Genomic DNA, 56,456 nt, shown 5'->3' with positions numbered 1-56,456 from the left:
AACGCGACGGAGCTCGTCCCCGGAATCGTCCTCGACGAGGAGCCGTCCCACGACAGCATGCCTCAGGCGGTCGAAGACGCCTCGATCGCCGTGCTCGACGTCGAGCTCGGCGTCCGCACGGGCGATATCGACGCGGAGTACGCCATCGACTCGATCGACCAGCTCAATACGGCCATCGACGCCGAGGAGAGCGAAGTTCGCGGCTACGCCGAAGAAGTCGCCGAGAGCGGTGCCGATGTCGTCTTCACCACCGAAGACGTCGACGACCGCGTCTCCTCGTATCTCGCCGGCGAGGGCATCCTCGTCTTCGAGAATATCGGCAACAGCGACGCCCGAGATATCGTCTCCGCGACGGGCGCACGTCGCGTCGGTGCCCTCGAGGACCTCGAGGAAGCCGACTTCGGTGCGGCCGACCGCATCCGAGCCGAGAACTTCGGCGACGACGATCTCGCGTTCATCGAGGGCGGCGCAGCCGCCGAGACCGTCACTGTCTTCGTTCGCGGTGGCACCGAACACGTCGTCGACGAACTCGAGCGCGCCATCGGTGACGCACTCGACGTCGTCGCGACGGCACTCGCCTCCGGCGAGGTCGTCCCCGGCGCTGGGGCAACCGAGATCGCGATCGCGGACAAGATCCGCGAGGAAGCCGCCGGTATCGAAGGCCGCAAACAGCTCGCTGTGACGGCCTTCGCCGACGCGATCGACATCGTCCCCCGAACGCTCGCCGCTAACACCGGCCAGGACCCAATCGACGCACTCGTGGACCTTCGTGCCGCCCACGAATCCGAGGGTCGAGCCGGCCTGATCACCACCGGCGAGGACGTCACTATCGCTGATCCCTTCGAACACGGCGTCGTCGACCCTGCCGACGTCAAACGCGAAGCCATCGAAAGCGCGACCGAGGCCGCGACGATGATCGTCCGCATCGACGACGTCATCGCCGCCGAATAACGCCGATATCGTTCGTTTTTTTTTTGATTAGTTAGCGACGGAGACAGTCACCGGGCCAATATTGTTAAGTGTTAACGCATGGTATTCGATCCCGTATCATGTCCAAAACAACTCGAGATCGATTTCCACCGGTCGCCGACACTGCTGTGTGGCCACTCACTTACGACGAGCGCCACGGGACATATCATACGCGGTGTGCTACCACCGACTACGAACCGGTGAGCACGGCGATACTCATGGCCGTTGCCTCGGTGCTCGGCACCGAACCCGACGATCTCGAGTCGCTGTCGGCGTGTGTCGATCCCGACGCGTTGAACACGCTGGTCGTCAACTGGTATGAGGCCGACTCGCGGGCCGGCGACGGCTCGATTACGTTTCCGTTTGCTGACTGTACCGTGACCGTGTACGCCGACGGCGAAATCGTGATCGAGCCGGATCGCAGCGGCGACGGGCGGACCACCCCGTAGTCACGCCTCGTGTACCGCCTCGAGAACGACCCGATCCCCTGCCTCGAGGCCGAACGCCGACGCACCACGGCCCTGATTGACGTCGAGTTCGACGTAGCCGTGGCTCCCGACGGTCGCGAGTCGCTCCCCAGCCGCGACGGCGGCGAACGTCTCGCCGACGGGAACGGTGTCGTCGTTCGCGGCGATCCGGTTGTGGCCCGCGAGGAAGCCACCGGGGACGTTCGTGATGACGTTCCCGAAGTCGTCGACGACCAACACCTCACCGCTGGCACGGTCGTCCGCGAGCGCTGCTTCGGGCAGTTCGAGGTCGACGGGCGACGCCTCGAGCGGTGAGAGCCACTCGAGGGCGGCGAGCCCATCGAGTTCGGTCTCGTGGACGCCCGCCGCGGCGGGTGCGAAGACGTCCCGGCCGTGAAACGTGTTGCTCGCTGGCCCGCCGTGACTGTTCGATTGTGAGCCGGCCCGCCCACTCGAGGCGGGTGCGCCGTCCCCGGTGGGAGTCACTGACTCGAGGCGCGTCTCGTCGATCGTGTACGTCTCGAGTGTGCTGTCCCCGGCGAGCCGTCGTGCGGCGGGGATCAGGACGCCGTTGTCGGGACCGACGAGGGTGTGCTCGCCGGCACGAACCACCAGTGCGTGACGGTCGGTGCCGACGCCGGGATCGATCACGACGAGGTGGGTCGCTGGCGGGAAGTACGGCAACACCTCCTGGAGCCAGAACGCGGCCGCGCGAACGTCCTGCCGTGGGAAGTCGTGGGCGACGTCGATCAGCCTGGCAGTCGTCCGCTGACAGAGCACGCCTTTCATCGCCGCGGGGTACGGCGTGCCGAAGTCCGATGCGAGCGTAATCATGGGCACGGCTACAGCGCGGTCACTGAAAGTGAATGTGGCTTTCGATCGGAAGCGAGACGGGGTAGGTGTCAGTTGCCGTCCGAATCCGAGCCGCTGATCATTTGAATGCGTTCGATGCCGTCGATCTCGTCGACGACGTCGGCGACGGCTTCGGGAACCAGCGACTCCCAGTTGCCGTCGTTGATCATCCGTTCGCGGACCTCGGTGCCCTCTAACACCTCGCGGTTGAACATCGGCGACTGGCGGATCTCGATATTGGCTTCCCGAAACAGTTGGATAACGAGTGGATTGTTCGAGTACGCGACCTCGAAGTCCGGACTCATACTCTGGACGTGGCTCACCCAGACGGAGTTTCGTTCCAGGTCCTCGATCGGGACGGCATACGTCACGAGATCGTAATCTACGAGTGCCTTCGTGATCATCATGATCCGTTCACCCGCCGTAAACGGGTTTCGGACGGTGTGTGAGTCGTCGGCGCTCCCGATTCCGAGGACAAGTTCGTCGACGTCCTCGGCGATCTGCTCGACCATACTGAGGTGGCCGTTGTGGAACGGCTGAAAGCGACCAATGTAGAACCCCCGGGTCATGCCGTGAACTGTTCGTGCAGCGTGTATAAGGGTGGCGAGTTCGTACCCCCACCGCTCCGGTCGTCGTTGACTCGAGCGTGTGACTGTCCGCGTTTTTGTCACATATTTTGCCGACGAACGTATCGGATGAAACCGACGGTCCAGATCCCTAATCACTCGTTTCGAGCGCTGTGTGTCCCGCTTTCAGCCACTGTCACGATCCTCCGCATGGAGAAAGTATATCAGTGCCAATCCCTTCGAACCAGATACTGAACAGAGTTCTATGAGTAACGATACGAACGTTGACGACCCTCCCGAAGACGCCACTGATGCTGGGCCTGCAGAGGAGCAGGCACAGCCTCAGGACCAGGAGTCAGCGCGTCAGGGAGACCGGTCGCCGCTCGAGGAGGGCAGTGACCAAGGTGACGACGTCGGCAACGATGACGAGTTCGATGACCCGATCGACGGGTTCGAACCCGAGTCGACCGAGGCCGACGACGATATCGAGACCGTCGACGACCTCGGGAGTACGGTCGAAGTCGATCCAGGCGTCGAAATAGACGAGGAGATCGCTGACGACGATCTCCTTGGTGGTCTCAAGATCGACTCAACGGAGGATATCGAAGTCCCCGACCGACTCGTCGACCAGGTCATCGGCCAGGACGAGGCACGGGATATTATCATCAAAGCAGCCAAACAGCGTCGCCACGTCATGATGATCGGCTCGCCGGGGACCGGCAAGTCGATGCTGGCGAAGGCGATGAGTCAGCTGCTTCCACAAGAGGATCTGCAGGACGTCCTGGTCTATCACAACCCGGACGACGGCAACGCGCCGAAGGTCCGTACCGTCCCCGCGGGCAAGGGCGAACAGATCATCGATGCCCACAAAGAGGAGGCCCGCAAGCGCAACCAGATGCGCTCGATCCTGATGTGGGTCATCATCGCGATCATCATCGGCTACGCGATTCTCAGTCCCGCCAGCATTCTGCTTGGCATCCTCGCGGCGGGGATCGTCTGGCTGATCTTCCGCTACACCTCTCGTGGCACCGACGCGATGGTGCCGAACATGATCGTCAACAACGGCAACCAGCGCACTGCGCCGTTCGAGGACGCAACCGGTGCCCACGCCGGCGCGCTGCTGGGCGACGTTCGTCACGACCCGTTCCAGTCCGGTGGGATGGAGACGCCGAGCCACGACCGCGTCGAGCCCGGTTCGATCCACAAATCCAATAAAGGCGTGCTGTTCGTCGACGAGATCAACACGCTCGACGTCCGTACCCAGCAGAAGCTGATGACGGCGATTCAGGAAGGCGAGTTCGCCATTACAGGCCAGTCCGAGCGCTCCTCGGGTGCGATGGTCCAGACCGAACCCGTCCCCTGTGACTTCATCATGATCGCTGCAGGGAACTTGGACGCGATGGAGAACATGCACCCTGCACTCCGTAACCGTGTCAAAGGGTACGGATACGAGGTGTACATGGAAGACACCATCGAGGACACCCCCGAGATGCGGCGCAAGTACGCCCGGTTCGTCGCCCAGGAGGTCGAACGAGACGGTCGTCTGCCCCACTTCACCGACGACGCCGTTGAGGAACTCATCCTCGAGGCCAAGCGTCGCTCGGGCCGCAAGAATCACTTAACGCTGCACTTCCGTAGCCTCGGTGGACTGGTCCGCGTCGCGGGAGACATCGCCCGCTCCGAGGACCGCGAACGTACCACCCGCGAGGACGTGTTGCAGGCCAAACGCCGCTCCCGATCGATCGAGCAACAGCTCGCCGACGACTACATCGAGCGCCGCAAGGACTACGAACTGCAGGTCACCGAAGACGGCGTCGAAGGCCGCGTCAACGGCCTCGCCGTCATGGGTGAAGACTCTGGGATCATGCTGCCCGTGATGGCAGAGATCGCTCCTGCACAGGGGCCCGGCCAGGTCATCGCGACCGGCCAACTCAAAGAGATGGCCGAGGAGTCGGTCCAGAACGTCTCGGCGATCATCAAGAAGTTCTCCGACGTCAACCTCTCGGAGAAAGACATCCACATCCAGTTCGTCCAGGCCGGCGAAGGTGGCGTCGACGGCGACTCTGCCTCGATTACGGTGGCGACCGCCGTCATCTCCGCCTTAGAGAACATCCCGGTCGACCAGTCGATCGCCATGACTGGCTCGCTGTCGGTGCGTGGCGACGTGCTCCCGGTCGGTGGGGTCACCCACAAGATCGAAGCTGCCGCCAAGGCCGGCTGTGAGACGGTCATCATCCCGAAAGCCAACGAACAGGACGTGATGATTGAAGACGAGTACGAGGAGATGATCGAGATCATCCCGTGTTCGAACATCAGCGAAGTTCTCGAGGTCGCCCTTATCGGCCAGCCCGAAAAGGACTCGCTGCTCGACCGGCTCAAGTCGATCACCGGCACGGCGTTCGAGCAGGGACAGAGCACCGTCGGCTCCGCAAGCGGGTCGAACCCGAGCCCGCAGTAACGATCGATGACTGAGTGGACGACGTTCGCCGGGATTACGGGCGTCGTCCTCGTGTTGTTGCTGGGTCTGTCGCAGCTGACACAGTCCGCGTTTTCCGATTCGTCCGACGATGGTGACAGCCGTATTCCAGCGACCGAGCCATCACCGGAACCGCCGTCAAGTCACGCGCCAGCGGCCGCTCCCGAACCAGTGACCGACGCCGTCGACTCGAGTGACGAAATCGGTCCCGAGAGCAACGCCGACGAGACCGTCTCGAGTGCGGCGACAGGTCCCGAGCCAGGCGTCAGCGACACCCAGCGCCAGCCGGCTAACGCCGATCCTCGATCGCTGTCAACCGGGGAACTCCTAGCAAACGTCGCGCTCTCGCAGGGGCTGTTCGCGCTGGTCTTGCTCGGGGCCGTGATCTACACCGCCGTTCCCGCCGACGCGCTGGGAATCGACTTCTCCGTCGCCTACCTCGAGCGGGGACTGGTGCTGGGGACGGCCTTCGGGATCGTCCTCTACGTCGCAAACGAGATCGGTGCGGCGGCGGCGACTCGATTCGGCTTCGATCACGACGAACAGCTTCGGGAACTGCTGGCACCCGACTCGAAACGGGGCTGGCTGGCCCTGCTGGTCGTCGTGCTTCCCGTTATCGCGGTCTTCGAGGAACTGCTCTTTCGGGCGGCGCTGATTGGTGTGCTCTCGACCGGCTTTGGGGTTTCGCCGTGGCTGCTTGCCGTCGGCTCTTCGATTGCCTTCGCGCTCGGACACGGGATGCAGGGATCGGTGGGTATCGTCGTCACGGGTGCGCTCGGGTTCGTCCTCGCAGGGATCTTCATCCTCACCGGGAGCTTCCTCGTGGTCGTCGTTGCCCATTACCTGATCAACGCCCTCGAGTTCGTCGTCCACGAAGGTGTGGGTCTCGAGTGGGCACAAACCCTCGAAAGCTAAGCGGGCGGAGCCGTTCAGTACGGGTATGAACGCCCTCGACGACGCCCCGGAGTCGATTTCCCGGCTGATCTTCCTGGGGATCGTCTTCTATTTCGTGTTGCTCGCGTACGCACAGCTCACAGCCGAGCCACTGGCGATGTTTGCAGCCGAGTTCATCTTCGGCGTGATCGCGGTCAGTGTGGGGACAGTCCTGTATCTGGCAGGTCGGGACCGCGGACTCTCGGCGGTTCTGGGCGCGGCAGTCTGTCTCGTCGCGGGGGGCACACTCCAGTTCGGGTTTCTGTTCACCCGCGCGCCGGCGCTCGATCAAGCGTCGTCGGTCGTCGTCTTCGTCGGCATCGGGCTGTACATCTACACCGTCTGGGACACCGAGTAAGAACAGGACGGACACAGGTCCAGATGCGTAGCGTCGAGTATCCGTCTCGAGGCTACAATCCCTCGAGCGCACGAAGCTTCTGTTCGACGGCTGGCGGCGCAGCGCTTGGCCCGTCACGGACGCGGTGATCCGGAATAAGAATTGGCGCGGGGTTCTCGTCGAGAGCCGTTCGCACGAGGATGATATCGTCTTCGTCGTCGGGGTCGAGTTCCGGCGTCATTCGGGTGAGCGCGTTGACGCTTACCTGCTCGCCGTAGGGGATCTCTCGAACCTGTTCCAAGACGGCGCGTTGGTCGGTCGGGACGGTCAAAGCCACCTGTACGTCGTCGAAGTCGATCTCCTCGAGTCCGTCGAGATAGTCGAAGAGTCGATCGAGAACGGGATGATCAGAGTCAGCGTTGTCTTCGGGTGTCGTGGGAAACGACACACTCAAAATGCGCCCACTGGCAGCACCGAACTGGACGTATCGGTCGAGATACGACGATTCGCGAGCGTAGATTCCGGCGTCCGTAACGTCCTCCATATGGGGTTGTAGGAGAGAGGGACTTGAATAGTCGCCGATCATTTCTGGCTGTCGTGATACCACGCCGCCACGGACGCAGACGCGTATGGCGCAAGGCTTTTGTACATATGAGTACGTTGATGTACAATAATGAACTCCGAGACGGAGCTCGCTCCCGCAGTAGCCTCCATTCTCGAGGCTGCTCGAGAGCGGGGTGGTGACGACGGTGGTGCGGTAACCGTGGATGCGCGGTCGGTCTCCGATGCGCTGGCACAGGCCGACGCCGATGGCCGCGTTCCGGTGATCGCCGAAGTAAAGCCGACGAGCCCAACCGCAGACGGAACGCGCGAGGATGACCCCGTCGAACTGGCCGAATCGATGGTCGCGGGTGGTGCCACGGCGATCTCCGTACTCACCGAGCCAAGCCACTTCGGCGGCTCGCCGGCGGCGCTGACACGAATCCGCGAGGCCGTCGATGTCCCCGTTCTTCGCAAGGACTTCGTCCTTCGGGAAGCCCAACTGGACGTCGTCGAAGCCGATCTGCTCTTGTTGATCGTCCGCTTCGTGGACGACCTCGAGGGACTGATCGCCGCTGCCCGCGAGCGCGGGTTCCAGCCGCTGGTCGAGGTCCACGATCGCAAGGAACTCGAGACCGCCCTCGAGGCCGGTGCCGACATCATCGGTGTCAACAACCGAGATCTGGCACGACTCGAGGTCGACCTCGAAACCTTCGAGTCGGTTGCACCCCACGTTCCGGATGACGTAACGCTGATCGCCGAAAGCGGGATCGCCTCGCCGGCAGACGTCCGGCGAATGCGCGAGGCGGGTGCCGACGCCCTGTTAGTCGGCAGCGCCATTATGGACCACGCTGGCGGCGACAGCGACGTACGCGAGAACACGCGACGATTGGTCCGGGCAGACGACGGAACTGACCTGACATGATCAACGACCGAGACGACTCCAGAGACAACACATGAGCAAGAGCGACCACGAACACCACCGCGAGCGCGATAGTGAGGCCACGTTCGGCGAGTACGGCGGCCAGTACGTCCCCGAAGCCCTGATGCCGGCCGTTCAGGAACTCGAGGACGCCTACGAACGCTACGTCCTCAACAACGAGGACGGCTTTATGGACGAGTTCCGCGAGCGAATGGCCGACTTCGGCGGGCGGCCGACGCCGCTCCAGCGTGCGGACCGGCTCAGCGAGCGGTACGATCGGGAGATCTACCTCAAACGCGAGGACCTCCTTCACGGCGGCGCACACAAACTGAATAACGCGCTCGGACAGGTCCTGCTGGCGAAGTACATGGGCAAAGAGCGGATCATCGCCGAAACCGGCGCGGGCCAACACGGCACCGCGACCGCGATGGCCGCGGCTCACCTCGAGATGCCCTGTGAGATCTACATGGGCCGGACGGACATCAACCGCCAGCGACCGAACGTCTACCGGATGCGGATGAACGGCGCGGAGGTCAATCCCGTTACGGCCGGCAGCGCCACCCTCAAGGAAGCGATCAACGAGACGATGCGCGACTGGGCGACGACCGTCGAGACGACCCACTACGTGATCGGCTCGGTCGTTGGCCCGCATCCGTTCCCCAAACTCGTGCGTGACTTCCAGGCGGTTATCGGACAGGAAGCCCGCGAGCAGATTCGAGAGCGCGCGGGACGACTCCCTGACAGCGTCGTCGCCTGCGCCGGCGGCGGCTCGAACACGATGGGGACGTTCCACGCGTTCGTCCCTGACGACGCGGTCGACCTGTACGCTGTCGAGGCCGGCGGCTCGAGTCTTGAGATCGACGAGGAAAACGCACTGGCTCCGAACTCCGCGACGCTCTCGACGGGCACCGGCGGCGTGCTCCACGGCGCGATGACCAAACTCCTCCAGAGCGAGGACGGCCAGATCATGGAATCCCACAGCGTCAGCGCCGGCCTCGATTACGCCGGCGTCGGCCCCGAACTCTCCCATCTCGTCGACACCGGGCGCGTCACCCCTGCAAGCGTCGGCGACGAAGCTGCACTCAACGGCTTCCACCGACTCTCGAACCTCGAGGGAATCATCCCTGCCCTCGAGTCGAGTCACGCACTCGGCTATTTGGAGGAGTCGCACGACGAACTCGGCGACCTCGTCGTCGTCAACGTCTCCGGACGTGGCGACAAGGACTTAGAGACCGTGCTCGAGGAGACCGAGAAACGCGACCTCGAGGCGGCTCCGGATGTGGAGGTGTTTGGCCAGTGAGCGACATCGAAGCGGCCATCCGCGACAACCACCCCGCGCTCATCACCTATCTGACCGCGGGCGATCCGTCGCTCGAGGACACCAAAGCGTACGTCGAAGCCCTCGACCGCGGCGGCGCGGATCTGATCGAACTCGGCCTGCCGTTTTCGGAACCGATCGCGGAGGGCCCGACGATCCAGGCGGCGATCAACCGCGCGCTCGACGCCGGGACGACGCCGGCCGGCTTTTTCGAGCTCGTCGACGAACTCGAGACCGAGGCCCCGCTGCTGGTGATGACGTATTATAATATGATCCTCCAGTACGGGGACAGCGAGGCGCCACGCGCCTCGGAGAGCGATGCGGCGCCGCCGCAGAGCAAACCCGACGTTCGTCTCTTCGTCGAACGCGCGGCCGAGGTCGGCCTCTCGGGGATCATCGTCCCCGACCTGCCCGCCGAGGAGTCGGAGCCGCTGCGTGCGGCCTGTGATGAGCACGGCCTCGACCTCGTCTTCATCGTCGCGCCGACGACCGAGGGCGAACGCCTCGAGACGATCATGTCACAGGTGTCGGGCTTTGCCTACGTGCAGGCCCGACTCGGCACGACAGGCGCACGCGCGGACGTCTCGAACGCCACCCACGACAGTCTCGCGCGACTCTCGGCGTACGATGTCCCGAAAGCGGTCGGCTTCGGTGTCAGCAAAGGCGACCACGCGGCCGAGATCATCGAGGCCGGCGCGGACGGCGTTATCGTCGGCAGCGCGCTCATTGATATCGTCGCGGAGAGCGACACGCCGGCGATCGACCTCGAGGCCAAAGCCGAGGAACTCAAACGCGGTGCGATCCGCGGTACCGATGGCACCGGCGAAGACGAGATTGATGCCCCGGAACCAGAACAGCCATAACTGCAAGCTTGCTACACTCCCGCAATGACTACGACAGGAATCGACGCACGACTCGATCGAATCGGCACAGACGGCACGTACGTAATCGTCCCCATGGATCACGGTATCACGATCGGTGCCTGCCAAGGGCTGAAAGACATCGAATCGACCATCGACGGGGTCACCAGCGGCGGAGCCGACGCAGTGCTCACGCAGAAAGGGATCGCCCCCCGCGTCCACGACAACAAAAACGATAAAGGGTACATCGTTCACCTCAACGGCTCGACGACGATCGGCCCCGACGAAAACGACAAACGGATGACCGGAACCGTCGAGGAGGCCGTTCGCGTCGGCGCTGATGCCGTCTCCTTCCATATCAACGTCGGCTCGGACCACGAGCCCGATCAGATCGCCCAGCTCTCGGAGGTCACCACGACTGCAAAACAGCTTGGGATGCCGGTCCTCGCGATGGCCTACGCCCGCGGCCCGGGTGTCGACTCCGAAGATCCCGAAGCGCTCGGCCACGCGGTTCGTCTCGCCGAAGAGCTCGGTGCCGACGTCGTCAAAACGGGCTACAGCGGCGACGCCGAGAGCTTCCAGCACGTCGTCGAGTCGACCCTGCTTCCGGTCGTCATCGCCGGCGGCTCGAAAGGCACCGACCGCGAGACGATCGAGATGGTTCGCGGCGTGATGGACGCTGGCGGCGCAGGCGTCTCGATGGGACGCTCGATCTTCCAGCACGAAGACCCCGAAGCCATCGCCCGCGCCGTCGCCGGCGTCGTCCACGACGACCTCTCGACTGAGGAGGCGCTTACGGAAGCCGGCCTCGCGCTCGAGGCCTAAACTGACATCTCGAGCCGCTTCGAGACCTCAACCGGCTGTTTCTACTTCCTCCCGTCCACACCGATCTCGAGCGGGTCGCTCGCGGCGAGTGCCTCGATGACCGCCGAGCCGACACGAGCAGCGTTGTCGATCGCCAGCGCGAGACTCGCCGGGTTGCCATCGAAACTCTCCTCGACGGACTGGCCGAGGGCCGGTCGGTCGTAGTTGGCGACGGCGCGCACGCTCAGATAGCGCTCACGGCAGTCAAATCGCTCGAGGGCGGTCGCCGTCGCGGCGTCTTCCATCTGGGTCGTCACGTACGGCTCGACGCCGTACTCGCTACAGAGCCACTCCACTTCTCGGGCGTACTGGGAGCCGTGCCAGAATTCGTCGCCACAGACAGTCGTCCCGCACTCGACCGTCGGCCCGGCGTCCGTCGCCGTCAGGTACTGATTCTGGTAGCCGCGAACGGTTTCGTCCTCGCGAAGGGAGACGTCCTCTGCGGCGGCGACCGCGCGGTCGACGAGAGCCGGCTCGAGGCGGTGGACGTAGTCCCGCGGTCGGTACGCGAGGAGGTCGATAGGGCGGTCGTCGGCCGCGTCGGCGTTCGGATCGACACTCGAGTCGACCCCTTCGCTGCCGTTCGATGCCGAGTGGCGGTCCCACCGATGCTTTCGGTCCCAGTCGACGACTGCATCCGCGATCGCTACCGAGCCGAGCGCGGTCGTCTCGGGCGACGAGCCCGCGATGCCACTCGAGACGACATAGGCCGACGATAGATCGACGCCCGAATTCGCGAGCAACGCGGTGACCGTCGTTGCCGCGTCGCTCTTGCCGATGCCGGTCGTCGTGATGGAGATCCCGGAGTCGGTCAGGTACAGTGGCGTCTCCGTTCCTGGGATCGCGAGTGCGTCGGCGAACTCGTATCGCTCGAGCCACGGCTGTCGTTCGTCCAGTGGCGGCTCGAACGCGGCGGTGAGGACCAGTCCGGTGGGGCGAACGGGGACGTTCGGATCGGGGGCATGCGGCGTCGGGAGCGTCTCGTCGGTGTCCATAGCGAGGACCAGGGAACGGCTGAGCAAAGTAGTCCCTGCTTTCACGGGGTCGATCGGAAGCATTTCTATCGCCGGCATCGTCCGCCCGTCCGTGACCGCCGGCGACGATACCGACTTCACGATCGACGACGAACTCCTCGCTCGAGCCCGTATTCACGCCCGCGAGGTGCTCGCCGACCACGCCCTCGAGATCGATCGCGACGCGCTCGAGTGGGCAGTCACGACGCGCGCTCGTCGGCGGGCGGGCGCGTGTCGGTGGGACGCAGACCGCGAGGTGGCGACGATCGTGCTCACGCGACAGGCCTACGAGCGCTACGACTGGCCGGCGTTTGCGGGCGTCGTCAGACACGAACTCGTCCACGCCTGGGCGTTCCAGTGCTTTGGCGAGTCGGGGCATGGACCGCGATTTCGCGAACAGGCAGCGACCCTCGACGCGCCGCGTCACTGCCAGCGGTTTTCGGCGCCGCGGTACGTCCTCCGGTGTCTCGAAGGCGAGTGTGACTGGCACGCGAGGCGGCATCGGGCCTCGAGACCAGTGAAAGCGCCGGCACAGTACCGCTGTGGGGAGTGTGGTGGTCGCTACGAGGTCGAACACGGCGAGAGCGGCCGAACGTGGACGACCGCGAGTGGCTTCGGCGGCGCGAAGTCGGCACTCGGTGAGGAGTGGTAAGCGCGCTGATTTCGGCGCGCCGTCACCGACTGCCGAGTGTGGCTGGTGAGATAGCCACGGAATACTTATTCGACTCCCGGCACCTGGTTCGGGTATGGGACTACTCGAGTTGATGCTTGGCCAATCGAGTTCCGGCGAACAGGGCGTCGACGGCCACTCGTACAAACTGCCGAAAGACACCCACGACTTCGTCTATCCGATCGCCGCGCGACGGGCAGAGCTCGAGGCGTTCGTCGAGTTGCTCGAGGCCGACGCCGAGGCGCAGTCGGTCGGAGACGACGCCGACGAACTGCAAGCCGCCTTCGACGAGGTTCTCGGCGAGAGTGAAATCGACGCCTCGAAGCTCGCAGAAAAGCAGCAAAAACCGCGACGCGAGACCGAGCGGATACTCGAGCGCTGGACTGACCAGGTGACCGAGGATATCGGCGTCGTCTACGCGCGACCGGGAACGTATCCGACGCTGGCCACGTTCGTCAAGCGCTGCACCCAACGCGACGAGCACGACGACGACCCCTTTGTTCTTCCCGAGGTGTTCGGCGAGGGAACCGCGTTGCTCAAGCGACTCGAGGCAGCGACCGACGACCAGTATCGGGCCGTCGTCCACACGGATCTTCTTCCGGATCAGTAGATCGCGCCTGCAGCCCCGTCACACGATCGTTTCGAACGCCTCGAGCGACGGGAGTTCGTACGTCGGCTCGTGAGGAGCGCCGTCGAGACCCTCTCTTCGGGTGTCGACCCACGCTGAATCGATCCCCATCGCGTTCGCGCCCGCGATGTCTGCGTGCAGCGAATCGCCGACGTGGATCGCCGCGTCGGCGGCGATATCGAGTTCCGAAAGCGCCCGCTCGAACGGCACCGTACTCGGTTTCGGTTCGATGCCGGCGCTCGGGTCGGTGAAGACCCGGACGTCGAAGGCGTCCGCAATGTCGAGCGCCTCGAGTTTCTTCGTCTGTGTCGGCCGGCCGCCGTTCGTGATGAGTCCGATTGGCCCGAACTCGCGAGCGTGCTCGAGGGCGGCCTTCGCGCCGGGACGGAATCGGACGGCGGTTGGATCTTGTTCCTCGAGATACTGCTCTGCAAGCGACGAGGAGACAGTCGGGTCGACGTCGGCGCGGCTGGCGGCTTCGGCGAACAGGTTTCGATAGAACTCCCGATCCGTCTGGGCTGTCGGCAGCGACGGCACGACCGCCCGCAGATCCGCCGGCGTACAGAACGGGTCGATGTCCACCCGGTCGAACGTCGACTCGAGCAGCGTCGCGGCGTCCTGCGTGGGCTCACAGAGTGTCCGATCGAGATCGAAATAGATCGCCTCGTACGCAGTCATTGCTCCGACTACGAGGGCACGCGTTCTCAACGTTTCGCCGCTGTCGGCGGTCAATGCAGCCGGTACGGTCGAGCCGCCTCGAGTCGCCGGCACTCGGCGCTGGCCACGACTGCGTGGCGGTGAGGGCTGTGGCATTCGCCACGTTCAAGCCAGTGCCCTTCGTCGGTCGATTTATGACGCGATCTGTCTGGGTAAAAGCCGACGACGCCGTCGGCGACTGGGACGACCGCCGCGCGCGGATCACCGCCGCGCTCGAGGCGGGTGCAGACTGGGTACTGGTCGACGAAGCAGACGTTGCCCGCGTGCGCGAACTCGGCGACATCAACGTCGCAGCGTTTCGCACCGACGGCGACGTGACGCTGGTCGACGATATCGACGCGGATGATGACGGCGTCGAAGAGGCCGAACCGACCGAGCGACCCGACGCCGTCATCGTCGGCAAAGACGGCGAGGGTGATGCGACGATCGACCTCCCGGAGGATCTCTCCGGCTCGGCGGACCTCTCGACGCTCCGTCGTGACGGCGACCTAGAGCGTGGCGCGTACGTCCGCATCCTCGCCAAGGAGTACGAACACTTCGCCGAAACCGCCGCCGAGGAGGCCGACTACACCATCGTCATCGGCGACGACTGGACGATTATTCCCCTCGAGAACCTGATCGCCCGCATCGGCGAGGAGACCGACCTCGTCGCTGGCGTCACCAGCGCCGAAGAGGCCAAGACAGCCTTCGAAACGCTCGAGATCGGTTCCGACTCCGTGCTGCTCGACTCGGACGATCCCGACGAGATCCGCAAGACCGTCGAAGTCCGTGACGAGGCCGAACGCGAGTCGCTGGACCTCCAGTACGCCGACGTGCTCGACGTCGAGCAGATCGGCAGCGCAGACCGGGTCTGTGTCGATACGGGTAGTCTGCTCGAACACGACGAAGGAATGCTTGTCGGGTCGATGGCGCGCGGCCTCGTGTTCGTCCACGCCGAGACGGCCGACTCACCGTACGTCGCCTCGCGCCCCTTCCGGGTCAACGCCGGTGCTGTCCACGCCTACGTTCGCACACCTGATGGCGGCACGAAGTACCTCTCGGAACTCCAGAGCGGCGACGAGGTCCAGGTCGTCGACCTCGAGGGCAACACCCGCGAAGCGATCGTCGGCCGCGTCAAAATCGAGAAACGGCCGATGTTCCGGGTCGCCCTCGAGACTGACGACGGCGACCGCGTCGAAACGCTGTTGCAGAACGCAGAGACGATCAAAGTCGCCACCCGTGACGGTCGCAAAGCCGTGACTGACCTCAAGGCGGGTGACGAACTCCGACTCTACTACGAGGACACCGCTCGGCACTTCGGTGAGGCCGTCGAAGAAAGCATCATCGAAAAATAACGCGGCTGCGGATCTGGACCGACGGCGGTCGTCACGACCCGCTATTGAACCGTTTTCATCGAGTCGAACAAATAGGACATCGATCCGGCCTCAACAAACCGAGACGGCGAGACTAGGGCCGTCTGCTTACGGTCGTGCTGTTTCTTCGCGATCCTGGGCGGGTTCGTCAGCATCCTCCGGCTTGATCGGCTCGAGACGGGTCGTACACCAGTGACAGAACTCGAGGTCTTCGTCGAGTTCCTTGCCACACTGCGGACAGGATGGGCCATCACCGGAATTGTTGCCAGTCGGTGGAAAGCCGGCTGCTCGGAACGTGGCGTCGATCGCCGCAAACAGGACGATAAACGAGAGGGCGAACTGGGAGATCGTATCGGTTTCTGCGGTGAGCACATTCATTGCTTCGTCCATCGAGCCGGCGGCGGCGATTTGCTCAGTTGGGAAAAAGAACAAGATCGCCGAAAAGTAGAGGCCAGCAAACACGAGCGCACGGAGCCAGTCCCGGATCAGGGCGTGGCCTGCACCGGGCATGAGCACTGAGAGGCCGGCGGCAGCGATCGCGCGGAGCCATGTCATCGTACGTGGTGCTAGGGGACCGCCGCCCTTAACATTCCGATTTCTCTTTTCGTCTTGTCCGCCGATCAGTTTCGCGGCGATCGATCACGGCCGGCCAGTCCCACGCTCGAGCCGGCTCAAAAGTGGTGATAGCGTCGCTACTGCCCGTTAGCAGAAGTTCTGGGTGGCGTACACCCGGTCGTCGTCGGTCACAGCGATCCCAATGCCCTCGTTGGTCCAGTGGTCGGCGAGAATATTCTCGCGGTGTCCGTCCGAGTTCATCCACTGCTCGACGAGGCCGTCGGCCAGTTCGCGTTCGGTCGTGTGCTCGACGACGTCTCCCGAGTCCGTTCGGACCGGTTGATCGACGTACGTGTACGCGATGTTTTCGCCACCAGTATAGTAGGCACTGCCGTCCGTGTCTGCACGGCACTCGTACCCGTATTCGTCGTATCTGTCCGAGAACGAGTCACCCTCTGGACTCGTGTGACTGAAGTACCCGCGCTCGGCCATGTCCTCGCTGTGGGATCGGGCAATCTCTTGGAGGTCCTCGTCGAACGCGAGTTCCTCGAGGCCACGAGCGGTGCGTTCCTCGTTTATCGCCTCGTGGACGTGTCGTTCGACGAGCGCTCGATCGACTGTCCCGTCGTCGGTAGTGTCGTCAGCTCCGTCGTCGACTGGCTCACTCGAGTCCTCGTCCGTGTCGTCGACGTCCGACCCGGTGCCGTCGGTCGATCCGTCGCCGTCGACGTCGTTTGCATCGTCCGAACTGCTGGAGTCGTCGTCTGACTCGTCGGTGGGACGCTCGTCCTCGTCATCGTCCGTGCTATCGGTGTCCTCGATGCCGGTCGGTTCGTCAGCATCGTCGAGTGGCTCGGACGATTCATCGTCGTCGGCGTTCGAGCCGTCGTTTACGGGGTCGGCGCTGTCGTTGTCGGTATCATCTGCTTCCGAACCCGCATCGATGTCCGACTCGTCCGTGTCACTGTCCTCTCGCTCCGTGGGATCGTCGCTCGCGTCCTCGCGATCCGTTTGCGAGTCGTCGTCCGAGATTGTGGGACTGTCCGTCCGATCAGGAACATCGAACAGGCCCGAGAAGACGTTCGTAAGCGTGCGCTGGACGAACGATAGCCGCTCGTCGGTTGTCGGCGATCTATCGGTCGTACTCGAGTCTGTCTCGACCGATGTCAGCCATTCCGACACGTCAAACGGTGAACCGTCGGTGGCGGTGTCGGCGTCCGTTGCTGTCGTATCCGGTCCGGGGACTGCGGCCCCAACCCCGGCCGTACTCACGACGAGGGCAATGAGTATCGCGATCGTTACTGCCGAGCGTGACAATCTTTTCATCCGTACAGTCATTGCTGTGTGAACGACGCCCAACAACGAATTGGTTCATATGTACAGTTATTTTATCTTCTATTCGGGCACGAACTCTGCCTGGCTGTGGGTTGTTGTCACTGTTTGCCGGGTCGCGAAAACAGAGTCATTCGAGGACGTATCGATCGCCGCCGACGGGCCGGAATCAACAGCCGCCTCGCTCGAGTGACGGCGTGATCAGCTGAGTTCCGAGACTAATTTCGAGAGCGTCTCGAGGTCGTACTGACCCGGGGCCGTCGCATTTTCGGGATCGACGGGCGCATAGCCGATCTTCGAGCCGTACACCGGTGCGACCGCACGCGTATGGCTGCCCAGTTCTCCCATTGCCATCGTTGCCACAGGGTCGCCGTGGGCAGTCAGCTGTTCGGTCGCCGCAAGCACGGCAAGCGTATCCTTGTGTGACTCGGCGGTGACGGCCATCTTGGCGACGTCAGCGTACTTGTGTGCTTCCGTCAGCGTCGAAACCAGCTCGCCGCGCGTCGGTGTCCCCTCGAAATCGTGGGCCGACGCAACCACCGCAACGTCGCGTTCGCGGGCCGTCTCGAGGAGCTCGTCGGCGTCACCCGCGAGGATCGCCTCGAGTTCGATGTCGATCGCCTCGACGGCATCGATGGCAGTCGCCTCGGCGAGTACTGCGAGTCTGCGCTCGTCGTTACCACTCCACTCGCCGCCCTCCCACGCGGCGCGATTCGTCGCGAGAATCGGGAGTTCGCCGTCCCCGTCGTCGTAGGCCTCGAGGGCGGCCAGTGGCTCGTCGGCGAGATCCATCCGATACTCGATCGCATCCGCGTGTTCGCGGGCGGTGGGTTCGTCGGTGAGATCAGCAGTCGATGCGGCGAGGACGAACGAATCGAAGTCCATGTGCGAAGAGTCGGTCGGATCGACAAAAAGGCGTCTGCTCGAAGCGCTGGCGATAGTCACTCCCGTGTCAATGGCCAGTCGAACAGGATTGGACGGCTCGGTGATGGTGCCACTTTCATACGGACTGCTGTCGTCACTTACCGCCGATCACCAGAGACGGGGTCGGTGATCAGCGGTCACTCGTTACAGTAGACCGTATCAGGCCGCTACTTCCGCGGTGGTTCGTGCATCGATCGTGTCGCGGATTCCCGCGAGGAGTAAGAAGATCGCCCGTTTGTGGTCCGCTTTCGAACGGTGGACGTGTGCTGGCCGGATGGGCTGGGCGTCGTACGCAGCAAACGCGTCTGTTGTCTGTTGGTCCTCTTCGACGGTCGAACGGATTTCTTGAAGCAGCGCGTGAAGCTGCATGTACTCCTGCGATCGCATGCTAGGACCTCCCACGAGCATCGTTCACTTAGAGCCCTTTGCATACTCTCGGAGTAAAACCGTCGCGCTGACGTGTTCTGAACGCAGAAAAAAGCGGAGAGTGACTGTTGCCCGGAATACGGACCGTGGATCGATTGCCGCTGATCAGGCCAGTCCCAGCGTCTCCTCGGCCTCGAGGAGTTCGTGATACCGGTTTCGAATCGTCACTTCGGAGATGTCGGCGACGTCGCTGACGGCAGCCTGCGTGGTCTTTTCATTCGTCAGCAGTGCGGCGGCGTACACGGCGGCGGCAGCGAGACCGACTGGCGATTTGCCGCTGTGGACGCCCTTCTCTTTGGCGTTCTGGAGCAGGCCGCGGGCGCGGTGTTCAGCCTCGTCGGAGAGGTCGAGTCCGGAGGCAAAGCGTGGCACGTAGCTTTCGGGGTCGGCCGGCTGGACCTCGAGGCCGAGTTCTCGAACGACGTAGCGGTAGGTGCGAGCGATCTCGTTTTTCTCGACGCGGGAGACGTCGGCGATCTCGTCGAGACTACGGGGAACGCCGGCCTGTCGGGCGGCGGCGTAGACACAGGCCGTCGAGACGCCTTCGATGGAGCGACCGGGCAGCAGGTCCTCGTCGAGTGCGCGTCGGTAGATGACGGAGGCGGTCTCGCGGACGTTCGTCGGGAGACCAAGCGCGGAGGCCATGCGGTCGATCTCGCCCAGCGCCTGTTTCAGGTTGCGCTCTTTGGAGTCACGCGTGCGGAACCGCTCGTTCCATTTGCGAAGCCGCTGCATCTTCTCGCGCTGACGGGAGCCAAGCGAGTTGCCGTAGGCGTCTTTGTTTCGCCAGTCGATGTTCGTCGAGAGCCCCTTGTCGTGCATCGTGTTCGTCGTGGGCGCACCCACGCGGGACTTCTCGTTTTTTTCGGCGGCGTCGAACGCTCGCCACTCGGGACCACGGTCGACGGAGTCCTCTTCGACGACGAGTCCACAGTCTTCACAGACGGTTTCGCCGTGTTCGTCGTCGACGACGAGGTTCCCTGCACATTCGGGGCAGACGAGGTCGCTCTGTTCGCTCTCGGTCGTCTCTTCGTTCGTTTCGGGGCCGGTACGCCGTACTCTGGTGTTCGATGTGGTGTTGGTCATGCGATGGCAAGTGCTGACCGGCCGAACTGACTGCAAAAGCCCGGACGGATTCGTTACCTACCTCGTTCTAACACTCGAGGGTTAAGGGTTTCGAAATCTCGGCCTGACAGCACTCGAGAACGGGTAATTCGGCGGAACTAGTATTAACAATCAAAACAATAACGCCAAGACGTAACGCCGAATCGGTGCCTCCAAAGCCACGCCGTTTGAACCACACGTATGGATGTCGCAGTCGGAAGCACGAACCCGGTCAAAGTCGACGCCGTCGAACGGACACTCGAGCGATTCGAGCCGACCGTGACCGCGGTCGCAGTCGACTCCGGCGTTCCCGAACAGCCGTGGTCGATCGACGAAACGGTAACGGGTGCCGAAAACCGAGCCCGGCGAGCACGCACGGCGACCGACGCCGAGTATGGGGTCGGCCTCGAGGGCGGAGTCACCCATCTTGACGGTGTCCCGGGACTGTCGTTGATCATGTGGGCCGCCGTGACCGACGGCGAGCGGATTGAACGCGGTGGCGGCCCGACACTGCCGCTCCCCGATGACGTCGCTGCCCGACTCGAGGACGGAGCCGAACTCGGGCCGGTGATGGACGACCGACTCGGAACCGACGGGATCGCCGAGGCCGACGGCGCTGCCGGCGTGCTCACGGCCGGGCTGACGAGTCGGACCCAGGCACTCGGTGAAGCGGTTGCCTGTGCGTTCGGGCCGTTCGTCACATCCTCGGCCGACAGTCAGTAAGCCGAGCTGTCTCGATCGACCGGTCGTCGTCGACTAGTCGTTGTATCGAGAGAGTCATTCATCGTGAACAGTCATCGAATGCCATATCTTAACTGGCTGTACCAACGGAACCTTTCTGGCCGGTTATTCCGCTCTTACTCACCACCAAAACCGCAAGCAGGCAGCGGGTTAACCGCACGTACCAAACCCCCTAAACGTGTTCACCCCGTCTGTGGAAGTATGAGCACCGCAATGGCCGCCGACCTCACGAGTAAACAACGCCAGATCCTCGCCTATCTCCGAGACAACGCTGGGACGAAGACCTACTTCAAATCCCGGCTTATCGGTCAAGAACTCGGCATGACGGCAAAAGAGGTCGGATCGAACATTACGGCACTCCAGAACGGCAATTTCGACGTCGAAATCGAAAAGTGGGGCTACTCTTCGAGCACGACGTGGAAGGTCGATATTTAACGACCGGAACGCCAGTTCGACACGCGTTTTGCCGGCCGACGCACGCCGCTCATCGACACCGTTATTTTTCGGATCCCGGTTTCTGAATTTCGCCTCGAGCAGCGCCAACGCGAGAACGGACTCGAATGTGCACTGTAATACGATCTTACTCGCGGTAGTCCGCTTGTTACAGGCGCTCTCAAACCTCAAACCGCTAGCCGTGGTAGTCGATGAACTGATCCGCGTTCCGGGCGAGTCGGCGGGCCGATTCGCCAAAGGAGTCGGCGTGACCGACGACCAAAACCAGTACCGTTTCGGGTCGTTCGACGGCGTACCCGTCGTCGCGGGAGAGCAACCCGGCCTCCTCGAGTTCGCCGGCGTACTTGCTCACCGTCGGCGGGGAGACATCGAGTGCAGCGGCGAGATCACCGGCCGTCGTCTCCGAGTCGAGTAGCAGTTCAATCAACATGCCACGCGGTGTCTCCCGTCGGAGATAGCCGAGCGCCTGTTTTTCGAACTCGTCGAATCGGCCTGCTGGAACGAAGCGCTTGTAATCACCATCGGGGTAGTGTTCGATCGCTTCGAGTTCCTCGAGCCGGCGCAGATGGTGTTGGGTTTCGCCAGTCCCGAGCTGGAGGTCGTCCCGGATCTTCGAGAAGTGAGCGCCGGGTGTCGTCGAGAGATAGCCGACGATCGCATCACGTGCGTCGCTCTCACCGCTGTCGGCCGCCGCCGGTTCCGAGAGGCCTGCAAGCGGTGTCGCGGCACCGAGTGCCGCAAAGCGACGCAGGGTCGCTCGTTTCTTGTCGTCGACCCCATCTGGATTCGTCATGCTATGCGTACCGTCAGAAATGAGACGAACGGTAAAACAGGTTTCGCTCCGCTTTACTCACTGAAACCTGACGTTCAGGAGATTATGAGTTTCGGTCGGACTGGGCGTCACCGGCGAACTCCTGGTCCATCTCCTCGATGACTTCGTCCGGATCGGTGATGGTGCCGGCGTCCTTCCCCTCCTTGATCGCCTGGGCTTCTTTCTCCATCGCCTCGAGATCCATCTCGGCTTCCTCGTCGATCTCGCCGATGATTTCGGCGATGTCGTCCAAGCCGATCAGTTCGCGCGTCTCGGCATCGAAGTCCAGACTCTCGAGTTGGTCGCTGTCGTCTTTGACGTCGCTACCCGAGAGGTGTTTGCCGTAGCGGCCGACCATAGAGGTGAGTTCCTGGGGCATGACGAACGTCGTCGACTCGCTCTGGCCGATTTCGGCGAGCGTCTCCATCCCCTGGTCAATGATCGCGCGTTCGCCCATCGATTCGGCCGAGCGGGCGCGCAGAACCGTCGAAATCGAGTCACCCTGTGCCTCGAGGATCTGGCTCTGTTTCTCACCCTGTGCGCGGATGATCTCACTCTGTTTGTCACCTTCGGCCTTCTCGACGGCACTGCGACGTTCACCCTGTGCCTCGAGAATCATGGCCCGACGTTTCCGCTCTGCGGAGGTCTGTTGTTCCATCGCGCGCTGGACGTCTTTCGATGGGTTGACTTCACGAACTTCGACGCTCTCGACGCGAATCCCCCACTCGTCGGTGGGTTCGTCAAGTTCCTGGCGGATGCGGGCGTTGATTTCCTGGCGTTTGTTCAACGTGTCGTCGAGTTCCATGTCACCCAGCACGGCACGCAGGGTGGTCTGGGCGAGGTTCGAGACGGCCCGTTTGTAGTCGTCGACCTGCAAGAACGCCTTTTTCGCGTCCATCACCTTGATGTAGACGACGGCGTCGGCCGTCACCGGCGAGTTGTCCCGCGTGATCGCTTCCTGTCGGGGGACGTCAAGCGTCTGCGTTCGCATGTCGAACCGATACGTGTTCGAGACGAACGGTGGGACGAAGTTGATCCCTGGCTCTAAGAGTTTGCGGTACTCACCGAAGACGGTCAGCGCTCGTTTTTCGTATGCGTCGACGATCTCGACTGCACTGAGCAGTGCGGCGAGAACGACGAGAAGGACGAGGGCACCGACGAACAGCAAGGCACCACCGGTACCGGTTTGCAGCGGAAGTAGTTCCAGGACCATAGTCCGGTCTTACGGCGGTGAGGGGAAAAGCGTTCCCTTATTTTAGAAACATGTTGGGCTGATTTCGACCCGGTCAGTTCGATTTTTCGGTCTCGGTCTCGGTCTCAGTTCCAGTTTCAGTTTCAGTTTCAGTTTCGGTTTCAGCGTCTGACGACGACTGCTCACCGGTTTGTTCGTCGGCCCGAGAATCGGCTTCGGCAGCTCCCTCCGCGAGCGCACGATCGATCTCGTCTTCGCCAATTGCGCTGATCGATTCGACCGTGACCACGTTTCCGCCGCCGGGATCGAGGACGATGATCTCCTCTCCTTCTTCGATCGTCCCGCTTGTCGATCGGGCGCTGTAGTACGGTGCGAATCCACCGTGGTCGAGTTTGACCTCGCCGCTTCTGGTCGTGACGGCCTCCGTGACGTAGCCCGTCGACCCGGCGAGAGAACTCGAGTCGGTCGTCTGGGCGGTGCCCTTGCCACCGTAGAAATCGAACCTGTTGTAAACGTACGCCGCGGTGAGCCCGATGGCGAGCGTGAGCGCCGCCAAGACGAACGGACTCAACGGGGACGGAAAGAGCACGCCGATCAACCCGGCACCGACCAGTGCGACTCCGATGACGATGAGGTGGGCACCGGGTGAGAGCGCCTCGAGTCCCATCAGGATGAGACCAGCGACCAGGAGCACGAGGGGCATATTCTCGAAGAGAAGTTCGAGCATGTGCCGAGCTAAGTTCTCACCGGAAGTAAAGGTTGCCGAGGTCTCTCATCGGGCTGGTCACCGAAACGCAGTCGATACGTCACAGCGGAATCGATACGACCCGGAAGATGACGAGCACCATCGCAACCGCACCGAGGAACACGAAGAGGACGTTCTCGAGGGCGGGCTCGCCGGGTTCGATCGGTGTTGAACTGGGTTCTGGCCCGTACGGGTCGTCTTCTGTCGCGTCGGTTTCTCCTTCGTTGGGCGTCTCCGAGAGATCCAGCGGGATTCGGTATTCGTCGCCATCGTCACTGCGTTCGTTCGGGAAGCTCCTTTCACCGATCCCGATCCGTCGGTCGCGCTCAGTTGGGTCATCGAACCCGCGCTCGTTCCGGTGGGCGGCGACTTCATTCTGCGTCGTGTCCGAATCGTGGCCGTCCGGCGCTCCCGGCGACGACTCCTGGGTACTGTCGTCGCCACCACCGCCACTGGACGTATCGTCCGTCATACCTGTGGTAATCGTTCCGGCATCAAAAACCCGCGGTCCGAACGGTCGACTCGAGTCACTCGAGAGAGGCCGATCGACTTCGTATCGACTCCGGCCGACAGTCTCAGGAGCGATCGGCTCGGTCGCTGATATCGCCGCCGTAGACGACGCCACGTTCGGCATCGAGCGTCACGGTATCGCCGTCATCGGCGTCGGTGAGAACGGCACCGCTGATCATCGGGATCGACATCTCTCTGGCGACCAGCGCCGGGTAGCCGGTCAGTCCCCGTTGGGCGTCGATGATCCCGCCGATCGTCGCTGGATCGCCCGCGAACTCCTCGTCGAAATCGGCCGGCAGCGCCAGGATTGCCCCCTCGGGCACGTCCGAGAGGTCGCCATCGGAGAGGTGCACCAGCGGACCAGTTGCTCGGCCCTCGACGACGACGCGGCCAGTCGTCAGCGCCTCCGCCGCGACGTGGACTTTCATCATGTTCGTCGTGTTCGCCCCCTCGAGGTCGGTCATCATGCCACAGAGGACCACGACGGTGTCTCCGCTCTCGGCAACGCCGGCATCGAGCGCCGCCTGAACGGCCTTTTCGACGACGGCGTCGGCCCCCTGATCTGAAACGTTCGCATACAGCGGCGTGACACCCCACGATAGCGCCAACTGGCGGCGAACGCCGTGGCTCTGTGTCGAGGCGACGACCGGGACGCCGGGACGGTACTTCGCCGTCTTCAGCGCCGTATAGCCGGATTCCGTCGCGGCGACGACCGCGTCCGCGCCGATATCACGTGCGAGAAAGCGCGCCGACCGAGCCAGTGCGTCCGTCCGCGCCTCGCCGGCAGCGGGGACGCGTTGCTCGAGCACTTCGGCGTGCTCCTCGGAGTTTTCGACCTGCCGAACGATGCTGTCCATCGCGTCGACGACCGCGACCGGATGGTCACCGATCGCCGTCTCAGCCGACAGCATGACTGCGTCGGTGCCGTCGAGGACGGCGTTTGCGACGTCTGATGCCTCCGCCCGCGTCGGCCGACGGGCGTGAACCATCGAGTCGAGCATCTCCGTCGCCGTGATCACCGGCGAGCCCGTGTTGCGACACTTGCGGATGATTCGTTTCTGGATCATCGGCACGTCCTCCATCGGACACTCCACGCCCAGATCGCCGCGGGCGACCATGACCCCGTAGGAGGCATCGATGATTTCGTCGAGGTTGTCGACTGCACCCGCGCGTTCGATCTTCGCGATCAGGGGGATTTCTGCGCCCAGTTCCTCCAGAACCTCGCTGACCTCGTAGACGTCCTCGGCGTCGCGGACGAAACTCGCCGCGACGAAGTCGACGTCCTTCTCGGCAGCTAACTCGAGGTCCTTGCGGTCGTCTTCGGTGACGATATCCAGATCGAGGTCGACACCCGGGACGTTCACGCCCTTGCGCCCGGCCAACTCGCCGCCGGTATCGACTCGAGCGCGGACCGTCTCGCCGTCGCGTTCGAGAACGGTCGTCTCGATCAGCCCGTCGTCGAGCAGAATTCGATCACCCGCCTCGACGGCGTCGATCGGCAAGGAGAGGCCGACCTGCTTCGGCGAGGCCTCATCGCCCTCGACGAACCGGATCTCCGACCCCGTCTCGAGGGTGACCGTCTCCCCCTCGGGAAGCGGCGCGGTCCGAACTTCCGGCCCTTGCATATCGAGCATTACTGCGACGGGTTCGGCTCGGTTCTCGTCGACGGTACGGACGCGGTCGATCAGATCGGCACGATCCGCACGCGTCCCGTGGCTTGCGTTGAGCCGCGCGACTGACATCCCTGCGTCCGCGAGGTCCCCGATCGTCTCCCGATCGCTCGAGGCTGGTCCGAGCGTGCAGACGATTTTTGCGTTTCTCATGGCTCGACGTAGCGCAAGCACCGTCAAAAAGATAGGTGATTAACTCGGTCTCGAGTACTATTTGTGCCGACCGAAGTGTGCCACGACAGTGCATCCAGACAGACGACACACTCGAGTCAGTCTGCCGGCCGCTCGGGTTCGAGCAGGCGGGTAACGCGCTCGCCGCTGACGACCTCGGGAATGATGACGTCGTCGGCACCGGCTTCCCTCGCGACTGGTTCGTACATCTCCTTGCCGACGCGAACGAGGATGTCGGGAGACGACGTGGCTGTCCCACTGACGATCGCGATCTGAATGTTGACGTTCGAGTCGTCGATCGCAGCGACGAGTTTCGTCGCTCGTTCGACGCCAGCCGACCGCAGGACTTGCTCGCGTCTGGCGTCGCCCGTCACCAGCAGATGGCCGTCCTCACGGACACGTTCTGCGTGAGTCTCGTCGATTTCGATGACGACCACCGTCTGACCCGCCTCGGTGAGTCGGTTGGCGATCGTCCGCCCGAACATCCCGTAGCCACAGACGATGACGTGATCGTCGGTGTTTTCGATTCGTCGGTGCATTGTTGCTCGTGATACCTCCGATTGAATCCGTCCCCCGAACGCCTCGGTAACGACCGTCTCGCCGATCCACAGTCCCGAGAGGATGAGTCCGACCGTCACCAGGATCGCGTAGGCTTTGGTTGCCCGTTCGGGGCCAGTGTGTTCCTCGAAGTGCAGATCGATACTCGTCAGATCCACCAGCCAGAACGTTGCCTCGACGAGGCCGACGTTCCCGAGCATCGAAAGCCCAAGGACGCCCGCAACGACGGTCACAACGAAGACACCGATCGGCACCAGCGTTCGACGCAAAATTTGTCGGTCGAAGTAGTGCCAAACGTTATCGAGGGCCACACACGACGGTCTGTGTCATCACACAAAGATCTGTTTGATGGTGCGCTTTCTGCCGTTCGGAGGGGCAATATGCTGAATTGTGTTCGATAGCGCTCGAAAACTGGAGTGAAAAGCGGTGTTCCGAACACGACAACAATGGCCAAGCAGCGTCCGAACGGCGAGACGTCTACTGGACTTTTTCGCCGATTTCGGCGTCGCCGTGAGTCGTCAGCAGGTCGGCGTCGTCGCCGGCCGCGAGGATCATCCCGTTCGATTCGACGCCGAACAGCTCTGCCGGCTCCATGTTCGCCAGCAGGATACATTTCTCGCCGGGCAGTTCCTCGAGGTCGTGCAGTTGCTTGATGCCCGCGACGACCTGTCGCGTCTCGAAGCCGATGTCGACCTCGAGGCGTGCGAGGTCGTCTGCGCCTTCGATCCCGTCGGCCGCCTCGATCTGGCCGACGCGAATGTCGAGATCCTGGAACTCGTCGAACCCAATGCGGTCCTCGAGGAGTGGCTCGAGGTCGTCTGTGTCTGCCATATCCGTGGCTTCGTCCGCCCCAGTGTCGTCGCTTTCGGTTTCGTCCTCGTCACCGTCGTCCGACGCTTCGTCGACGCGTGCCTCGAGTTTTGCCGTGAGGTCGTCGACGCGTTCGTCCTCGATCTTGTCGAAGAGTTCGCCAGGTTCCTCGAAGTGTCGGGGTGGGGTCTCGAGGGCGGCCTCGAGATTTGTGTCTGCAACCGCACCGTCCTCGCCGAGTTGCTCCCACAGCAGTTGGGCCTTGTCGGGTGCGATCGGCTCTAGGAGAACGCCGACGGCCTTGGCGATCTGGACACAGTCGCGGATGACCTGTGCGGCCTGTTCGGGGTCGTCGTCAGTGAGCTTCCAGGGCTCGTTGCGCTGGATGTACTCGTTGCCAAACTGGGCGAGTTCCGTGGCAGCTTGCCCGACACCGCGAAGCGAGTAGTCGTTGGCCGCGTCGCGAAGGTCGTCGATGGCCCCCTCGATGCGGGCGTGGACGTCCTCGGAAACCTCGGTCTCGGGGGTCCCCTCGTAGTTCCGGTAGGCAAACAGCAGCGAGCGGTACCAGAAGTTACCGACCGTGCCGACGAGTTCGCCGTTGACTTTCTCCTGGAACGCCTCCCAGGAGAAGTCGACGTCCTGCTGGAGGCCGCCCGTCGTCATCAGATAGTATCGCAGCAGGTCGGGGTGGAAGCCTTCCTCGAGGTACTCTTTCGCCCAGATCGCCCGGTTGCGGCTGGTCGAGAGCCCCTTGCCGTTGATCGTGATGAAGCCGGTCGCGGCGATCCCGCGTGGGGCGTTGTAGTCTGCACCCTCGAGCATCGCCGGCCAGAAGATCGCGTGGTGCTGGATGATGTCCCGGCCGATGAAGTGGACGATGTCTCCATCCTCGCGCCAGACGTGCTCCCAGTCGTACTCGTCGGCGCCGACGCGGTCGGTGTACTGTTTGGTCGAGGAGATGTACTCGATCGGGGCGTCGACCCAGACGTAGAGGACGAGGTCGTCTCCGCCTTCGTCGTTTCCGTTGGGGTAATCGATCCCCCAGTCCATATCCCGCGTGATACACCAGTCTTGCAGGCCGTCTTCGATCCACTGGCGGGGCTGGTTGCGCGCGTTCGAGGTGCCCTCGAGGCCGTCCAAAAACTCGGTGAGGTAGTCCGCAAACTCGGAGACTTCGAAGAACTTGTGGGTGCGCTCGCGGTACTCCGCGGGGTTGCCCGTAATCGTACTTGTCGGGTCCTCGACCTCGCCGGGCTCTAGGTGGCGCTGACAGCCCTCGTCACACTCGTCGCCGCGGGCTTTCTCGCCACAGTACGGACAGGTTCCTTCGACGTAGCGGTCAGGGAGATACTGGTCGGCGTCGGGGTCGTAGGCGACCTGGATCTCCTTCTCGTAAATGTACCCCTCGTCGTCCAGTGTGCGGACGATCTCCTGGGTCGTCTCGACGTTGGTCTCGTCGTGGGTGTGGCCGTAGTTGTCGAAGTCGACGTTGAACTTGGGGAACGTCTCCTCGTACTGGTGGTGCCACTCCAGTGCAAAGTCCTCAGGATCGACGCCTTCTTTCTCGGCGTTGACGGCAACCGGCGTGCCGTGCATGTCCGAGCCACAGACGTAGGCGGACGTCTGGCCCAGCGTCTCGAGTGTGCGGTTGAACGCGTCGGCACCGATATACCCCCGCAGGTGACCGATGTGAAGGTCGCCGTTTGCATACGGCAACCCACAGGTCACGACCGCAGGCCTGTCCGTCGGAAACTCGTCGTTGCTCATACCCATGCTGAGTCGGCGGCGGGCGTAAAACCCGCCGGTTTTCGATCGACGGCACCGAGCCGGTCGCCGTCACCAGTCACCGCTGTGCGAGCACGGTCGAGCACAGAGGGCGGGTACGGTCGAGCACAGCGGAGTCCGATATGAAATATGTTTGTTGTCACGAGTCACACCCGTCGACGATTGTATCGGTCGGAGCGCTCGAAAAGCGGTGATTACTCGTCTATACGATCACGTGGTCTTTTGATATGTATATCAAGAGTAGCTAGCATGAGCTCTGTCGACATCCCACGTGAGCAGTGGGCGACCCGGTTCGGGTTCATTTTCGCGGCCGTCGGGAGCGCAGTCGGTCTCGGGAACATCTGGCGGTTTCCGTTTCAGGTCGGGCAAGGTGGTGGAGCCGCGTTCCTACTGATCTACCTGCTGTTCGTCGCGTTCGTCGGCTTCCCGGCGATACTCGTCGAGTTCGTCGTCGGCCGCTACACAGAACGGAACCCCGTCGGTGCATTGCGGGAAATCGGCAGCGGGCTCTGGCAGTACCTCGGCTGGATCTTCATCGTGACCACCTTCGTCATCCTCTCGTACTACAGCGTCGTCGCCGGCTGGACGATTCGCTATACGATCCTCGGACTGCAGAACGGATATCTCGCGGACGCCGCCGAAGCGGAAGGCCAGTTCGTTACCCTTGCAACGGGGCTCGAGGCCATTGCCTTCCACGCGCTGTTCATGGCGAGCGTGGTCGTCATCGTCGCCTACGGGATCCAGCGCGGGATCGAACTCGCAGTGAAAGTGCTGGTGCCCCTGATCGTCGTCATCACAGTCGGAATGGCCGTCTACGCGTCCACGCTCGAGGGTGCAAGCGAGGCGTACGCGTACTATCTCTCGCCCGAGTGGGGAACGATCGCTGCCGAGTGGACGAGTATCCTCCCCGCAGCAGCCGGACAGGCGTTCTTTACGCTCTCGCTCGGAATGGGGATAATGATCACCTACGCGTCCTATCTGGGTGAGGATCGCAACCTCGCCGAGGACGGTGCGATCATCATCGGCTTCGACACCGCGATCGCGTTTATTACCGGCTTAATCGTCTTTCCGATCCTCTTTACGGCGGGCGTCGATCCCGGTGCTCCCGGCGCTGGCGCGATCTTCGTTTCGCTGGCGGCGGCGTTCGGTGATCTCACGCTCGGATGGCTCATGGGTGCGGTCTTCTTCGGAACGGTCGCTATCGCCGCCCTCTCGAGTGCGATCAGCCTGATGGAAGTCGTCATCGCCTACCTGATCGACGAGCGCGATATCGATCGTACGAGGGCGACGCTCGGCGTCGGCGTCGTGCTGTTTCTGCTCGGCATCCCCTCAGCGTCCGATCTCGTCTTGCTCGACCTCTTCGATCTGTTCGCAGATCAGATCCTGCTCGTGCTCGGGGGACTCCTGTTGATGATTCTGGTCGGCTGGTCACTCGCTAATCTCGCAGTCGACGAACTCGAACTCGGGATCGGGGATCTCGGCTCGCTCGGCGCGGCCTGGATCTGGGCCGTCCGAGTCCCGGTCGTGGTGGTCCTGTTCGTTGCCCTCGCACTCGGCGTTATCCAGTACTACGAGTTTCTCACCGTCGACTTTGCCGACTGGCTTGCCGATCAGTAGCCACTAATCGGCCTCAGTCGGTATCGTCCCCTTCTCCCCGCCAGACGGCCGGTAGCACCGCCAGTCGGCTGCCAAAGAAGAGTCCGAGCCCGACGAGCAAACAGCCGAAGAAGGCGAGCAAGAACGCCGTTTCGCCGGGACTGATCACGAGCACGACAGCCGCGCCGACCCATGCCAGCCAGGCCACCGCCTCCCAGGGGCGGCCGGCGTGCAGTCGCCAACTCGAGAGTGAGAGCGCAAAGCCGCCGAGCGCGGCCGCCACCACGATTCCCTCGAGCACCGTCGACGCCGCGACCAGTCCAACGAACCCGGTGAACGCGACGATATCGAATCGATCCATGGCCATCCGTCAGTCGTCGCTCGTCATTGGCACACTTGCGCGCATCTCGAGCCGATCCAGATCGGCGATAAACGAGGCGAGCATCTCACGGGTAACGTGGGGCATACAGACGACCCGAAGTTCGCCGGTTGCAGTCCGGGAGATGCGCCACCTCTTTGCGCGCAACGCGTCGAACGTCGACTGCGGGACGTCGGCTGCCACGAGCGGCAGCGTCGGTTCGACGACGTCGTAGCCGCGTTTCTCGAGGGCGTCGGCGAGCCACTCGGCGTTGTGCTGTGCGCGGACGTACTGGTCGCGGTAGCCATCCGGCCACAGCGTCTCCATCGCTGCGACCGCGCTCGCGACGCCGGCTCCCGAGCGGGTCCCGGTCAGCGTCGCCTGGGACGTCGACTCGAGATACGGCGTGTCGACGGCGAGTTCGTCGAGCAGGTCGGCCGAGCGAGCGAGCAGTCCCCCAGCGGGGACGGCGGCTTGCCCCATCTTGTGGGGATCGATCGTCATCGTATCGACCGCGGCGTGGCCGAAGTGCCACTCGTAGTCGGTGAACGGCAGGACGAACCCACCCCAGGCGGCGTCGACGTGGAGCATGGCGTCGACCGACGCCGCGAGCTCGCCGAGTGCCGGAATCGGGTCGACGCGGCCGTACTCGGTCGTGCCCGCGACGCCAACGATCAGCGCCGTCTCCCTGTCGACACACGAGCGGACGGCCTCGAGATCGGCCCGATACGTCTCGTCCGTGGGGACGATTCGAAGGTCGACGCCGAGGACGTCGGCGGCCTTCTGAAAACTGAAGTGGCCCGACTCGGGCATAACGACGTTCGGCGTCCGCGTCTCAGCCCGATCACGGGCGATCCGGACGGCCTGAATGTTCGCCTCCGTCCCACCGCTGGCGATATAGCCGGATGGATCCTCGAGGCCGGTAAGCTCGCCGAGCATCGCGATGGCTTCGTCCTCGAGTGCCGTGACGGCCGGATAGGTTCCGGGATCACCGGGGTTCGTCGCGAGAAACCGCTTGGCCGCCTCGCGCGCTACCGGGTGGGGCTCCGTACACATCGAGGAGAGCACCCGATCGAACGCCTGCGGCTCGATTTGCATATCACGTACGTCGATTCGGGCTGATTTATGCGTTCTGTTTGTCGAATTCACACCCGCTGTGAGGAGGCAAAGCTGCGACTCGAGTATCGCCGTAGCTCGGGACCAGCCGCCGCAAAAAACGCGTTTAGACGGTGACGATCAGCGAACCGAATCGAGCAACAGTTTCTGTTCGGTCCGTTTGACCTCGTGTTGGACGTCGCGGACGGCGTCGATGTTCGCCGAAATCGAGCTTACACCCTCGTCGACGAGGAACTGGACCATCTCCGGTTTGGAGCCGGCCTGTCCACAGATACTCGTGTCGACGTCGTGTTCGCGGCAGGTCTCGATGACGGTACCGATCAGCCGCAGGATTGCGGGGTGGAGTTCGTCGAACCGGTCGGCGACGTTCTCGTTGTTCCGATCGACCGCGAGCGTATACTGGGTGAGATCGTTCGTCCCGAAGGAGGCGAAGTCGATGCCTGCCTCGGCCATTCCCTCAACGGACAGGGCGGCGGCCGGCGTCTCGATCATGGCACCCCACTTGCGTTTGTCGGGGTCGATGCCGGCGTCTTTCATCAGCTCCTTTGCGCGGTAGACGTCCTCGGCGTCGTTGACCAGCGGGAGCATGATCTCGACGTTGTCGTAGCCCATCTCGTAGAGCCGGCGGAACGCCTCGAGTTCGTGGGCGAAGACGTTGGGGCGGTCGAGCGAGCGCCGGATGCCGCGGTAGCCGAGCATCGGGTTGTGCTCTTCGGGCTCGTTCGCGCCACCCTCGAGTTGGCGGAACTCGTCGGTCGGCGCATCGAGCGTCCGCACGCGGACGGGTCGTGGATAGAACTCGTCGGCGACGGTTCGGATCCCCTGGATGAGTTCCTTGATATAGGCGTCCACGCTGTGTTCCTCGATGAACTTCTCCGGCGTCTGGTTCAGCGAGAGGATCATGTGTTCGGTCCGCAAGAGTCCAACGCCGTCGGCTCCCGTCGCGGCCGCACGTTCTGCGGCTTCGGGAATCGAGACGTTGACCTTGACTTCGGTCGCGGTCATCGGCTTGACCGGCGACTGCGGGCGAACCTCCTCGACCGGTTCGGTTTCCTCGTCGGGATCGACCGTCTTCCCCTCGAGGACGGCACCCTTGTCGCCGTCGAGCGTGACGACCTGACCGTCTTCTAAGACCGTCGTCGCGTTGGTCGTCCCGACGATGGCCGGAACGCCCAGTTCGCGGGAAACGATCGCGGCGTGGCTGGTCATGCCGCCCTCGTCGGTGACGATCCCGACGGCCCGTTTCATCGCCGGTACCATGTCCGGCATCGTCATCTCGGTCACGATAACGTCACCCTCGTCGACCTTGGCCAGGTCGTCGAGCTTTTCGACGATCCGTGCCGCGCCGCTGACCGTTCCCGGACTCGAGCCGAGTCCGTCGACGAGTACGTCGCCGGTCCCACTCCCACTCGCTGACTTGCCACCGGTTGCAGCCTGTGTGCTTCCGCTGCCGTCGGTCACGCCTTCCGAGACGTCGACGCCACCGGCTGCGACACCTGTTGAGTCGTCAGCGTGCTCGCTGATCGTCGTGATGGGACGAGACTGCAGCATGAAGACTTCGCCATCGACGATCGCCCACTCGACGTCCTGTGGGGTCTCGTAGTGGTCCTCGACGCGTTCGCCCAGTTCGACCAGGTGGTTGATCTCCTCGTCGTCGAGCACGCGCTCGTTTCGCTTGTCTTCGGGGACGTCACGTTCGACGGTCTCACCCGTCTCGTCGTCTTTTTCGTGCATCACCTTCTTTTCGGCGACGGTGACGTCGACCGTTCGATCGTCTCGAGAGACAACGTAGTTGTCCGGCGAGACGGCCCCGGAGACGACGGCTTCGCCGAGCCCCCACGCGGCCTCGATGATCATCGTCGGATCGCCCGTCGATGGATGGCTCGTGAACATCACGCCCGACTTCTCGGCATCGACCATCTGCTGAACGACGACGGCGATGTTGACCACGGAGTGATCGAAGCCCTGTTCCTGCCGGTAGTAGATCGCCCGCTGGGTGAACAGCGAGGCCCAGCACTCACGTACGCGGTCGAGCAGCGCCTCCTCGGTAACGTTGAGGTACGTGTCCTGTTGGCCCGCAAACGACGCGTCGGGCAGGTCCTCGGCCGTCGCCGAGGATCGAACGGCGACGAACGCCTCGCCGTCACCGACCTCGGCGTAGGACGCGAGGATTTCTTCGCGCAGTGCGTCGGGAAACGGCGTCTCGAGAATGAGTTCCTGTGCGCGGTCGGCCGCATCCGCAAGCGCACTCGAGTCGTCGACGTCGACATCGACGGCTTCGAACAGTTCGTCGTCGATTTCGGCTTCTTCGATGAACGAACGGTACGTGCCGGCAGTTACTACGAATCCCGGGGGTACGGGTAGCCCAGCACCCGTGAGTTCTCCCAGGGAAGCACCTTTGCCGCCGACTTTCTCTATGTCGCCGGCACTGATCTCGTCCAGCCAGAGTACAGCCATCTCTATGTTCGCAGACAGGCGAGCGAATAAAGAAGGTTGCGAACAGTCGCCACAATTCGAAACTCGAACCTGAATGAGAGTTGTGACGATGAGTGGGGTACAGTGCTCAGCCCAGTCTGTGGCATACACTGTGGCTCAGTGGGACACGATCACCGAAAACGAGCCCTCACCGACGGGGCCCGGCCGAGTCGCCACTACACGTTCCGAGCGATCGTCAAATAGCCCGTATGGCCGACCGGCGCGGTCGACGGCCGGGAACCGCGGTCGTCGAACTGCATCTCGCGCTGAATCGTCTCGCGCGTGCGGACGTTCGATAAGCCGGCCTCGTGGGCCGTCTCGACGACCTCACGAGTCGACTCGATGAAGGGACTGTAGACCGCGACGAACCCTCCCTCGACCAGCAGGTCGGGGGCGTGGGCGACGATCGACGGTGCATCGCCGGTATCGAGAGTGAGGACGTCGAACGACTTGTCCTCGAGTTCCTCGAGTTCCTCGGTCAGATCGCCCGTGCGGACGTCGACGGCATCCGAAACGCCGCCAAGTTCCATGTTCTCGCGAGCGACCGCGGCAAACTCCGGATTACGCTCGTAGGTCACGACCGAGGCCCCAGCGCGTGCCATCGACGCCGACAGGACGCCCGTGCCGGTTCCAGTGTCGAGTACGCGGTCGCCCCGCGAAATCCCCGTCTCGCCGATCACCAGACCGACGTCACGGGGCACCATCGGTGCGCCCGTGCGCTCGAAGTGATGAAATAGGTCCGGGCCACGCAGTCGACGCACCTGGAACGCATCGCCCAGATGGGTCTCGATGGTCTCGCCCGGCTGGACGTCCTCGGGGACCTCGAGCACGCCGAGGTCGGTGCCTTGCTCGCCGCCGGGGGCGACGAGATACTCGCGGTCGCCCCGGACGAGCAAGACGGGAACGCGGCCGCCTGCGTCCTCGGTGTCCGGTTCCGTGTCGCTCGCCTCGTCGGTATCTGGATCGCTACTCACGCGATCGTCACTCGAGGGCACCGATTGCGGCGGCCAGATCGCCGTCGTTTTGCTCGAGTGCCTCGCGGGCCTCGTCCTCGCTGACGCCGGCGCGGGTCGCGACGAGTTCGATGTCGTCGTCGGGGATCGCACTCGAGGTGTCGTCATCGTCGCCGCTCTCGTCGATTGCACCCGCTGTGCCGGACTCGACCTGTGCCGGCGAGCCGATGACCTGGTAGGTCTCCTGGCCGCGGGCGTCCATCTTCGTGACCTCGGCGTCGTCGAAGACGAGATCGTACTCGTCGGTGCGGATGATGACCTCTTCGGCCTCGATATCCTCGACATCGATCCCCATCTGTTTCATCATCTGTTCCATCTTGCGCGGGTTCAGTCCGCCGCCTCCTCCAAACATATCCGACACGTCGCCACCCGCGACCTTTTACTTTGTCGTTCGGCGTACGGAATCCGACACGCAAGCGGCACTCGAGAACCGCCGTGTTCGACCGGCTGCGAGCCGCCGCTTGACCCGTCGGCCGACGAATCGATGGACTCCTCGAACTGCTCGAGTCGAAAGACGAACGCCGGATGGGACTGCCGGGAGATCGAGTCACCGGAGTCGCCCACGATCGGGGCCACCTCGATGGTGCGTCCGATCTCGTGGCAGCGTACACGGGGGATATGTCGCTCACAGCAGCAGACGATCCCGGCGTCTCGGGCGCGGAGAAAACGGCGCTCGAGCGCGACTGCAAGCGCTGATTCGCCAGCTACTGGGATGCAGGCGCGCCTTCGCGGACGGTCACGGCCATTCCGGTATCGAAGTCTGCGATCGCGCCAGCCCCGAGCTGTGCTGTACCGACCGCGATCAACTCGCCGCGTTCGTGGACCACCAACACCTCGTCGCCCGGTCGGATCTCGTCGCCGACCTCGAGGACGAACTTCGCGAAGACGTTCTTTTCGTCGCGGACGAACGGTTCGCTCTCGTCGTCGACGACGACGCGGTAAGCCGGGTGCTCGAGGGCGTCGTGGAGTCGCTGCCCGCCCTCGAGGCCGAGGGTGAATCGGCCGTCGGTGCCAAAGGAGACGAGGCGGCCGGTTTCGGCGTGGACCTGCTGGGGGCGTCCCGACGTGGTGCGTTTGATCGTCAGCGATTCGGTGGGTGGGAACAACGCAGCGCCCGCGCCGGCACCGAACTGGTAGTCCGCGATCGTTCGCAGGTTCGCCAGTCCCGCCTGCCCGTTCTCGTCGGCTGACTCACTCATTGGGCGAGGTTGCATGCGGGCCGTCGAAAGCCCTTCGACCTCGTGTCGCGACTGTGCGGTCGACGGTACAGGACAGGTGACCGTCCAGTTCGACGAACAAAAACGAGATAGCGAACATTATAATACTCGATCGAGTAGTAATAGTATCGCATGGACGCCACGCAAATCGTGCTCGGGGTGGTGCTGCTCGTGTTCGGCACCCTGACGCTGGCCGGTCCGGCCACCTTCGTCTCGGGGACGGTGATGTACCTCTTGACGGGTGTGACGCTTTTTATTACGGGCTATGCGCTGTTGATCGGCATCTCACAGCGCCGGTACTCGAATCGCTCCTGAGACTCGAGCGCCGGCAGTTAGAGCAGGAACGTCTCGGGGCGGTCCCCGAGATCGAGGAACGAATCCGTCGCCTCGATGAGTTCGTCGGCGGTCGATGACTCGAACGCCATCACTTCGACGCGGACGCCCTCGTGGCGCAGGTGTGAACACAGCCGCGAGAAGTCGCCATCGCCGGTACAGAGGACGATCGTGTCGACGTGATTGGCGAGTGTTACTGCGTCGAGGCTCATTCCGACGTCCCAATCTGCCTTCTTGGTGCCGTCGGCGAACGTCTTGATATCCTTGATTTTGGGCTCGAAGCCGATATCGACCAGTGCCTCGAAGAAACTCTCCTCGTCGGGCGCTTCCGCACGGATCACGTACGCGATCGCGCGGGTGAGCTGGCGGTCCTGAACGGCTTTCTCGAGGAGCGCGGAGTAGTCGATGTTGCGGCTGTAGATGCTCTGTGCAGTATGATAGAGGTTCTGGGCGTCGACGAGGACGGCGACGCGCTGGCCGGGATGAATTTCCGTCACGTACTACACTGTCGTGGGTGGGCGTAAAAAATCACGTCGGTCGTCCGGTGACTCGAGGGTCGACGTGTCGAGCAGTCGTTAGCTGCGGAGTTTCTCAATGCGCTTTTCGGTCGGCGGGTGGGTCGCAAACAGCTGTGCCATCAGACTCTTGTCGGCGTTGAAGATACAGAGCGCGCTCATGCTGTCGTCCATCGTCGACTCTTTGCCCTGTGCGCCACTGGAAATCTTCTCGAGGGCGCGAGCGAGCGGGTCGCCGCTGCCGATGTACTGGCGAGCGTCGTCGTCGGCGACGTACTCGCGGTACCGGGAGATGGCCAGCACGAAGATCATCACGAGCATGTTCGCCAGCGAGGAGGCGACCATCGCGAGGATCCAGGTGCCGATGTTTCGCTCGCCACCCATCAGGACCGCGAAGTAGGCGACGTAGCCGACGATCATCCCGATCGATTGGCCGACGACCATGGTGATGACGTCGCGGTTTTTGATATGGGCGATCTCGTGGGCGATGACGCCCTCGAGTTCGTCGCGTTCGAGGAGTTGCATGAGTTCCGTCGAGACGCAGACGACACCAGCGCCTTTCCGACCGACGGCGAAGGCGTTGGGGACGCCCATATCCATGACCATCAGTTTGGGCGTTTTGACGCCCATATCGCGGGAGAGCGATTCGGTCATCTGGTGGACGTCACGGTATGGCCCGTCCTCGGGCAGCTCTTCTGCACCTCTGAGTGCCATCCATTTGCCGAGTTTATATTGGATCGCAGGCAAGATAATGATCCCAGCGGGGAGTACCAGGAGCGGGCTTACGCCAAACATCAGTGCGATAACCGTTGCTGCACCGACGTAGAAGGCAAACAGGATGGCGCCAACGACGACCATCCTGATTTTCAGTCCGAAATCTGTCATAGTCAAAGATACGTACTGCTTCGGGATAAATTACGCGAAAGGGATTGGTAGTGTGTGACACTGACACAGTAGACGTACTGATCGAAGACACAACGGCTAAGTTACTCGAGCCCAATCGGTCGGATATGCGTCACGTCGCTCACCGAACCGAGACGTCCGTCGTGAGCGACGCCGTTTCTCACTTTTCGAAACGTAAACGCGTCTGAGTGTGCTCGAGGCGGGCGTAGCGACCCCGTCCCGGGTGCGAGTTGGAACCCACTGGACTCGAGCAGCGCCTCGAGTTCGACTCAGTGCGCGTGAATCACCATAATCAAGTAGCCAACGACCGACCCACACAGCAATAGACAACCCATGACATCCACTATCGACCTCACCGGCGTCTTCCCCGCGATGTGTACGCCGTTCAACGACGACGAAAGTATCGACTTCGAAACCCTGCAGGCCGACGCCCAGCGACTCGAGGCAGCCGGCGTCGACGGACTCGTTCCCGTCGGCTCGACGGGCGAATCCGCGACGCTGACTCACGACGAACACGTCGAGGTCGTCGAAGCGGTCATCGAGGCCGTCGACGACATCCCCGTTATTGCAGGCTCCGGGTCGAACAACACCCGCGAGGCGCTCGAACTCTCCGAGCGCTCCGCCGAGGCCGGCGCTGACGGCCTGCTCCTGATCTCGCCGTATTACAACAAGCCCGAACAGCGCGGCTTCGTCGAACATTATCGGACGATCGCGGACGCAGTTGATCTCCCACAGATCGTCTACAACGTCCCCTCGCGGACGGGCCAGAACATCGAGCCCGACACCGTCGTCGAACTCGCGAGCCACGAGAACATCGCTGGGTTCAAGGCTGCAAGCGGCGACCTCGGCCAGATCGGTGAGATCGCAGAGCGGACGGCCGACGAGGAGTTCGCCGTCCTCTCGGGCGACGACGCGCTCACCCTGCCGGTCGTCTCCGTCGGCGGCACGGGAACCATTAGCGTCTCCGCGAACATCGAACCCGAGCGCACGTGTGCGCTGGTCAATGCAGCCCTCGACGGCGACTACGACCGCGCTCGAGCGATTCACCACGAACTCGGGCCGCTGTTCCGGGCGCTGTTCGTCGAGACCAACCCGATCCCGGTCAAGGAAGCGATGGAGATTCGGGGCTACGGCCCAGCACGGATGCGCTCGCCGCTGACCCGACTTGCCGAGGAGTACCGCGATGAGCTTGAGGCCGTCCTCGCCGACCTCGAGGCCGAACCGACCGCGGTCGCAGACGGCAGCGGAGAGGGTGATCGATGACGGTCCGAGTCGGCGTCACCGGCGCGACGGGCCGGATGGGCCGAGAAGTGATCGCCGCCGTGGACGACCACGCCGACTGCGAGGTTGTCTTCGCCGTCAACCGGGAGCCAAACGGTGAGACGGTCGACGGCGTCGAGATCGAATCCGCAGACGTGTTCGACTCACTGCTCGCCGAGCGCGAACCGACGGCCGTGATCGATTTCACTGGGCCCGAGTCTGCCGTCGAGTACGCCACAGCCTGCGCCGAGACCGACGTCGCGTTCGTCACTGGCACGACCGGCTTCGACGACGCCCACCTCGAGGCCCTCGAGGAGGCAAGCGAAGAGGTTGCCGTCCTCCACGCGCCGAACTTCGCCCGCGGGGTCCAGGCCCTGCTGAACGTCGTCGGCGAGGCCGTCCGAAACCTGCCGGGGTACGACGTCGAACTCGTCGAGACCCACCACAACTCGAAACGGGACGCACCGAGTGGCACCGCAAACCGCTTGCTCACCGAGATCGAGGCCAACGGTGAGTTCACCGAGCGCACGCATGGCCGCGAGGGCGAACAGCCGCGCGAGGCTGGCGAGATCGGCGTCCACGCGCTCCGTGCCGGCGATATCACGGGCGAACACGAAGTGCTCCTCGCGGGCAACCACGAGGAGGTTCGGCTCACCCACCGCGCCGAGGATCGCGGCGTCTTCGCGGCGGGAGCCGTCGATGCAGCAGCGTGGATCGCTGGACAGAAGGCAGGCTGGTACGACTTTGCGGACGTGATTGCCGAATGAGCGCACTCGAGAGCGAAATCACGGAGCTGTGGGGAGAGTACCAGAACGACGAGATCAGCGCCGACACTGCCGGCGAGGACGAACACGCGACCCTCGACGCCTTCCTCGATTCCCTCGAGGCCGGCGAGATCCGCGCTGCCGAGAAACACGGCGACGCGTGGGCGGCAAACGAGTGGGTCAAACAGGGCATTCTGCTCAACTTCGGCCTGCGCGCGACCGAGCCCCGCGAGTACGGCGGCGTCACGTACAACGACGTCCTCCCGCTGGCTGACTCGAGCGACTACGGCGACCGGGGGAGCCGCAACACGCCCGACGGCACCGTTGTCCGCCGCGGTGCCCACATCGGCTCGGACTGTATCCTGATGAGTCCGGCGTTCGTCAACATCGGTGCCCACGTCGGCGACGGCACGCTGGTCGACTCCTGTGATACGGTTGGCTCCTGTGCTCAGATCGGGGCCAACGTCAAACTCGGTGCGAACACCCTCATCGGTGGCGTGCTCGAGCCAGTCGAGAACGCACCGGTCATCATCGAGGACAACGTCTCGCTGGGCGCTGGCTGTCGGGTCACCAGTGGCTTTGTCGTCGGCGAGAACAGCGTCGTCGGCGAGAACACGCTGCTGACACCGCGCATTCCGGTCTACGACCTCGTCGAAGAGGAAGTGCTCTACGGTGAACTGCCCGCCGACAGACGCGCCTTTACTCGCTTCGTCGAATCCTCGATCAGCGACCACGACCTCTTCGAGGGCGGCGCGTACAAACCCGCCGTCGTCGCGACCGACCTCCAGACGGAAACCCTCGAGGCGACCGAACGCGAAGACGCGCTCCGAGAGTAGGAGTATCCAAGCCGCGCGAGGGCGCGGTCACGAACACGAAATCGTTTTTATACTCGAGCGAGAGGCTGGCCTAATGGGAACGACCGACGGTGATCGGGTCTACTACATCATCAGTGATCTCCACATCGGCGGCGACGAGCAACTCGAGGAGGTCGAGTTTCTCAACGAGTTGCTGGACTTTCTCGAGCGACTCGAGCAGACCGACGAGCCGGCCGAGTTGGTGATCAACGGCGACGCGTTCGGGCTGTGGGAGTTTACCCGGATTTCGGGAATCGAGAAGTTCGACGCGCTCGAGGAGACGTATCCGGAGCTGTTCGAGCAGTTCCGGGCGACCGGGGAGAACATCCAGATCACGATGGTCCCGGGCAATCACGACCACGAGTTGGCCGCCTACGACGAGTACGTCGAGCGCTTTGCCGAGTACAACGTCGACCTCGTCCAGGCACAATCGATCACGCGGCCGGTCGGCAGCCGGACGATTCACTTCGAGCACGGCCATCAACAGGACCCGAACAACCGGATCGAAGACTGGGGAAACCCGTACGCGACGCCGCTCGGGTACTTTTATAATACGCTCGTCACCAGCCGCGCAGGACAGCTCTCCGATCGGGGGCGGTACAACTGGCTGAAAGACGTACAAGCGGTGACACCCACCGAACGGATGCCGGTGTGGCTCCTCTCGAAGTACTTTTATCGCGAGATGAATCCGCTGCTTCGGTACGCGCTGGTCCCGTTTCTGTTGTTGTTCAACATCAGCATCCTCCTCGTCATCCTGGCGGGACTCGACGCTGCGAACATCTGGTCGATGCCGATCGACCGGGCGACGGCGTTTCTCAGCCAGTTCGGCACGGCCGGCACGGCGATCTGGTACCTGCTTGCGGTCAACGTCACGGTTACCGGGCTGGTGTTGCTCGTCGGCATCCCGCTGTATTTCATCCGCCGGGACGTCAGGCAGACGATCAGCCGATTTGGGGTCTTCGAGACCGAACTCACCGTGGATGCTGAGACACCCTATGCCGAAGCAGCCCGCGAAATCTTCGACGAGCGCCCGGAGACAGCCATCTTCTGTTACGGCCACACCCACCGCCCGCGACTCCAGGAACTCGAGGGTGGCGTGGCCGTCAACACTGGGACGTGGCTCAAACGCCTCCATCGACGCGACGGGATCACCGGCATCCTCCCGCCGGTGTTTTACCCGTCCTACCAGCTGTGTACGGTCCGTATCGCTGCCGAACCCGAGGCTGGCGGCATCGTCGTCGACTACGAGGCGGTCGAGAAACCGAGCCCGAAAGCCGAGGAACTCACGCTCACCGAACGGCTGTTCACCGTCGGCCGAGAGCCAGAACTCGAGTTGCCCGACGGGACGGTGATCGAAGACGAGGCGGTGGTCGCAGAACCACAGCCGGCCGAGTGAACCACCCCACCCTACTCGCTCACTCCGCGATGCTCCGTTCGCTCCTTGAGGAAGGGGCATTCTCGCCTCATTTCTGGTAAATGTCGCGTCGGCTCTGTGCGCTTTCGAATCCAAAGTCTTGACTTCGCGCGGTTACGTACAAGCGGTAATGACGACACTCGAGGGGTTGCCGGCGGTTCGCCGGCTGACAGCGTGGGAGCCGACGAGACTCGAGTCCCTTGCGGGAGAGTACGAAACGCCGTTGTACGTCCTCGATCTCGATCGAGTCAGGGAAAACGCGCGCCGACTCGAGTCCGCGTTTCCCGACGCCGAGATTCTCTACGCGGTGAAGGCGAACGCACTTAGCGACGCCCTCGAGACGCTCCACGAGGCGGGGATCGGCCTCGAGTGTGCGTCGGCCGGCGAACTATCGCGTGCACTCGTCGTGACCGACAGCGGGGCCGACGTCCATTATACGGCCGTCAACCCGCCCGCGGGCGATCTCGACATCGCTGTCGAGGCCTGGGAAGCGTACCCCGAGTTGACGATCACTGCTGGGGCCGAGGACACGATCGACCGCCTCGAAGAGCGCGGCTACGACGGGCGACTCTGCCTCCGGGTCAACCCCGGGATCGGGGCCGGACACCACGAGAAGGTCCAGACCGGTGCGAACGCGAAGTTCGGCGTCCCAGCCGAACGCGCCGTCGATGTGCTCGCAGATGCTGCCGACCGCGGCTTCGACGTCGTCGGTATCCACGCCCACGTCGGCTCTGGTGTCTCGAGCGACCAACTCGACGCCCACCGGGAGTTCGTCTCGCGGATGGGTGAGCTAGCCCGGTCAGTCACGGCGGCGGTCGGCGACCTCGAGTTCGTCGACATCGGTGGTGGCTTCGGTGTCCCCTACCGCGAGGCCGACGCGCCACTGGATCTCGAGGCGGTCGCCGAGGCGACCCGCGAGGCAGTCGGCGACGTAGACGCGCAATTGACGATCGAACCCGGCCGCTACTTCGTCGCCGACGCCGGCGTCCTGTTGACCGAGGTCAATACGGTCAAGGACGCACGCGAGACGACGCTCGTCGGTGTCGACGCCGGCATGACGACGCTGCTCCGGCCCGCGATGTACGACGCGTACCATCCGATTCGAAATCTCACTGCCGACACGGAGGCCGACTCGAGCGACGGCGACCGCAGCCGTGGGACGACTGCACAGACGATCACCGGCCCGATCTGCGAGAGCGGGGACGTTTTTTGTACGGACCGCGAACTCCCCGAAAGCGAACGCGGGGATCTCCTCGCGATCGGCAACGCCGGCGCGTACGGCTACGAGATGGCCAACCAGTACAACTCTCGACCCCGGCCCGCGTCGGTCGTCATCGAAGACGGCACGGTTCGACTCGCCCGTCGACGCGAAACGATCGATGACGTTACCAGCGTCGAACGCGAGAGTTGATTCATCTCGATCGCCGCGGGCGCGAAAGCGATCGACGTACCCGCCTCGACGAAGCGAGGACGCGCCAGACGACTACCCGGCCCTGAACCACCCCCGACTCCCGACAGCAAGACAGCCTACCGAACGATGACCGTTCCATTCCAAAAGTACCACGGCACCGGCAACGACTTTCTGATCATCCATGCGGCCGAATACGTCCCCGATCGGGCCGCACTCGCCAAACGCGAGTGTGACCGCGACACCGGCGTCGGTGCCGATGGGATCCTCTATCTCGCCTTAGAGGAGGACTTCAACCCGCCACGCGTCGTGATGACGCTGGTCCAGCCCGACGGCTCGACGGCCCCGATGTGTGGCAACGGCGCACGCTGTGCCGCCGAGTGGGCCATGCAACGCACCGACACGGACAGTGTCATGATCGACACGCAGGCGGGCACCCTGCGTGCGGATCGCACGGACGACGGGATTACCGTCGAGATGGGGACGCCGACGTTTGCCCCCAACGACGTCCCTGTCGACGCCGACGAACCCGTCTTCGAGGAGCCGATCGAAGGCCTCGAGGTTTCCGTCGTCAACACCGGCGTCCCCCACGCCGTCGCGTTCGTCGACGACGTCGACGATGTCGACCTCGAGGCGATCGCCCCGCCGGTTCGTCACGCCGATGTCTTCCCGAAAGGAACGAACGTGACGATCGCCAGCTCCGACGGTGATGGCGGCTTCCGCCAGCGAACCTTCGAGCGCGGTGTCGAAGGCGAAACCGACTCCTGTGGCACCGGCGCGGTCGCCATCGCCGTCGCCGCACGCCGGCTCGGGCTTACCGACGCCGATCCGGTCCACGTCGCTCCGCCGGGTGGCGACCTGCAGGTCAGCTTCAACGATCGCGGTCGCGCGACGCTTACCGGTCCCGTCGAACACGAGTTCGACGGCGAACTCGCCCTCGAATCGCCGGCCAAACAGTGACTGGGGACCGATCCGACGCGGCGGTCACTGACAGCGCCAGCGACGTCGGCGACCAGCCGTTCGACCCGATCGATTTCCTCGAGACGGCCGTCCAGACGGCCTCCCACGAGGACGTCAGCCCGATGCGGGAGTTCCTTTGTGAGACGCTCGAGGTCCACGGCATCGAGCCCCGCGTCGACGACGGTGGGAACGTGCTCGCGACTCGTGGCTCGGCCGACGCCGACACGCACGTCGTGTTGAACACACACATCGACACCGTCTCGCCGCACGTCTCGTTCGAACGCGACCGAGATGGGGTGGAAGCCGGCGGGAGCGACGTGATCCGCGGTCGCGGGTCGTGTGACGCGAAAGGACCGCTCGCCGCGTTGCTAGCTGCCTTTTTTGCGGTCGATCCCATCGACGGCCGCGTCACGCTCGCGATCACGCCCGACGAGGAAGTGCTCTCGACGGGCGCGTACGAACTCGTAACGGGCGACGACTGCCCCACGCGTGACGCCGACGCCGTGATCGTCGGCGAACCCACGAACCTCGACGTCTGTACGGCGGCGAAAGGTCGCTTTCAGGGCACGATCCACCTGACAGGGGCCAACGCCCACGCGGCCGAACCCCATACCGGTGTCAACGCCGTCGCCGCCCTCGAGGGCGTCCTCGAGGCGATCCGGACGTTCGGCGACCGCGAGGACGCGCCACCGACGCATTCCCAACTCGGCGCGGCAACGCTGACGCCGACGGTCGTCGAGGGCGGCGACGCGACCAATCAGGTGCCGGCCGACTGCGCGCTGACGGTCGACCGCCGGAGCGTGCCCCCGGAAACGGCCGAGGCGTTCCATGCTGCACTGACCGACCAGTTGCAGACGGCGGTGCCCGACGATATCGGCGTCGAGTTCCGGTTTACCGACCGACCGACGCCGTTTCTCGAGGCCTGGGATACCGACCCCGACGCGCGGGTCGTCGACCTGCTCGCGGACGCCGCCGGCGGCGACGTGCGGCCGTTTACTGCGGCGACGGAAGCGTCGTATTTCGCGGCGGATGCGCCGACGGTCGTCTTCGGCCCCGGTGTGCTCGCCGACGACGACGGAGCCGTCGCCCACGCGCCACGAGAGTACGTTCAAGTCGCCGAGGTAGAAGCCGCTGCAGACGCCCTCGAGGCGACGCTCGCGGCGTTGCTCGAGTAACGAAGACGAGTTTTCGACGCCGAGACTGTTCCTCAGATCGCCATCAACACGATTGCGAGCACGCTGGCCGCGATAGCAGCCACTTTGCGGGGCGTGACGGCCTCTTCGAACGCGAGGATGCCGACGACCGAACTGATCACGATGAACAGCCCGAAGATCGGGACGACGATGCTGACGGGACCGAGTGCGAGCGCGCGATAGTAACTCAAGAGGCCGACGGCCAACAGACACCCCATCGCGAGGATGTGGGGGCTATATCGGTGGGTGAGATAGGGCTGTACCGGCAGATTTCGGACGACGATCACGAGCCCGACGGTGACGAGCATCACCGCGTTCGAGAGGAAAACGGCGGTCGTACTCGGGATGTCAGTCATGGCGATCGATAGCAGCGGGGCCACGAGACTGTAGGTGAGACAGGCAACCACCGAGAGGGCGAGATACCGTCGCATCAGCGATCACCACTCGCGGCCAGATAGATCGCGAGTACGGCCATCGCGATGCCGGCAGCGCGGGTGCCGGTCAACTCCTCGCCGAGAAAGACGATGCCAACGACGGAGCTGCCGACAATAAACAGCCCGTAGACCGGGACGACGACGCTCACTGGGCCGGCCTCGAGTGCGGAGTAGTACGCGAGAATGCCGACGGCGAGAAAGAGGCCGGCCACGTAGACGTACCCCGCGGCTGGCGTCGTCACGTCCGTCGGGTCGGCGGTTCCCGTCACGAGGAGGACGCCGAGCGTGAGGGTCAGAAACACCGCCGTGGAGAGAAACAATGCGACTGCTGGTGGCACGGCCGTCGTGACGACGCTCGTCAGCGGCGGAACCAACCCGTAGGCGACGAGCGCAATGGCGACCCACAGGAGATAGTCCATGCCTTTCAGTGATTCCGTCGCGATGTATATCCGGTCGGATCGACCCGTCTGCGATAACACACGTCGTGTCCCTGTTACTGCCGGCCGTTCCCGTTGTACCTCGCCTCGAGGTCCGTGGCGACCGTGACAGGTGTCTACCAGCTTATAATTTGGTGGATATATACAGTAGTGCGATCATCCCGAGGATCGTCAGCGCGAACAGTGCGGCCGTGGCGATTTCCGGATAGAGATAGTCGATCATCGCATCACCCGTTACCGATCGTTGGGTGTAACTGAACAAATCGGTTTTGCTTTCACCACTCGCCGAGCCCGCGTTCACGCATCGCTGTCGGGCTCACAGGCGTCGTCGTCAATCGCCACGACCGCACGGTTTTTGTCGGTACTGGATTACGTATACATCAATTCGTGTTTCCTGCTGTCGTCGGCGCTGACGTGACGCACATGGGACCGACAGTCGTTGCCACAACCTCGAGCGACGGCGTGCTCGCCGTTGCCGTCTCAGACGTCGCTCGAGCACTCGGTGTGGCGGCCGGCTGGACGCTCCTTACCCTCGTGGTCGGTGGACTCGTGATCGCGCGATTTCCCTCGAGTACGCGAGCGATTCGAGACGATATCACAGCACAGCTAGATCGGGTGTTCCCGGTCGGCTTCGTCGTTTTCTTCGGGCTTCTCGTCGTCGTCTCGGTGCCGCTGTTTGCCATGACGATTCTCGAGCACCCGGCACTCCTCGCGGTCGGAGCCGTTGTTTCCCTCCCGGGACTGGTTCTCTGGGCCATATTGCTGGTCGTCGGCGGCTGTTTCGGCGGTATCGCCGTCGGAAACTGGCTTGTTAGTCGATTCGGCCGCGAGTCGCCGTCGCTCTGGCTGGCTCTCGTAATTGGAACGGTCGTCATCGCCTCAAGCCAACTCGTGCCGGTTCTGGGCACGGTCGTAGTGCTGGGAGTGGCAACTGTCGGGATCGGAGCCGTTGTGAGACGGCGATTCGATATCGGCAGTGATGATGAGCACCACGACCGTGCTGGCAACGGCTTCAAAGACGGGTCGACAGCGGATTCAGCGACGGCCGATGGATCGAGCGTCGAGTGGGAAACTGATAACGCAGTCGACTCCGAGATTTGGCGTTCGAACGAGCACGACGCGACTGCGAACGAACTGGAGTCCACGACGGCCACACCGAGCGATCGTGGACTCGAGACGGCTCGCGACTCGAGTATGGAGTGGAACGGCCAAGCCGGTGGCGAGGCGCGGTGGCGAGATGAAGCGACCACCGATGAGTGGGACGTCGACGACTGGGAGTGGGAGATCGACACTGATCGGGAGTGTGACTCGAACGAGTGAGAACGGACGTCTCCACGCGTCGTCACATATACTGGAGGAAGTTCTGTAGATAGACGACAGCGTTGAATCCGCCGTGAACCAGGGCCGGAACGACCAGATTGTTGGACAGTTCGTAGAGAACGCCAAGATACAGGCCAAGTGCCGTGACCGTCCCGAGACTGACGAACACAGCACCGATATCGCTGCCCAGATACACGGGAAGATGGACGACGGCGAACACGACTGCGGTGAGCGCGACTGCCAGCGCGGTCGGAAACGTCTCACCGAGGCGTGACTGGATGACTCCACGGTAGAGTAACTCCTCGCCGGGTCCGGTGAGTAGAATGGCGATCGGGATGCCGAGCAACAACAAGAGGGGGTACTCACGTCCCTGCTCGATGCCTGAGTGTGTCGTTCCCTCACCCCCCGCGCCGAACGGGTCGAACAGGTCGATCGCCAGCTGGTAGCTGATCGCGACGACGAACGCGCCGAACAGGCCGGCAACGATCCATACCAGATCCCAGCGATCAGGGATTCGAAGCCGAAGGAACTCGAGGATGAACGTCCGATCGAATCCGTTACGACGCAAGAGGAGGTACGTCAGCGCGAGGCCGCCAGCACCGACGAGGTTGAACGCGACCGATGACGCGATCTGAGTAACGGTTTGGGCACGGTAGCCAACGACGAGCAGATGACCCTCGACGCCGAGCGTCGCCGCAAACCCAGTCAGCCAGCCGGCGATTCCGAGGCCGAGACAGAGCCCGAGCGCACGAACGCGTGGCGGAACTGCACTCAGCAGCCACTGGGTCGAGAACATACGTCTCGGTCGTTGGCTCCACCAAAAAAGATGTTCAAACGATCTGGACAACGTATCTAAACAGCTCTCAAGTTTACTCGCGCTCAATACGACCCGACTTGAGAGAGTGTGCTCGAGCGAACAGTTCGCCCGTCTGGCCTGTCAAACCGGCCGACTAGAAAGTTACTGTGCGTGCAAATATCACTCAACGTATAAAAAGAATAATGCACTGTTTGTGCCTCTGAATGAGATGAAGATGCCTGCTGGAACTGACCAAACACTTCGACCGTTTTTGTGGCGTGCAGCCAAACTGTATTCCGACACGGAGGTCGTCTCCCGAAATCACGACGGACTGCAGCGATACACCTACAGTGAGTACGACGACCGGACAGCCCAACTCGCGAACGCACTCGACGAGTACGGGATCGAGGAAGGCGACCGCGTCGGCACGTTCTGTTGGAACCATTCGCGACACTTCGAGACGTACTTTGCCGTCCCCTCGATGGGAGCCCAGCTCCACACGATCAATCCGCTGCTCCCCGACGCACACATTCAGTACATCGTCGACAATGCCGACGATCAGCTGATCTTTGTCGACCAGTCGCTCGCGCCGAAACTCGCGGGTGCGGTCGCCGACGCCGACGACGAGTTCGATGATGTCGACTTCGTCGTCATGGGCAGCGAGGAATCCGACGATCTCGAGTCGACCGCCTACGAGTCGTTCATCGACGAGCACTCGACCGACTACGACTGGCCCGACGTCTCCGAGGAACAGCCCGCAGGGATGTGTTACACCTCCGGGACGACCGGCAACCCGAAAGGCGTCGAGTACACCCAGCAGATGCTCTGGAGCCACACGATGGCTTCCCAGACGCCACAGGGGATTCCGATGGCCGACGACGACGTCGTCATGCCCGTCGTGCCGATGTTTCACGTCAACGCCTGGGGGATGCCGTTTACGGCGACCGCAGGCGGTGCCAAACAGGTCTTCCCCGGCCCCTCGCCGGACCCCGAAGACCTCGCTGGACTCATCGAAAACGAGGGCGTGACGATCAGTGCCGGCGTCCCGACCGTCTGGCTGGGCCTGATGGAGTACTGTTCGGAGAACCAGGTCGACCTCTCGACGCTCGAGACCGTGATCGTCGGCGGCTCGGCGGCCCCGAAGTCGATGATCGAGTGGTTCGACGATCAGGGCGTCGAGGTCCTCCATGCCTGGGGGATGACCGAACTGGCACCGATCGGCTCGGTGTCGCATCTCAAAGCCGATCTGAAGGACGCAGATTACGACACGCAGGTCGACAAGCGCAGCAAACAGGGGCTGATGGTGCCCGGCCTCGAGTTCAAGGTCATCGACGAAAACGACGAGGAGATCGCCTGGGACGGCGAGGAGTTCGGTGAGCTGTGGATCCGCGGCCCGTGGGTCACGAAGGAGTACTTCAAACGGCCCGACGCGAACGAGTCGGACTTCGAGGACGGCTGGCTCAAGACCGGTGACGTGGTCACCGTCGACGAACACGGCTACATCAAGATCGTCGACCGAGAGAAAGACGTAATCAAATCCGGCGGCGAGTGGATCTCGTCGGTCGAACTCGAGAACGCGATCATGGCCCACGACGACGTCTCCGAGGCGGCCGTCGTCGGCGTGCCACACGAGCGCTGGCAGGAGCGACCGGTCGCGTTCGTCGTGCCGACGGCGGACGCTGATCGAGAGGCGCTCGTCGACGAGGTCTCCGAGCTGCTCGCCGACGAGTATCCGAAGTGGTGGCTGCCGGACGAGGTCGAGTTCATCAAGGAAGTGCCGAAGACGGCGACGGGCAAGTTCTCGAAGAAGGACATCCGCGAGGAGTACGCCGACCAGTCGCTCGTCGAGGGACAGGTTCCGGAAGACGCTGCGCCGGACCACGACTAACGACGCGAGCCGCAACGGGTTTCGTTTTTACTCGAGGTCGTCGACGAGGTCGCTCGCGACGCCGGTGTAGCCCGTCGGCGTCAGGGCGTGGAGTTCCTCGCGGACGGCCCCGTCGACCTCGAGGTCGTCGAACATCTCACGGAAGTCGTCGAGCGAGACGTCTTTCCCGCGGGTGACGGCCTTGACGCGCTCGTAGGCGTCTGCCTGCCCCTCGCGCCGGAGGATCGTCTGGACGGCCTCGCCGATGATCTCGGGGGTCGACTCGAGTGCGTCGCGCATGACTGGCTCGCTGGGGACGACCTTCTCGAGCCCTGACGCCGTTTTGCCGTAGCCGATCAGACAGTGAGCGAACGCGGCACCGATGTTTCGTTTGACTGTCGAGTCCGAGAGGTCACGCTGGAGGCGTGACGTGGTGATGTAGTCGGCGAGGAAGGTCAGATCGGAGTTGGCCTTCGAGAGGTTTCCCTCGCTGTTCTCGAAGTCGATGGGGTTGACCTTGTGCGGCATCGTCGACGACCCCGTTTCGCCCTCGACGGCCTCCTGGCCGAGATAGCGATCGGAGACGTAGAGCCACACGTCCAGATCCAGATCGAGGAGCACGTCGTTTGCGCCACGGAACGCGTCGAAGACGGCGGCGAGGTCGTCACACGGGTTGACCTGCGTCGTGAGTGATTCGAACTCGAGACCGAGTCCTGTGACGAATTCCTCGGCGAACGCCGACCAGTCGACGTCGGGATAGGCGGCGACGTGGGCCGCATAGGTCCCGGAGGCCCCACCGAGTTTGCCGCTGAGTTCGTCGGTCGCGCGTCGAATCCGGCCCGTCGCGCGCCCGAGGCGGGCCGCGTAGACGGCCATCTCCTTGCCGAACGTCGTCGGCGTCGCGGGCTGGCCGTGAGTGCGGGCGAGCATCGGGAGGTCGCGGTACTCACGAGCCATCTCGGCGAGCGTCTCGCGGACGTCGTACAGCGCTGGCAGGAGCACCTCGTCGACGGCATCCCGGACGAGCAGCCGGTGGGCGAGGTTGTTGACGTCCTCACTCGTGAGTCCGAAGTGAATCCACGCCGAGGCGTCGCTGTCCTCGGGCAGGCGGTGGCGAACGAAGTACTCGACGGCTTTGACGTCGTGGTTCGTCGCGTCGAAGCCGGCGTGGCCCTCGGTCTCGAGTTTCTTGATCAGTCGGGCGTCCTCCTCGGCGAAGTGTTTGTAGAGCCCGCGGAGGTGTTCGCGTTCCTCGAGGCCGAGTTCAAGCGGCGTCGCCTCGAGGTCGGCGAGTGCGATCAGGTACTCGACTTCGACGCGAACGCGGGCTCGCATGAGCGCGGCCTCGCTCGCGTACGGCGAGAGTGGTGCGGTCCGACTGCCGTAACGGCCGTCGAGCGGTGAGACGGCGTACAGGGCGTCAGTCTCAGTCATTGTGCGAGTCTTTCCAGCACGGTCCAAAAGCGTATCGAAACGACGAGCCCGAGAGAACCACGAGCATGCATATCTCGAGACGGCAGTGTGGAAATGGTGGCGTTGTGATACACGAACGTGGATACATCGATGATCGAGACCGCAACCACTTTGATGCTTGCAGGCGGGAGTCAGACCATGACGCGAATCGCCGGGATGGCCGGCAACCGAGGGCGCAACCTGTTGAACATCGCCGACAGACAGCCGGGCGGAGCCGAACTCGCCGTAATCCTCACGAACAGCGAGGACGCACCGGTACTCGAGGCCGCGGCCGAGCGCGGGATTCCGACCGAAGTCGTCCCGCTCGCCGAGGATATGGACCGCAGCGAGCACGAGAAGGCAGTCCTCGAGGCACTTTCCGACTACGAGTTCGACCTCGTCTGTCTCGATGGCTACATGCGGATCCTCTCGGACACCTTCCTTGCCGAGACGCCGACGACGCTGAACGTCCACCCATCGCTGCTCCCGTCGTTCCCCGGCATGGACGCCTGGGGCGACGCGCTCGAGGCGGACGTCTCCGTGACGGGCTGTACGGTCCACGTGGTTACGGATGCGACCGACGACGACGGCAACGTCGTCGACAGTGATGTCGACGGCGGCCCGATCGTCACGCAGGAGCCGATTCCGGTCTACGAAGGCGACGACGCCGAGCGCCTGAAAGAGCGCGTCCTTTACGAGTGCGAGTTCCGCGCGTACCCGCGTGCAGTGAAGTGGTTTGCAGAGGACGCTGTCGATGTGGACCTCGAGGCCGGCGAGGTCACCGTCGACGCCGACGTGGCGAGTACAGAGAGCGATGACCACAACGGCCTGGCCGCACGACGATTCGTCTCCGACGACCGCGCCGACACGCTCCGCTACGGGGAGAACCCACACCAGGACGCCGCAGTCTACGCCGACTACACCTGCGACGAGGCCAGCGTCGTCCACGCCGACCAGCTCAACGAGGGCGCGAAGGCGCTGTCGTACAACAACTACAACGACGCCGACGGCGCGCTCAACCTGATCAAGGAGTTCGACGAGCCCGCCGCCGCGGTGATCAAACACACCAACCCCGCCGGCTGTGCGACCGCCGACTCGATCGCCGAGGCCTACGAGAAGGCCCTCTCGACGGACCCGATGAGCGCCTTCGGCGGCATCGTCGCAGTGAATCGCGAATGTGACGCCGACACTGCCGAACAGATCATCGACTCGTTCAAGGAAGTCGTCGTCGCGCCCGGCTACACCGACGACGCCCTCGAGGTCCTCTTCGAGAAGGACAACCTGCGCGTGCTGGACGTGGGCCGCGAGGCGCGTAGCGCCTCGGATGCGAGCGGCGAACAGCCGCGAGCGCTGGGCGAGCGAACCGACCGCTTCACCGAGAAACCGCTTGTCGGCGGCCGACTCGTGCAGGAACGCGACCTGCAGTCGGTTTCGGTCGACGACCTCGAGGTCGTCACCGAACGCGAGCCAACCGAGGAGGAACTCGAGTCGATGGTCTTCGCGTGGCAGACGCTCAAACACGTCAAGTCGAACGGCATTCTCTTCACGAAAGGCACCGAGACGGTCGGCGTCGGGATGGGACAGGTCTCCCGCGTCGACGCGGTGCGACTCGCGGCGATGAAAGCCGACGAACACGCGGAGGGCAAAGACGCCGAGGGCGCAGTGATGGCCTCGGACGCGTTCTTCCCCTTCCCGGACGGCATCGAGGAGGCCGCGAAGGCGGGCATCGAGGCGGTCGTCCAGCCCGGTGGCTCGGTCAACGACGACGACGTGATCGAGGCCGCAGACGAACACGACATTGCGATGGCGTTTACGGGGCAACGGAGCTTCAGACACGACTGAACGAAACGCTGCTTCGAAACACGGTTCAGCCACAGTCTCAGTTTCGCCGTTGTCGCTCCAGGTCGAGCCGATGACGAACGAACCGAGATCCGCGGACGATCACGACGCTGAGCCCGTAATAAAAGCCCAGGAGTATAAGCAAGACCACAGTCTGATTGAGCCCTGCGATCGAGAACAGCACGTCAAGACCAAGCGGATCGAACAGGACTGCTCTGACTGCGGCGACGGGTGCGTAGACGAATAGCCGGAACAACACCTCGAGTGCCGAGAGGACCGCACCAGGGATCGGAAACGGCTGTCGAAACGAGAAGACGGCGAGCGTCGCTGGAACGGCGACGAGCAACAGAAAGACGACACCGACAGGATGATCTCGCAACCACGTCCGTGCGGACTCGAGTCGACTCACGCTCGTTGTTTACTTCGTTGACAATAAAATAATTTCGCTCGGTGACCGAATTGAACCGGGAGTTGCTACCAATGGCCACCCCAGCCGTCCGTCATCACTGGGAGTCGAACGTTCATATAGCTGGACCGATTACTAGTCTGTATGTCACAGTCTGTTTATCCGGCGTTCTCTCGGCGGCGGTTACTGGCCGGAGCCGGTGCAGGCCTGTCGACACTTGCCGTGTGGGGGCTCTCACCGCTCGTAGAGAGCAAGTCGCTTCCGGACACCCGGCCGACGATTATCGGCCATCGTGGTGCGGAGGGGCTTGCACCGCCCAACACGATCGCGTCGATCAAGCGCGCACTCGAGGTCGGCGTTGACGGCGTCGAACTCGATGTTCGACGGACCAGCGACGGCGAATTCCTCTTGTTTCACGACCCGGTCCTCGACTGGAACTCGACCGGTCGGGGCTGGATTCAGAACACGCCGTGGAGCGAGATACGGGGGGCTCGAATCGACGGTGAGCCGCTCGTCACGCTCTCGGATGCGCTCGAGGTGCTCAGTGAAACCGACGTGTCGCTGTATCTCGAGTTGAAAGAGACGGGGTACACCGACGCCGTCCTCGAGACGGTCGCCGAATACGGACTGCGCGATCGGCTCACAGTCATCGCCTTCGAGACGGAGGCACTCGAGCCGGCGCACAACCGTGGCGTTACGACTGGATTGATCGGCTCGGCACCGACATCTCAACTGGCAACCGATGCCGCCGATTACGGTACCGATGGCGCGTTCTGTCATTACGCGCCGCATCTCACCTCCGAGTTCATCGAGGAGGTCAAAGCTGCAGGACAGACGGCTGGTATCTGGAAACTCGTCGATACGAAAGGGACCATCCGCGACGCCCTCGAGGCCGGTCCCGACGTGCTGGTTACGAATCACCCTGATTACGCCTTCGACGAACTCGAGCAACTCGAACCGACGGCATGATCGGTCGTGTCGATTCGAACGAGAATCTGAACCTCCCGATCACTGAGACGCATCCGTATCGGTGATTCCTCGGGTCGGATTCTTTGCTGGCGTGAACTACCCCGCCCTACTCAGCGACTGGCGTCGCTTCATTGAGGGCGGAGCTTCCTGCTTCTGTGACGCAACTTGCATCCACGACGATGGACGAAGAATCGCCACCATCGGTGGACACAGCGGTCGCAGTCTCCACAGGCGTACCTTCGGAGTGAACCACTCCTAGTTTCTTCAGTCCTCGTGAGAGAAC

General features: G+C 63.3%; 58 protein-coding genes and 1 pseudogene (1 of these 59 running past the window's edge). 28 read left to right on the top strand and 31 right to left on the bottom strand.

The annotated features are described in order from the left end of the window. Window positions 1–951, top strand: the 3' portion of a protein-coding gene (gene thsA / locus BW940_RS09685; RefSeq protein WP_076609189.1) for a thermosome subunit alpha. Its footprint begins 594 nt before the window's first position; the window shows 951 of its 1,545 coding nt (coding positions 595–1,545); its start codon lies off the left edge, out of view; its stop codon occupies window positions 949–951. A 98-nt stretch (window positions 952–1,049) separates the two neighbouring features. Continuing rightward, on the top strand, window positions 1,050–1,418 hold the full coding sequence (locus BW940_RS09680) for a HalOD1 output domain-containing protein (RefSeq protein WP_076609005.1): 369 nt from the start codon (window positions 1,050–1,052) through the stop codon (window positions 1,416–1,418). Here BW940_RS09680 and BW940_RS09675 read toward each other — a convergent pair whose 3' ends face one another. Continuing rightward, window positions 1,419–2,270, bottom strand: a complete 852-nt coding sequence (locus BW940_RS09675; RefSeq protein WP_076609004.1) for an SAM hydrolase/SAM-dependent halogenase family protein — start codon at window positions 2,268–2,270, stop codon at window positions 1,419–1,421. Between the two features lie 68 nt (window positions 2,271–2,338). After that, on the bottom strand, window positions 2,339–2,857 hold the full coding sequence (locus BW940_RS09670; RefSeq protein WP_076609003.1) for a nicotinamide-nucleotide adenylyltransferase: 519 nt from the start codon (window positions 2,855–2,857) through the stop codon (window positions 2,339–2,341). A gap of 262 nt (window positions 2,858–3,119) precedes the next feature. On the opposite strand from BW940_RS09670, the gene lonB reads away from it, so the two are divergent. Genes lonB through BW940_RS09655 form a run of 3 tightly spaced genes read left to right on the top strand, consistent with a single transcriptional unit; the run spans window position 3,120 to window position 6,621 of the window. Next, entirely contained in the window at window positions 3,120–5,312 is a 2,193-nt protein-coding gene (lonB, locus tag BW940_RS09665; RefSeq protein WP_076609002.1) for an ATP-dependent protease LonB, read from the top strand. Between the two features lie 6 nt (window positions 5,313–5,318). Then, entirely contained in the window at window positions 5,319–6,245 is a 927-nt protein-coding gene (locus BW940_RS09660) for a CPBP family glutamic-type intramembrane protease (protein WP_076609001.1), read from the top strand. A gap of 25 nt (window positions 6,246–6,270) precedes the next feature. After that, entirely contained in the window at window positions 6,271–6,621 is a 351-nt protein-coding gene (locus BW940_RS09655) for a hypothetical protein (protein ID WP_076609000.1), read from the top strand. Between the two features lie 52 nt (window positions 6,622–6,673). Here the strand turns inward: BW940_RS09655 and BW940_RS09650 are convergent, their stop codons facing one another. Then, window positions 6,674–7,144 (bottom strand): MGMT family protein, encoded by a 471-nt coding sequence (locus BW940_RS09650; protein WP_076608999.1) that lies wholly within the window; start codon window positions 7,142–7,144, stop codon window positions 6,674–6,676. A gap of 129 nt (window positions 7,145–7,273) precedes the next feature. Here BW940_RS09650 and trpC point away from each other — a divergent pair, with 129 nt between their 5' ends. Genes trpC through BW940_RS09630 form a run of 4 tightly spaced genes read left to right on the top strand, consistent with a single transcriptional unit; the run spans window position 7,274 to window position 11,065 of the window. After that, window positions 7,274–8,065, top strand: coding sequence for an indole-3-glycerol phosphate synthase (trpC, locus tag BW940_RS09645; RefSeq protein ID WP_076608998.1), 792 nt, complete (start codon window positions 7,274–7,276; stop codon window positions 8,063–8,065). A 31-nt stretch (window positions 8,066–8,096) separates the two neighbouring features. After that, on the top strand, window positions 8,097–9,362 hold the full coding sequence (gene trpB, locus BW940_RS09640; protein ID WP_076608997.1) for a tryptophan synthase subunit beta: 1,266 nt from the start codon (window positions 8,097–8,099) through the stop codon (window positions 9,360–9,362). Further along, window positions 9,359–10,243 carry a tryptophan synthase subunit alpha gene (gene trpA / locus BW940_RS09635; RefSeq protein WP_076608996.1) on the top strand — a complete coding sequence of 295 codons (885 nt, stop codon included), beginning with the start codon at window positions 9,359–9,361 and terminating at the stop codon, window positions 10,241–10,243. Before trpB ends, trpA begins: the two co-directional genes overlap by 4 nt. A gap of 24 nt (window positions 10,244–10,267) precedes the next feature. Then, on the top strand, window positions 10,268–11,065 hold the full coding sequence (locus BW940_RS09630; protein WP_076608995.1) for a 2-amino-3,7-dideoxy-D-threo-hept-6-ulosonate synthase: 798 nt from the start codon (window positions 10,268–10,270) through the stop codon (window positions 11,063–11,065). A 41-nt stretch (window positions 11,066–11,106) separates the two neighbouring features. On the opposite strand, the gene BW940_RS09625 is transcribed toward BW940_RS09630, so the two are convergent. Beyond that, window positions 11,107–12,099 carry a phosphorylase family protein gene (locus tag BW940_RS09625; protein ID WP_076608994.1) on the bottom strand — a complete coding sequence of 331 codons (993 nt, stop codon included), beginning with the start codon at window positions 12,097–12,099 and terminating at the stop codon, window positions 11,107–11,109. A 91-nt stretch (window positions 12,100–12,190) separates the two neighbouring features. Between BW940_RS09625 and BW940_RS09620 the strand changes: the two genes are divergently transcribed. Both BW940_RS09620 and BW940_RS09615 read left to right on the top strand, forming a co-directional pair. Further along, the gene (locus BW940_RS09620) at window positions 12,191–12,769 is read left to right on the top strand and encodes a SprT family zinc-dependent metalloprotease (protein ID WP_076608993.1); all 579 of its coding nucleotides are present in this window, start codon (window positions 12,191–12,193) and stop codon (window positions 12,767–12,769) included. Between the two features lie 94 nt (window positions 12,770–12,863). Continuing rightward, window positions 12,864–13,397: a hypothetical protein gene (locus BW940_RS09615; protein WP_076608992.1), complete on the top strand. Its 534-nt coding sequence runs from the start codon at window positions 12,864–12,866 to the stop codon at window positions 13,395–13,397. 18 nt (window positions 13,398–13,415) lie between these two features. Here BW940_RS09615 and BW940_RS09610 read toward each other — a convergent pair whose 3' ends face one another. Continuing rightward, on the bottom strand, window positions 13,416–14,093 hold the full coding sequence (locus tag BW940_RS09610; protein ID WP_076608991.1) for an HAD family hydrolase: 678 nt from the start codon (window positions 14,091–14,093) through the stop codon (window positions 13,416–13,418). 173 nt (window positions 14,094–14,266) lie between these two features. On the opposite strand from BW940_RS09610, the gene BW940_RS09605 reads away from it, so the two are divergent. Then, window positions 14,267–15,466 (top strand): 3-dehydroquinate synthase II, encoded by a 1,200-nt coding sequence (locus tag BW940_RS09605; RefSeq protein ID WP_076608990.1) that lies wholly within the window; start codon window positions 14,267–14,269, stop codon window positions 15,464–15,466. Window positions 15,467–15,592: 126 nt separating this feature from the next. On the opposite strand, the gene BW940_RS09600 is transcribed toward BW940_RS09605, so the two are convergent. From BW940_RS09600 to BW940_RS09580, 5 genes are all read right to left on the bottom strand, one after another. Next, entirely contained in the window at window positions 15,593–16,039 is a 447-nt protein-coding gene (locus BW940_RS09600; protein WP_076608989.1) for a zinc ribbon domain-containing protein, read from the bottom strand. Window positions 16,040–16,186: 147 nt separating this feature from the next. Further along, complete coding sequence (locus tag BW940_RS09595) at window positions 16,187–17,377, bottom strand: CAP domain-containing protein (RefSeq protein ID WP_235847790.1); 1,191 nt, start codon at window positions 17,375–17,377, stop codon at window positions 16,187–16,189. Between the two features lie 195 nt (window positions 17,378–17,572). Beyond that, window positions 17,573–18,256 (bottom strand): type I 3-dehydroquinate dehydratase, encoded by a 684-nt coding sequence (locus BW940_RS09590; protein ID WP_076608988.1) that lies wholly within the window; start codon window positions 18,254–18,256, stop codon window positions 17,573–17,575. A 198-nt stretch (window positions 18,257–18,454) separates the two neighbouring features. Next, complete coding sequence (locus BW940_RS09585) at window positions 18,455–18,682, bottom strand: UPF0058 family protein (RefSeq protein ID WP_076608987.1); 228 nt, start codon at window positions 18,680–18,682, stop codon at window positions 18,455–18,457. Window positions 18,683–18,826: 144 nt separating this feature from the next. After that, window positions 18,827–19,807 (bottom strand): transcription initiation factor IIB, encoded by a 981-nt coding sequence (locus BW940_RS09580; protein ID WP_076608986.1) that lies wholly within the window; start codon window positions 19,805–19,807, stop codon window positions 18,827–18,829. Window positions 19,808–20,026: 219 nt separating this feature from the next. Between BW940_RS09580 and yjjX the strand changes: the two genes are divergently transcribed. Next, window positions 20,027–20,548, top strand: a complete 522-nt coding sequence (yjjX, locus tag BW940_RS09575) for an inosine/xanthosine triphosphatase (RefSeq protein ID WP_076608985.1) — start codon at window positions 20,027–20,029, stop codon at window positions 20,546–20,548. Window positions 20,549–20,767: 219 nt separating this feature from the next. Next, the gene (locus BW940_RS09570; RefSeq protein WP_076608984.1) at window positions 20,768–21,001 is read left to right on the top strand and encodes a DUF7123 family protein; all 234 of its coding nucleotides are present in this window, start codon (window positions 20,768–20,770) and stop codon (window positions 20,999–21,001) included. A 193-nt stretch (window positions 21,002–21,194) separates the two neighbouring features. On the opposite strand, the gene BW940_RS09565 is transcribed toward BW940_RS09570, so the two are convergent. The 7 genes from BW940_RS09565 to metG all read right to left on the bottom strand — a co-directional run bounded on the left by BW940_RS09565 (window position 21,195) and on the right by metG (window position 29,256). Next, window positions 21,195–21,812: a winged helix-turn-helix transcriptional regulator gene (locus BW940_RS09565; RefSeq protein ID WP_076608983.1), complete on the bottom strand. Its 618-nt coding sequence runs from the start codon at window positions 21,810–21,812 to the stop codon at window positions 21,195–21,197. 82 nt (window positions 21,813–21,894) lie between these two features. Then, window positions 21,895–23,043, bottom strand: a complete 1,149-nt coding sequence (locus BW940_RS09560) for an SPFH domain-containing protein (protein ID WP_076608982.1) — start codon at window positions 23,041–23,043, stop codon at window positions 21,895–21,897. Between the two features lie 73 nt (window positions 23,044–23,116). Next, the gene (locus tag BW940_RS09555) at window positions 23,117–23,749 is read right to left on the bottom strand and encodes an NfeD family protein (RefSeq protein ID WP_076608981.1); all 633 of its coding nucleotides are present in this window, start codon (window positions 23,747–23,749) and stop codon (window positions 23,117–23,119) included. Between the two features lie 79 nt (window positions 23,750–23,828). Beyond that, complete coding sequence (locus BW940_RS09550) at window positions 23,829–24,239, bottom strand: DUF7312 domain-containing protein (RefSeq protein WP_076608980.1); 411 nt, start codon at window positions 24,237–24,239, stop codon at window positions 23,829–23,831. Window positions 24,240–24,342: 103 nt separating this feature from the next. Beyond that, a complete protein-coding gene (pyk, locus tag BW940_RS09545) occupies window positions 24,343–26,100 on the bottom strand; it encodes a pyruvate kinase (RefSeq protein ID WP_076608979.1) in 1,758 nt (585 codons plus the stop codon). A 116-nt stretch (window positions 26,101–26,216) separates the two neighbouring features. Continuing rightward, window positions 26,217–26,987, bottom strand: a complete 771-nt coding sequence (locus BW940_RS09540; protein ID WP_076608978.1) for a potassium channel family protein — start codon at window positions 26,985–26,987, stop codon at window positions 26,217–26,219. Window positions 26,988–27,153: 166 nt separating this feature from the next. Further along, the gene (metG, locus tag BW940_RS09535; RefSeq protein WP_076608977.1) at window positions 27,154–29,256 is read right to left on the bottom strand and encodes a methionine--tRNA ligase; all 2,103 of its coding nucleotides are present in this window, start codon (window positions 29,254–29,256) and stop codon (window positions 27,154–27,156) included. 267 nt (window positions 29,257–29,523) lie between these two features. Here metG and BW940_RS09530 point away from each other — a divergent pair, with 267 nt between their 5' ends. After that, on the top strand, window positions 29,524–30,891 hold the full coding sequence (locus BW940_RS09530; RefSeq protein ID WP_084776747.1) for a sodium-dependent transporter: 1,368 nt from the start codon (window positions 29,524–29,526) through the stop codon (window positions 30,889–30,891). 13 nt (window positions 30,892–30,904) lie between these two features. Here BW940_RS09530 and BW940_RS09525 read toward each other — a convergent pair whose 3' ends face one another. From BW940_RS09525 to BW940_RS09505, 5 genes are all read right to left on the bottom strand, one after another. After that, window positions 30,905–31,237 (bottom strand): hypothetical protein, encoded by a 333-nt coding sequence (locus tag BW940_RS09525; protein WP_076608976.1) that lies wholly within the window; start codon window positions 31,235–31,237, stop codon window positions 30,905–30,907. 3 nt (window positions 31,238–31,240) lie between these two features. Then, the gene (gene mfnA, locus BW940_RS09520) at window positions 31,241–32,326 is read right to left on the bottom strand and encodes a tyrosine decarboxylase MfnA (RefSeq protein WP_076608975.1); all 1,086 of its coding nucleotides are present in this window, start codon (window positions 32,324–32,326) and stop codon (window positions 31,241–31,243) included. A gap of 138 nt (window positions 32,327–32,464) precedes the next feature. Next, entirely contained in the window at window positions 32,465–34,801 is a 2,337-nt protein-coding gene (gene ppsA / locus BW940_RS09515; RefSeq protein ID WP_076608974.1) for a phosphoenolpyruvate synthase, read from the bottom strand. 194 nt (window positions 34,802–34,995) lie between these two features. Next, window positions 34,996–35,793: a methyltransferase domain-containing protein gene (locus BW940_RS09510; protein WP_076609186.1), complete on the bottom strand. Its 798-nt coding sequence runs from the start codon at window positions 35,791–35,793 to the stop codon at window positions 34,996–34,998. A 7-nt stretch (window positions 35,794–35,800) separates the two neighbouring features. After that, window positions 35,801–36,184, bottom strand: coding sequence for a nascent polypeptide-associated complex protein (locus BW940_RS09505; protein WP_076608973.1), 384 nt, complete (start codon window positions 36,182–36,184; stop codon window positions 35,801–35,803). A 173-nt stretch (window positions 36,185–36,357) separates the two neighbouring features. On the opposite strand from BW940_RS09505, the gene BW940_RS21485 reads away from it, so the two are divergent. Then, on the top strand, window positions 36,358–36,528 hold the full coding sequence (locus BW940_RS21485) for a hypothetical protein (protein ID WP_159440162.1): 171 nt from the start codon (window positions 36,358–36,360) through the stop codon (window positions 36,526–36,528). Between the two features lie 8 nt (window positions 36,529–36,536). Here BW940_RS21485 and BW940_RS09500 read toward each other — a convergent pair whose 3' ends face one another. Then, window positions 36,537–37,031, bottom strand: a complete 495-nt coding sequence (locus BW940_RS09500) for a PUA domain-containing protein (RefSeq protein ID WP_076608972.1) — start codon at window positions 37,029–37,031, stop codon at window positions 36,537–36,539. A 150-nt stretch (window positions 37,032–37,181) separates the two neighbouring features. Between BW940_RS09500 and BW940_RS09495 the strand changes: the two genes are divergently transcribed. Further along, window positions 37,182–37,364, top strand: a complete 183-nt coding sequence (locus BW940_RS09495) for a hypothetical protein (RefSeq protein ID WP_076608971.1) — start codon at window positions 37,182–37,184, stop codon at window positions 37,362–37,364. 17 nt (window positions 37,365–37,381) lie between these two features. Here BW940_RS09495 and BW940_RS09490 read toward each other — a convergent pair whose 3' ends face one another. Together BW940_RS09490 and BW940_RS09485 are read right to left on the bottom strand one after the other, a co-directional pair. Beyond that, window positions 37,382–37,879, bottom strand: coding sequence for a LabA-like NYN domain-containing protein (locus BW940_RS09490; protein WP_076608970.1), 498 nt, complete (start codon window positions 37,877–37,879; stop codon window positions 37,382–37,384). 78 nt (window positions 37,880–37,957) lie between these two features. Then, window positions 37,958–38,782, bottom strand: a complete 825-nt coding sequence (locus BW940_RS09485) for a M48 family metallopeptidase (RefSeq protein ID WP_076608969.1) — start codon at window positions 38,780–38,782, stop codon at window positions 37,958–37,960. A gap of 351 nt (window positions 38,783–39,133) precedes the next feature. Here BW940_RS09485 and dapA point away from each other — a divergent pair, with 351 nt between their 5' ends. The 7 genes from dapA (at window position 39,134) to BW940_RS09450 (ending at window position 46,635) form a co-directional block, all read left to right on the top strand. Then, entirely contained in the window at window positions 39,134–40,063 is a 930-nt protein-coding gene (gene dapA, locus BW940_RS09480) for a 4-hydroxy-tetrahydrodipicolinate synthase (RefSeq protein WP_076608968.1), read from the top strand. Further along, a complete protein-coding gene (gene dapB, locus BW940_RS09475; protein WP_076608967.1) occupies window positions 40,060–40,827 on the top strand; it encodes a 4-hydroxy-tetrahydrodipicolinate reductase in 768 nt (255 codons plus the stop codon). Before dapA ends, dapB begins: the two co-directional genes overlap by 4 nt. Next, window positions 40,824–41,660 (top strand): 2,3,4,5-tetrahydropyridine-2,6-dicarboxylate N-succinyltransferase, encoded by an 837-nt coding sequence (locus BW940_RS09470; RefSeq protein WP_076608966.1) that lies wholly within the window; start codon window positions 40,824–40,826, stop codon window positions 41,658–41,660. Before dapB ends, BW940_RS09470 begins: the two co-directional genes overlap by 4 nt. Before the next feature lie 73 nt (window positions 41,661–41,733). Beyond that, window positions 41,734–43,074 carry a metallophosphoesterase gene (locus tag BW940_RS09465; protein ID WP_076608965.1) on the top strand — a complete coding sequence of 447 codons (1,341 nt, stop codon included), beginning with the start codon at window positions 41,734–41,736 and terminating at the stop codon, window positions 43,072–43,074. Window positions 43,075–43,222: 148 nt separating this feature from the next. After that, entirely contained in the window at window positions 43,223–44,503 is a 1,281-nt protein-coding gene (gene lysA, locus BW940_RS09460) for a diaminopimelate decarboxylase (RefSeq protein ID WP_076608964.1), read from the top strand. Window positions 44,504–44,629: 126 nt separating this feature from the next. Next, window positions 44,630–45,460 (top strand): diaminopimelate epimerase, encoded by an 831-nt coding sequence (gene dapF / locus BW940_RS09455; protein ID WP_076608963.1) that lies wholly within the window; start codon window positions 44,630–44,632, stop codon window positions 45,458–45,460. Beyond that, window positions 45,457–46,635, top strand: a complete 1,179-nt coding sequence (locus BW940_RS09450) for a M20 family metallopeptidase (RefSeq protein WP_076608962.1) — start codon at window positions 45,457–45,459, stop codon at window positions 46,633–46,635. Before dapF ends, BW940_RS09450 begins: the two co-directional genes overlap by 4 nt. Before the next feature lie 32 nt (window positions 46,636–46,667). On the opposite strand, the gene BW940_RS09445 is transcribed toward BW940_RS09450, so the two are convergent. Both BW940_RS09445 and BW940_RS09440 read right to left on the bottom strand, forming a co-directional pair. Next, window positions 46,668–47,084, bottom strand: coding sequence for an EamA family transporter (locus BW940_RS09445; protein ID WP_076608961.1), 417 nt, complete (start codon window positions 47,082–47,084; stop codon window positions 46,668–46,670). After that, complete coding sequence (locus BW940_RS09440; protein ID WP_076608960.1) at window positions 47,084–47,506, bottom strand: EamA family transporter; 423 nt, start codon at window positions 47,504–47,506, stop codon at window positions 47,084–47,086. Before BW940_RS09440 ends, BW940_RS09445 begins: the two co-directional genes overlap by 1 nt. A gap of 405 nt (window positions 47,507–47,911) precedes the next feature. Between BW940_RS09440 and BW940_RS09435 the strand changes: the two genes are divergently transcribed. Further along, window positions 47,912–48,844 (top strand): hypothetical protein, encoded by a 933-nt coding sequence (locus tag BW940_RS09435; RefSeq protein ID WP_076608959.1) that lies wholly within the window; start codon window positions 47,912–47,914, stop codon window positions 48,842–48,844. A gap of 22 nt (window positions 48,845–48,866) precedes the next feature. On the opposite strand, the gene BW940_RS09430 is transcribed toward BW940_RS09435, so the two are convergent. Continuing rightward, a complete protein-coding gene (locus tag BW940_RS09430) occupies window positions 48,867–49,640 on the bottom strand; it encodes a CPBP family intramembrane glutamic endopeptidase (protein ID WP_076608958.1) in 774 nt (257 codons plus the stop codon). 235 nt (window positions 49,641–49,875) lie between these two features. On the opposite strand from BW940_RS09430, the gene BW940_RS09425 reads away from it, so the two are divergent. Then, complete coding sequence (locus BW940_RS09425) at window positions 49,876–51,528, top strand: long-chain fatty acid--CoA ligase (RefSeq protein ID WP_076609185.1); 1,653 nt, start codon at window positions 49,876–49,878, stop codon at window positions 51,526–51,528. A 27-nt stretch (window positions 51,529–51,555) separates the two neighbouring features. Here the strand turns inward: BW940_RS09425 and purB are convergent, their stop codons facing one another. Further along, window positions 51,556–52,941, bottom strand: a complete 1,386-nt coding sequence (purB, locus tag BW940_RS09420; RefSeq protein ID WP_076608957.1) for an adenylosuccinate lyase — start codon at window positions 52,939–52,941, stop codon at window positions 51,556–51,558. 177 nt (window positions 52,942–53,118) lie between these two features. Between purB and purH the strand changes: the two genes are divergently transcribed. Further along, window positions 53,119–54,801, top strand: coding sequence for a bifunctional phosphoribosylaminoimidazolecarboxamide formyltransferase/IMP cyclohydrolase (gene purH, locus BW940_RS09415; RefSeq protein ID WP_076609184.1), 1,683 nt, complete (start codon window positions 53,119–53,121; stop codon window positions 54,799–54,801). Between the two features lie 37 nt (window positions 54,802–54,838). Here the strand turns inward: purH and BW940_RS09410 are convergent, their stop codons facing one another. Beyond that, complete coding sequence (locus tag BW940_RS09410; protein ID WP_076608956.1) at window positions 54,839–55,207, bottom strand: hypothetical protein; 369 nt, start codon at window positions 55,205–55,207, stop codon at window positions 54,839–54,841. A gap of 141 nt (window positions 55,208–55,348) precedes the next feature. Between BW940_RS09410 and BW940_RS09405 the strand changes: the two genes are divergently transcribed. Further along, on the top strand, window positions 55,349–56,173 hold the full coding sequence (locus BW940_RS09405; RefSeq protein WP_084776746.1) for a glycerophosphodiester phosphodiesterase: 825 nt from the start codon (window positions 55,349–55,351) through the stop codon (window positions 56,171–56,173). Window positions 56,174–56,279: 106 nt separating this feature from the next. Here BW940_RS09405 and BW940_RS22505 read toward each other — a convergent pair. Next, window positions 56,280–56,456, bottom strand: a pseudogene (locus BW940_RS22505) (RNA-guided endonuclease TnpB family protein); the annotation flags it as partial.

Source organism: Natronorubrum thiooxidans (assembly GCF_900156475.1).
GTDB lineage: Archaea > Halobacteriota > Halobacteria > Halobacteriales > Natrialbaceae > Natronorubrum > Natronorubrum thiooxidans.
Note: the sequence above shows the minus strand (reverse complement) of the source record. Positions and strands in the feature narration are given on the sequence as shown.

Coding starts and splice junctions, on each gene's coding strand:
- pyk (WP_076608979.1), bottom strand. CDS start 26,100: ATGAGAAACGCAAAAATCGTCTGCACGCTCGGACCAGCCTCGAGCGAT.
- BW940_RS09470 (WP_076608966.1), top strand. CDS start 40,824: ATGAGCGCACTCGAGAGCGAAATCACGGAGCTGTGGGGAGAGTACCAG.
- BW940_RS09430 (WP_076608958.1), bottom strand. CDS start 49,640: ATGTTCTCGACCCAGTGGCTGCTGAGTGCAGTTCCGCCACGCGTTCGT.
- BW940_RS09610 (WP_076608991.1), bottom strand. CDS start 14,093: ATGACTGCGTACGAGGCGATCTATTTCGATCTCGATCGGACACTCTGT.
- lonB (WP_076609002.1), top strand. CDS start 3,120: ATGAGTAACGATACGAACGTTGACGACCCTCCCGAAGACGCCACTGAT.
- BW940_RS09650 (WP_076608999.1), bottom strand. CDS start 7,144: ATGGAGGACGTTACGGACGCCGGAATCTACGCTCGCGAATCGTCGTAT.
- BW940_RS09675 (WP_076609004.1), bottom strand. CDS start 2,270: ATGATTACGCTCGCATCGGACTTCGGCACGCCGTACCCCGCGGCGATG.
- BW940_RS09440 (WP_076608960.1), bottom strand. CDS start 47,506: ATGGACTATCTCCTGTGGGTCGCCATTGCGCTCGTCGCCTACGGGTTG.
- purB (WP_076608957.1), bottom strand. CDS start 52,941: ATGACTGAGACTGACGCCCTGTACGCCGTCTCACCGCTCGACGGCCGT.
- dapF (WP_076608963.1), top strand. CDS start 44,630: ATGACCGTTCCATTCCAAAAGTACCACGGCACCGGCAACGACTTTCTG.
- yjjX (WP_076608985.1), top strand. CDS start 20,027: ATGGATGTCGCAGTCGGAAGCACGAACCCGGTCAAAGTCGACGCCGTC.
- trpB (WP_076608997.1), top strand. CDS start 8,097: ATGAGCAAGAGCGACCACGAACACCACCGCGAGCGCGATAGTGAGGCC.
- BW940_RS09565 (WP_076608983.1), bottom strand. CDS start 21,812: ATGACGAATCCAGATGGGGTCGACGACAAGAAACGAGCGACCCTGCGT.
- lysA (WP_076608964.1), top strand. CDS start 43,223: ATGACGACACTCGAGGGGTTGCCGGCGGTTCGCCGGCTGACAGCGTGG.
- BW940_RS09465 (WP_076608965.1), top strand. CDS start 41,734: ATGGGAACGACCGACGGTGATCGGGTCTACTACATCATCAGTGATCTC.
- dapA (WP_076608968.1), top strand. CDS start 39,134: ATGACATCCACTATCGACCTCACCGGCGTCTTCCCCGCGATGTGTACG.
- BW940_RS09570 (WP_076608984.1), top strand. CDS start 20,768: ATGAGCACCGCAATGGCCGCCGACCTCACGAGTAAACAACGCCAGATC.
- BW940_RS09625 (WP_076608994.1), bottom strand. CDS start 12,099: ATGGACACCGACGAGACGCTCCCGACGCCGCATGCCCCCGATCCGAAC.
- metG (WP_076608977.1), bottom strand. CDS start 29,256: ATGAGCAACGACGAGTTTCCGACGGACAGGCCTGCGGTCGTGACCTGT.
- BW940_RS09525 (WP_076608976.1), bottom strand. CDS start 31,237: ATGGCCATGGATCGATTCGATATCGTCGCGTTCACCGGGTTCGTTGGA.
- BW940_RS09405 (WP_084776746.1), top strand. CDS start 55,349: ATGTCACAGTCTGTTTATCCGGCGTTCTCTCGGCGGCGGTTACTGGCC.
- BW940_RS09580 (WP_076608986.1), bottom strand. CDS start 19,807: ATGACCAACACCACATCGAACACCAGAGTACGGCGTACCGGCCCCGAA.
- BW940_RS09500 (WP_076608972.1), bottom strand. CDS start 37,031: ATGAGTGAGTCAGCCGACGAGAACGGGCAGGCGGGACTGGCGAACCTG.
- dapB (WP_076608967.1), top strand. CDS start 40,060: ATGACGGTCCGAGTCGGCGTCACCGGCGCGACGGGCCGGATGGGCCGA.
- BW940_RS09595 (WP_235847790.1), bottom strand. CDS start 17,377: ATGACTGTACGGATGAAAAGATTGTCACGCTCGGCAGTAACGATCGCG.
- BW940_RS09530 (WP_084776747.1), top strand. CDS start 29,524: ATGAGCTCTGTCGACATCCCACGTGAGCAGTGGGCGACCCGGTTCGGG.
- BW940_RS09605 (WP_076608990.1), top strand. CDS start 14,267: ATGACGCGATCTGTCTGGGTAAAAGCCGACGACGCCGTCGGCGACTGG.
- BW940_RS21485 (WP_159440162.1), top strand. CDS start 36,358: ATGGGACTGCCGGGAGATCGAGTCACCGGAGTCGCCCACGATCGGGGC.
- BW940_RS09660 (WP_076609001.1), top strand. CDS start 5,319: ATGACTGAGTGGACGACGTTCGCCGGGATTACGGGCGTCGTCCTCGTG.
- ppsA (WP_076608974.1), bottom strand. CDS start 34,801: ATGGCTGTACTCTGGCTGGACGAGATCAGTGCCGGCGACATAGAGAAA.
- BW940_RS09670 (WP_076609003.1), bottom strand. CDS start 2,857: ATGACCCGGGGGTTCTACATTGGTCGCTTTCAGCCGTTCCACAACGGC.
- BW940_RS09585 (WP_076608987.1), bottom strand. CDS start 18,682: ATGCGATCGCAGGAGTACATGCAGCTTCACGCGCTGCTTCAAGAAATC.
- BW940_RS09550 (WP_076608980.1), bottom strand. CDS start 24,239: ATGACGGACGATACGTCCAGTGGCGGTGGTGGCGACGACAGTACCCAG.
- purH (WP_076609184.1), top strand. CDS start 53,119: ATGACGCGAATCGCCGGGATGGCCGGCAACCGAGGGCGCAACCTGTTG.
- BW940_RS09600 (WP_076608989.1), bottom strand. CDS start 16,039: ATGACATGGCTCCGCGCGATCGCTGCCGCCGGCCTCTCAGTGCTCATG.
- mfnA (WP_076608975.1), bottom strand. CDS start 32,326: ATGCAAATCGAGCCGCAGGCGTTCGATCGGGTGCTCTCCTCGATGTGT.
- BW940_RS09560 (WP_076608982.1), bottom strand. CDS start 23,043: ATGGTCCTGGAACTACTTCCGCTGCAAACCGGTACCGGTGGTGCCTTG.
- BW940_RS09680 (WP_076609005.1), top strand. CDS start 1,050: ATGTCCAAAACAACTCGAGATCGATTTCCACCGGTCGCCGACACTGCT.
- BW940_RS09615 (WP_076608992.1), top strand. CDS start 12,864: ATGGGACTACTCGAGTTGATGCTTGGCCAATCGAGTTCCGGCGAACAG.
- BW940_RS09485 (WP_076608969.1), bottom strand. CDS start 38,782: ATGACAGATTTCGGACTGAAAATCAGGATGGTCGTCGTTGGCGCCATC.
- BW940_RS09495 (WP_076608971.1), top strand. CDS start 37,182: ATGGACGCCACGCAAATCGTGCTCGGGGTGGTGCTGCTCGTGTTCGGC.
- BW940_RS09555 (WP_076608981.1), bottom strand. CDS start 23,749: ATGCTCGAACTTCTCTTCGAGAATATGCCCCTCGTGCTCCTGGTCGCT.
- BW940_RS09445 (WP_076608961.1), bottom strand. CDS start 47,084: ATGCGACGGTATCTCGCCCTCTCGGTGGTTGCCTGTCTCACCTACAGT.
- BW940_RS09630 (WP_076608995.1), top strand. CDS start 10,268: ATGACTACGACAGGAATCGACGCACGACTCGATCGAATCGGCACAGAC.
- BW940_RS09590 (WP_076608988.1), bottom strand. CDS start 18,256: ATGGACTTCGATTCGTTCGTCCTCGCCGCATCGACTGCTGATCTCACC.
- BW940_RS09505 (WP_076608973.1), bottom strand. CDS start 36,184: ATGTTTGGAGGAGGCGGCGGACTGAACCCGCGCAAGATGGAACAGATG.
- trpC (WP_076608998.1), top strand. CDS start 7,274: ATGAACTCCGAGACGGAGCTCGCTCCCGCAGTAGCCTCCATTCTCGAG.
- BW940_RS09655 (WP_076609000.1), top strand. CDS start 6,271: ATGAACGCCCTCGACGACGCCCCGGAGTCGATTTCCCGGCTGATCTTC.
- BW940_RS09425 (WP_076609185.1), top strand. CDS start 49,876: ATGCCTGCTGGAACTGACCAAACACTTCGACCGTTTTTGTGGCGTGCA.